Below are 55604 nucleotides of genomic sequence, written 5' to 3'. Positions count from 1 at the left end.
CGTCCGTGCGCCGCAGCGCGACGACGAAAGCGATGCGCTGGGTCTAGCGCGACGGCGAGGGGCATGCTCGTTCGTGGCGGTGGGGGGTGGTTCGGTCATTGATCGGGGCCCAGGGCCGCTTCTCGCCGTGGTCACCGTCGCCTGCTTCGTTCGGCGCAGAAGGCCGCACCTTCTCTCTCGTAGCACGTGGAGACGCCGGTATCCGCAGTGTTCAGATCGGAGCGACGTGAAACAGTAGCCGATTAGCGTCGTGACTGGCCGGAGCACGCATCCGCTGCAACTCGTTACGCGCAGCTAAATGCTGGTGGCGTCTTCGATCTCTCCGATGAGTTCTTCAATGATGTCTTCGAGGAACAAGACTCCGGTGGCGACACCGTCCGCGTCGAAGGACGTGGCGACGTGCGCTCCCAGCCGACGCATGGCTGCCAGGGCATCTTCCAGCTCGCTGTCCCGGAAGACGGACGCCAGGCGACGGATGCGTTTGCCGGGCACGGGCCGGGTGAACACGTCTGCGTCGGTGAGGTCCATGACGTCCTTGAGGTGCAGGTATCCCGTGGGATGCCCGTCCTCGTCGGTGAGAATGTAGCGGGAGTATCCGTGTTGGGCGACAGCCCGTTGAATGTCGGACGGCGACGCCAAGGCGGGAAGGTGAACCATGGACGAGATGGGGACTTCCACATCGGAGACGCGTTTCGAGGTGAACTCGAACGCAGCCGAGAGGGTGCCCGAGGCATCCTGCAGCATTCCTTCGCGCGTGGACTCTTCCACGATTCCGGCAACCTCGTCGAGGGTGAACGCGCTGGTCGCCTCATTCTTCGGCTGCACCTTGAACAGGCGCAGCACCCCGTTCGCCAACCAGTTCAGGCTGCCAATAACGGGGCGGAAAATGCGGGCGACGAGCACGAGCGGCGGTGCCAGGATGAGCGCGGCGCGGTCGGGAACGGAGAAGGAAATATTCTTGGGAATCATTTCGCCAAACACGACGTGCAGGAAGGTCACCAGCGCCAAAGCGATACCAAAAGCGATCACGCTGATCGCGGCGTCGGAAAGTCCGGTCACGGCGAGTGGATATTCCAACAGACCGTGAATGGCCGGCTCGGAAACGTTCAGGATCAGCAGCGAGCACACGGTGATGCCGAGTTGGCTGGTGGCCAGCATCAGGGTCGCGTGTTCCATCGCCCACAGGGTGGTCTTCGCTGCCTTACTGCCGCGTTCGGCGAGGGGTTCGATCTGCGACCGGCGGGCCGAGATCACTGCGAACTCGGCGCCGACGAAGAATGCGTTGATGATCAACAGCACGACGAGCCAGATCAGGCCCGGCCAGTACTCACTCATGGGTCAGGTCCTTCTGAATGTGGTTGACGATTCGGTCGTGTCTGGAAGCCAGACTCGGGTCATGTTCCGGATCAGAGGGCGTGTAGCGCACGCGTTGAACCTGCACGCCATCCACCCGGTCGATCCGCAAGACCCCTCCGTCGACCGGGACCTCGTCGCCCACCTCGGGAATCCGGTCGAGCTGATCGGCGATGAACCCGGCAACGGTTTCGTAGTCGCCGTCGTCGGGAACGGTGACACCGGCACGGTCGAGCAGTTCGTCCGGCCGCCAGCTGGCGTCGAACACCAGGGAGCGCCCCGAGCGGATGACGCCAGCTTTCGCCCGGTCATGCTCGTCTTCCAGCTCGCCCACGAGTTCTTCGACGAGGTCCTCCAGCGTGACTATGCCCGCCGTTCCGCCGTATTCATCAGCGACGACCGCGATCTGGAAGCCCTGCTTACGCAGCAGAGCGAGGAGAGTGTCCACGGCCATCGACTCGGGTACACGCAGCGCGTCCACCTTGAGTTCGTTGGCAGTGATCTGGTCGCGGCGGTCAAGTTCGACTGCGAAAGCCTGCTTAACGTGCAGGACCCCGACAATGTCGTCGGAGTTCTTATCAATGACGGGAAACCGCGAGTAGCCGGTGGCTGTGGACAGCCGCACGATGCTCTCGGCTGTATCAGCGACCTGGACCGAGGCCATCCGCACCCGAGGTGTCATGACGTCGGCGACCGTGTGATCGGCGAACCGGAGCGTGCGGTGCAGCATTGCCGCATGATCGGTGTCGAGCACGCCCTCCAGGGCCGACCGCCGCACCAGGAAGCTAAGTTCTTCCGCGGTGCGCGCGCCTGATAGTTCTTCCTTGGGCTCGATGCCCACCATTCGGATCAGGGCGTTGGCAGTGTTGTTGAACAGCAAGATGATCGGTTTGAAGATCGCGGTGAACAGTGCTTGCGGGGGCACGACGATCTTGGCCGTGGCCAACGGTACGGCTAAGGCAAAGTTTTTCGGCACGAGCTCGCCAATCACCATGGAGAACAGCGTCGCTACTGAAATCGCGATGATGGAGCCGAGCACGGGGATCAGGCCGTCGGGTACGCCGACTCCTGCCAATGGCTCGGTCAGCAGAGATGTAATTGCGGGCTCGAACGTGAACCCGGTCAGCAGCGTTGTCAGGGTGATGCCCAGTTGCGCGCTCGACAAGTGCGTCGACGTGATCTTCAGCGCCTTGATGGTCGGTCCGAGACGCTTTTCGCCACGTTCCTGACGGGCCTCGAGATCGTTACGGTTCAACGTGACGAGGGAGAACTCGGCCGCCACGAAAATACCCGTACCCACGGTCAGGAGCAGGCCTACCCCCACCATCGCCCACTCAAACAGCATGTGGCCCCCTCAAAATCGGAGACATTGTGCGAGGAAGCGATGAAAGGGGCGAGGGTTTATCAGGGTCCATTATTTATTCAGAATACCAAAGGCCCTCGGCATAGGCTGAGAAAAGATCCGCACCTTCCGCCGGCGAGCAGCTACGACACCCAACCGCAGTGATCCTATTGGCACGCCGTATCGATTCGGTCGACAACGTTCCTGACAGCCAACACGACATCCGAACGGCGCAGACCCCCGGCGCCGGGCATTCCCATCATCGCTTGCTTTCCCTCGGCAGCTCCGGGGCTGCAGCATTGTCGTCTCGAAGCGTTGCCAGCAGGGCTGCCGGCGTTTCGGGATCGTCGAGACTGATCGCGAACTGCTTCTCGTTTTTTGTCGTCACAATCAGCCCGGGTCCCTTTCTCAAAATGACCGCGGATCGTCCGGGCATGATTCGGTACCCCCACCCGCCCCACTCAGCGGGTCGAAGTTCGGCGGCCTCGACGACAGCAATGGCTTCTAGGCGGATGCGCTTCAATGGAATCCGAAATATGGCCGAGACCACCCGCAGACCCCGCCAATCTGCCGTCACGCGCAACCGAACGAACGAGGCGACTAACACACTGGCGACAGCGATCACGGCGATGCCAACGATTTGGTCCGAGGCCCGCCCGGCGACGACCGCCGGCCCATAAATGACGGAACCGAGAATGATCAGTCCAATCGCCACCCACAGGAACAGGTTTCCCGTGATCGTTTGGGACCAAGCACCAACGGCACTGGGCGCGAATTCGATTCGCCCCTGGACATCCGTCGCCTCCAGCCGGGGCCTTGGTGCGATTAGGAAGGGGATGATCCCATAGCCGGCGGCGACGAATGAAACGATGACCCATGCTCCGAGCACAACTTCATACGGGTCGCCGACCTGCATCGTCAGGCCAGCGGAGAGCAGCCATGTAACGGTACCCATTCCGCCGAACACGCCGAGGAAGAAATAGGCGCCTCGCCTGGCGCGCGCGCTCATTCCGGGCCAAACACTTATCGCGACTCCAGCGACGGCCGGCACGCCTGTCATCCCGAGGTTTAGGGCGAGCAGCGCTCCCACAGCCATCGCATCGTCGGCCGGCCCTGAACCTGACCAGTGCGAGGCGAGCTCAGTGGGAAGGTCGTCACGCCAGACCCACCACGAGATGATCACCACCAACACCGGTACGCACAACGAGGCCCCCGCCAAAACTTTCCGAACCATCTCGGTACGCACGCTCTTCGCGCTCATGCCATTCCACCCCTCTGGATCAATCGCACAATATCTGACTGGGTCAATCCCAACTTTCGCGCCTCGTGCATCAACTGCGCTGCCAGCTCGGTCACGTGAATAAGCCCAGCGCCAGCATCCTTGCGCACGAACGCCCCACGCCCCTGACGCATCTCAATCACTTCGTCGTTTCGCAGCTCGGCATATGCGCGCAACACCGTGTGCATGTTCACGTGCAAAGACTTCGCCAGATCACGTGCTGGCGGCAGCCGGTCACCCGGTTTCAGGTCACCGCTCACTACCCCGGAACGCACCTGCACAGCAATCTGCTCCGCCAGCGATACCGACGAAGACGCATCCACCACGAACAACATGTTTACAATATTACTAGAACAATCATGCCTCTTGAAATCTGATGACGAACTGCACCCGAGCCCATGCATCCAATTGCCAACCTTTTGCGGAACGAGCAGCGTCACCGTGAAGAATCAGCGTCATGGCTTTCCGACCTCGAGGTTTCGGGAATCTGTTCCGCAGCTATCTCCATCTCGGCCACATTCGCGGTGAGTTCCCTTAAGGCCTCAATATGACCTCGGTAGGCTTTGCGGCCCTTCGCGGTCAGAGAGAGCGACGTACGTACTCGGGAATTAATCACGGTCTTGGTGACATCGACGTAGCCAGCTTCACTGAGCGGTTTGACGTGTTTGCTAAGGACAGAATCGCTAACGCTCAACAGATCTCGGATTACTGAGAAGTCGGCGTTCACCACTGCCGAGAGGGCAGCCGTAAGGCGAAGCCGATTAGGCGCGTGAATCACTTCATCGAACGCGGCTTCCATGCTCACGCTCCTGCAACAGTGGTGGGCAGGTTCCTTTCCCACCACCATGGGATCACCAACGCAATGAAGGGAAGCGCAAGGGCGAGTACCACGACAGGCCAGACATTTTCCGTCAAGGTCCCAATGACAAGGCCGCCGATCGGAAACATAAACATAACTGCAACGAGAACCAGACGTCCCGCTATGTGCTGACCAGGCTGAGCAATCAACCGGCGAGGTCCCGAGCGCTGAAACAGCCAGATCGAGGTGATGATGGCCACGAACGCGCCGATGCTCACGACGAATGTCCAAAGTTCAGGCAGGAGAACGGCGGCAGTGGTAGCGCCACTCGCCAAACCGACGGTGGCAATAAACGGTCTAATCGAACGCGCGCGCAGTCGCATCGCGTCCTCTGCGGCATGCGCAGATTTCAAGGCGTCATTCGCAGAAATGGGGACTCGTTCTTCGTTTAGCACCTAAAACTCATTTTCCAATAGGGACATTCCGATATGGAAACTATACCATTTTCCATAACGGAAAATGGCAAGAATGGCACAAAGGTCTTCTCTGTCTGCCTCGCAGGTCGAGAGTTTCGCGTCAGGTCGATGCGCCACCGCCGCCGATGAAGCAAACGGGACTAGATTCGCCGCATTCAACAACGAACGGCCGATGAATTAACTCATAAATCGAACGTTGAGCGATGCAGGAGGACTATTCCTCTGCTCCGGCATAGGGCAGCATCGCCACCTGTTATGACAAACTCGCTCTGAGCTATCGCGGCGGAGTCCATCTGGTCAAAGACATCAAGAAACACACCCTAGCGGCGCAGGTGCTCGAGCACAGCGGTTGCGGTCGCTGTGTCGGTGATCAGGCGACGAAAGAAGCCGGCCTTGGCGCCGCTCGCAATGCTGGGAACCTTATCGGCGCCAACCGCGACCCCGACGGTGAACGGAATGCCGCGCAGCACGTCGACGGAGGTGTTCACCATGCGCTCACTGCCCGGGAACTGCACGGTGGCTCCGTCGGTGTCGAAGAAATTGAGGCAGATATCGCCGACCGACCGCAGCAGCGAGTCATCGTCGATCGGGATGAACCGGGAGATTGACTGTCGAGAGGCGGGGGGTGATCCGATGCCCACGAGGGCGCCCTTGGCGGCCTCCCAGAGTCGTTGTACCCGTTGGAAAGACGGGTCGCGCTGCAAGCTTGCATACATTTCCGGCGAGGGCAGTGCTTGCGTGAAGAGAAAAGCCGGCACGCCACCGCTGCGCTCCGCAACAGCCCGGGCGAGTTCGTTGGACTGGTGCCACGGTTCCGGCTCGGTCTGACCGCCGACGGTCGGGGCGATGACCACCCCGGGCAGCCGGGGCAGGATGCCCTGGCTGAGCTCGTAGATGGTGCGGCCGGAAGAAACCAGCAGAACGTCGCCGGGCTCGAGTGACATGTCCGAGAGGGCCGCGTTCACCTGGGGTGCCAGGCCACCGCGGATTCGCGCGGACTGGTCACCCGGGGCAAGGTAGACCCGGGCTAGGCCGAGGGCGTCACGCAGGGCCGCGGCGAGATCGTCCGTCGAGTGCTGTTCGGGATTGACGACCTCGATGCGCACTACGCCCACGCGCCGGGCCTCGGCCAGCAGACGACTGACGAAGGGCCGGGAGATCTTCATGACCGCGGCGATTTGCGCCTGGTTGTCTTCGTCGACGTAATACATGCGAGCCGCTTCATAGAGCGCGCTGAGCGGGTAGCGAGCCTCAGGCCGGTCGCCGACTGTGTCCATGGGATGCTCGCTCATTGGGGGGATCCTTCCGCGGGGTGTACACGACCATCATGGCCTATGAACAAAGACGTGAACAAATGTTCCGCACATAGCAAACACAGAAATTTTGTTCTGCACAGATGTGTCGATAGTGTCGGAGAGCATCAAAGTTATCGGATGATCCAAGGAGGGGTCCATGTCCACCGCAACACTTTCGGCTACAACGCAGTCCGTCAAACGATCCGAATCAACGTCAACGCTGCCCAGCTTCATGCAGGCCGTCGTCGTGCACGGCCCAGAAAAATACGTTATGGAACGACTCCCGGTGCCGGTCCCCGGCCCTGGCGAAATGCTGATCAAGGTTGAGGCGGTCGGCGTGTGTGCCAGCGACCTCAAGTGTTACCACGGCGCCACCAAGTTCTGGGGCGACGAGGACCGGCCCGCTTGGGCCCAGACCGGGATCACGCCCGGCCACGAATTCGTCGGCACCATTGTGCTGGCCGACGACGTGGCTGAGGCTCACCATCAAGTCAGCGTGGGCGACCGCATCGCCTGCGAACAAATCGTGCCCTGCGGCGAATGCCGGTACTGCACCCGCGGCCATTACTGGATGTGCGGCCCCCACGACATGTTCGGCTTCCGCAACTTCAACGGCGCCATGGCGGAGTACCTTGTCGTGCCGATTCGGGCTCTTACTCACCGCGTCTCCCACGAACTGCCAGCCGCACACGCCGCCTTCGCCGAACCGCTGGCCTGCTCGCTGCACGCCGTCGAGCGTGCCAACATCCACTTCGATGACGTGGTGGTCATCGCCGGGTGCGGCCCGATCGGTCTGGGCGCCATCGCTGGCGCCAAGGCCAAGGGCGCGCGGGTCGTCGTGGCCCTCGACCTGAGTGACGACAAACTTGCCCTGGCAGGCAAGTGCGGCGCCGATATTTTGCTCAACGCGGGCACGAGTGATGTCATTGCAGAGATCACAGCCATGACGGACGGTTATGGCGCGGATGTTTACATCGAGTGCACCGGGCATCCGTCGGGCGTGAAGCAGGGTCTGAACCTGCTGCGCAAGCTCGGCACCTTCGTGGAATACTCCGTCTTCGGCTCCGACGTGACCGTGGACTGGTCGATCATCAGCGACGATAAGGAGCTCGATATCTTCGGCGCGCACCTTGGCCCAAACTGCTGGCCTGCCGCGATCAAGATGATCGAGTCTGGCGTTCTGCCAATGGACGACATCTGCACCAACCAGTTCGCCCTCAACGACTATCAGGCCGCGCTTGACCTTGTCAGCGATACCGCGGGCGCCTCGGTCAAGGTCAGCATCCTTCCGTAATCGGCAGTCCGGTGCATCGCGGTCATTGTCGCGGTGTCTCCCCTGGCCCTGTCGGGCCACGCTTTTCAGGCCGACCTCACTCGGCCATAGCACGATGACGTGAACGGATGATTGTGACCCAAACCCTCGAACGACCGGCCTCCACGCGGGAAACCCGCCTCGACCGGATCGGCATTCCGCACTCCCTACGCTGGGGCTTCCTCGGCGTGCTGGTCTTCATGACCGGTAATGGTGTGGAATCCAACTTCATCGCACCACACATGGCCGCGGCGCTGCCCACGGCCGCAGCACTCGTTCCGACGATCATCACCATGTACGGCGTGGCCGTGCTCGTGGCCTCCTACCTGTCCGGGGCGCTCTCCGACCTGTGGGGCCCACGCCGAGTCATGTTGCTCGGTTTTGTGGTCTGGATGGTCTTCGAAGCGACGTTCCTGCTGGCGCTCAGCGGCGAATCAACCGTGGGGGTGATGATTTCGTACTTCCTGCGTGGATTCGGCTTCCCGCTGTTCGCCTTCGCCTTCCTGGTCTGGATCAATGCCGTGGTGCCGTCCAAACGCAACGGCACGGCCGTTGGCTGGTTTTACGTGATGTTCACAGGAGGCCTGCCGACCCTCGGATCACTCTTCGCCATCTTTGCCATTCCCGCCTTCGGGTCGGGAATCGGCGGGGAGTACCTCACCATGTGGGCCTCTGCGGGCATCGTGACGATCGGGTTTCTGATCGCCTGGACGGGTATCCGTGAGCAGCGTGGCCGGTCGCGGTTGGTTCCGCACGAGGAGACCACCAGTCGGGTGCTGTTATCAGGCCTGCGCCTCACGGCGACCCAGCCGAAGATTTTGATGGGCTTCCTGGTGCGCATCATCAATACCGCCCCGCAGTTCGGCATGTTCATCATTCTTCCGAGCATCATCGGCGGTGAGCTCGGCTGGACACAGGCCCAGTGGCTCACCATGACCGTGATTGTGTTCGCCTCCAACGTGGCCTTCAACGCTCTGTTCGGTGCGATCGGTGACAAGTGGGGCTGGCGCCGTACCGTTCGCTGGTTCGGGATCGTCGGCTCCGCGATTGGCCTGCTGACCTGGTGGTACGTGCCACACTGGGTTGAACCGGGCTCCGACTGGGGCTTCCGGGTCTCTGTTGCCGCTGGTGTATTCTTCGGAATCATGCTCGCCGGGTTCGTGCCGATGGGCGCGATCATGCCAGCCCTCGCCCCCGAGCACAAGGGCGCTGCGATGGCCATGTACACGACCGCCGCCGGCGGTGCGGCCTTTCTGGGCGCAGCCGTGGTTGCCATCGTGCAGCCCTGGGGCGGCAACATCGGTGTGGTGTGGGCGTTCGTGATCCTCTACGGCGCCGCGTTTATTATGATCAACTACCTTCGCGTGCCCGAAGATGAGCCGGGAGCACGTTCGTGACCCGCTTGTTCGGCGACCCGGCCGAATTCGCTGAGGATCAGTTGGCCGGATTCGTCGACCTCTACCGTGACCGCCTGCGGGGCGTCCCCGGCGGAGTCGTCGCCCTCCCATCCGGCCCCCCGCAGGTCGCCGTGATCGTTGGCGGCGGCTCCGGCCACTATCCGGCATTCGCCGGCCTCGTTGGCCCGGGTTTCGCAACCGGTGCGGTTGTGGGCAACATATTCACCTCGCCCAGCGCCGCCCGAGTGTACTCCGTCGCCAAAGCCGCCCATCAGGGTCGCGGCGTCGTGCTGAGCTTCGGCAACTACGCCGGCGACACCATGAACTTCGGCATCGCCGCCGAGCGGCTGCGCAAAGAGGGCATCGACACCCGCATCGTCATCGTGACAGATGACATCGCATCCGCTGCCGAGGAACAGTTACGACGCGGCATCGCCGGAGACTTCACCGTCTTCAAGGTCATGGGTGCCGCGGCAGCGACCGGAGTCAACCTCGACGAGGTCGAACGGCTCGGTCGGGCGGCAAATGCCGCCACCCGCACCCTCGGAGTGGCCTTTTCCGGCTGCACCATGCCCGGTGCCCACGAACCGCTCTTCGACGTGCCCGCAGGCCACCTCGGGCTCGGCCTCGGCATTCACGGCGAGCCCGGCATTCGCGACGAGCCGATGCCCACCGCGGCCGATCTCGCCCACACCCTCGTGAATAGCGTGCTCGCTGAGGCCCCAGCGCACGCTGCAAGCAAGCGCGTGGCCGTGATCCTCAATGGCCTCGGTACCACCAAATATGAGGAGCTCTTCCTTCTCTGGAGCCACATAGCGCCACTGCTCCGCGAGGCGGGGCACACCACCGTCGACGTGGAGGTCGACGAAATCGTGACCAGCCTCGACATGGGCGGCTGCTCACTCACCCTGATGTGGCTCGACGACGAACTCGAAACGCACTGGCGCGCGGATGCCTACACGCCCGGCTACCGCAAGCAGAAAGCCCCACTAGTGAGCATCGACACCACTTTGGAGCAGGGCCACAGCGCGGTGGAGGTCGCCGCAGTCGCACCCGACTCCAGCGCGGCGGGCCGCAAACTGGCCGGGCTCGCCTCCCGCGGCCTACTCACGATGCAGTCGAGCCTGCACGAACACGAGCAGCGACTGGGCGATATCGACGCGATCGCCGGCGACGGCGACCACGGACGCGGGATGGTCAAGGGAATCGACGCGGCCGTTGCCGTGTCGACGACCGCCTGCTCCAACGCCGCCGGGGTGGCCTGGCTGCTGCAGCGATCCGGACAGGCCTGGGCCGAGGAAGCGGGCGGAACCTCGGGCGTGCTCTGGGGCGCGGCGCTCGAAGCTGCTGGAATGGTACTCACCGATGATCGCGACCGGTATCTCCCGAGTGACATCGTCGCGGGGGCTGAAGCGTTCCTCGAGGCCATCGTCGACCTCGGCGGCGCGACCATCGGGGACAAGACCATGGTCGACGCGCTGATTCCCTTCGTGGACGAGCTGCGGGCCCGGGTCGCTACCGGGGCGAGTGTGCAGTCTGCGTGGCGCGCGGCATCCGTCGTCGCTACCGTCGCGGCCGCCGACACCGCCGCACTGACCCCGAAACTCGGCCGCGCCCGGCCACTCGCCGCGAAGAGCGTCGGAACCCCGGATGCCGGGGCCACCTCGCTCGCGCTGCTCGTGACCGCGCTCGGTGCGATGAGCCACTCGTGATTGACTGACCGACTGACCGACTGACTAATTGACTGACCGACTGATTGATGGAGAGAAACATGCGCGTTGTAGTGGGTTCGGATGACGCCGGATACGAATATAAGGAAGCACTGAAAGCAGACCTGCTGGCCAGCGGGCTGGTGAGCGAGGTGATCGATGCTGGAGTGAACGGTGATGACCACACCGCCTACCCGCACGTGGCCGTGGCCGCAGCCCGCACCATCGCGGCCGGCCAGGCAGACCGCGCCCTGCTGATCTGCGGCACCGGACTCGGCGTAGCCATCGCCGCCAACACGGTCAAGGGAATTCGCGCGGTCACCGCGCACGACTCCTACAGCGTGGAGCGTTCGGTCCTTAGCAACGACGCCCAGGTGCTCTGCATGGGCCAACGCGTGATCGGCCTCGAACTCGCGCGCCGCCTCGCGCGAGAGTGGCTCACCTACACCTTCGATACCGAAAGCGCGAGCGCTCAGAAGATCACCGCTATCAGCAGCTACGAGAGGGACGAATCATGAGCGTCGCGGTCCAGGACTTCGCCGGAAAAACAGCAGTCATTACCGGAGCGGCGAGCGGCATCGGGAATGCGGTCGCCCACTACTTCGCCGAACGTGGAGCCCAAATCGTGGGAGTGGACCTCAACGACTCGATCGTGAGGGCCATGGCCGAGCTTCCCGGCGGCGGCCACCACGCCGTGGCCCGCAACCTCACGGAGCCGGGGGCCGCCCGGGACGTAATCGCCGAGGCCGTCGCGGTCGCCAGACGAGTGGACATTCTCGTGAACTCCGCCGGTGTCGCCCTGCTCGACGCAGCGCTCGAACTCTCGGAAGAAAAATGGAACGCCACCCTCGCCGTCAACCTCACGGCGAGCTTCACGATGTCGCAGGCTGCGGGGGCAGTGATGACTGCGGCCGGTTTTGGTCGCATCGTCAACCTCGCCTCGCAGGCCAGCGTGATCGGGCTCGAACAGCACGTGGCGTACTGCGCAAGCAAGGCCGGCGTGCTCGGAATGACCCGAGTGCTGTCCCTGGAATGGGCGCCGTTTGGCGTGACGGTCAACGCGGTCTCGCCGACGGTCGTTGAGACCCCGCTCGGCAAGGCAGCCTGGGCGGGAGCGAAGGGTGAGGCCATGAAGAGCCGCATTCCGGTCGGGCGTTTCGCCCGCCCTGACGAGGTGGCGGCCCTGATCGCATACCTCGCGAGTGAGGCCGCGGCAATGGTCACTGGCGAGAACATTCTCATCGACGGCGGGTACGCCAGCATCTGATCCGCGCTGTGGGGGCAAAATGCGTGAGTCGCATCTACACCAGGGAGAGCAGATTGAAGGAATTATGCTGCACGAAGACGTTCGGTCACGAAAGCCTGTGCCACTCGTTCACTAGCGCTGCGATGTTCTGATCACAGTTCGCCTTGTTTCGGGGTCCCCACCAGTCGGCTTGATTAAATCCTTGCTGAGCGTCGACGACGATCAAAGCGGTGCGATCATCGATCGAGGGTAGTTAGGCCACGATCCGGGTCTCCTTAGTCACAGACCCGATCCCAGAACAAGTTCTCCCGACCCTCGATGAAAAGGCGCACGTCACGGTTCGACGGGGCATCACGGTCGTTGATCCGGCGCGATGGCACTCGGCTTCCCGCGCGGGTCAGGTTCACGTCGAAGAGCGGGCGCAGTCGCCAGACGCCGTCGATGCGCAGAAAACCGTGGTTACGCCAGTGGCCGTCGACGCTACCCACGAGCACAGTGAACGCCACGCGTCCAAACATTTCTCGGAGATCCTTGGACACTGCCTCGAGCGTGACCTGGCCGATCGTGTCGGCGAAGTTTTCGTAGGTTGCAGAGCTCTGCGGCCCGAGCCCCATCGGCGTCATCGCTGACATGTAGCCGATACGTTCGTGCTTCTTCTAGCGCCAGGGGATTAGTTTCTTGCGGATCGAGCGCGCCACCCGGATGGTGACGTGGCCCGAATTTCCTCCCATCACAGTTAATGGATGAGGTGACTCTGTGTTCTTAGCAGCTGTAGAAGCCACCTACACCGTTGTCAACTCGACAACCGGTTCCATCTGATGTGCTGGTACCGACGCCACCGCCACCGCCACCCGGGCGACCGGAACTGCCGCCACCCCCGCTGTAACCACCGGAGGTACTACCGCCGCCCGACGAACCGGAGTTGGAACCAGCAGCCCGCTTAGCAGCAGCCTGGTTGGCTGCAACGCGAGCTGCCTCGGCCGCAGCGGCAACACGGGCAGCTTCAGCAGCTGCGGCTTCGGCTGCAACACGAGCTGCCTCAGCAGCAGCGGCCTCGGCCGCCACACGGGCAGCTTCGATCTCAGCAGCAATACGCGCTGCCTCGTCGGTCTGGAATACAGCAAAGTCACTCATGAGTACAGCGATGCCTGCGTTGAGGACCTTGGTCGCAGTCGTGCTCTGAGCGACCTGCGCAGTAAGAGCCGAAGCCTGGTCGCGATCAGTGCAGGTGGTTGCGAGCTTCGTCTGAGTCAGGGCCGCACGGGAAGCGCTCACGTCGCTGACGAGGTCAGCGCCGCTCGCACGAGCAGGGACAGCTTCTACACCAGCAACGGCTTCGACACCGTCGCTGGCCGTGACGGCTTCGACCGCTGCGACACTCTCGACAGCTCCGCGAGCTGCATAGTCCGTGCTGGTTCCGGCGGCTGTACCCTCAGCAGTAACGGGTAGTTCAAGCACAGTTACAGCGATCAGCGCAGCGTCAGACGCTGCGAGAGCGGTTTTCGCTTTGGCCGCAGCACTGGCGCTGGTCTTGACCACGGCGTCGCAGATACTCGCCGTCGCGGCGTTGTAGCTGCCCACACCCACGGCGCTGGCCGTTATTCCGCCACCGAACACGATAAGGCCCGCAGCAAGTACAGCGATGAGCTTGGTGTTGCGCTTCTTGGTGCTGGAGAGACCTGTCAGGATCGAGCTGCAGTTTTTGGTGGGGGTCTTGTTGGTCAGGGTCATCAGCTCCTTTCAAGGTGGTGGGTTAGGGAAACAGGCAGGTGCGTTTAGTGAGGTACGCGCGATAGACGAGGCTCGAACACGGGTGCTCCTCCATGCGTGCTTTCAGCGTTCCCGGGCAAGTACAGTGTTGCAGCAATACGATCGCTTTCGTGCGGGCTATTTACTCACCAGGCTCAAGCACCTGTTACAACGGAACGCCGTCTGACATCTGGAGCCACCTCGCCCCTCGCAAGGGAAGAGCGACACACCGATTTTGTCGTAGTTGGCCGTTGCCCATTCTCACCCAGACGGTGGCGCCTTTGCCGTGCGTGGCGTGGAAGCAAGAACCCGAGCAGTTCGGGTGTTCCCGCTGGTCGTTCCGGTGTGACAAACCACGACGTTGAGATCGCGGAGCAACTGTCCAAGGCGGACCAGTAACGCGCACCACGCCGCAAGAGCACCGGAGACCCACCGTCCGTCGGGACGCTAGGCGACGCCCAACGGCGCTTTACCCGGCACTCAAATCTAAAGCGGAGTCTAGAGCGGAGCTCAGCAGCAGCCGGGCAAAAGAAAAGGCCCTCTGACCGGTGAAACACCTGGTCAGAGAGCCTTTATGTGTAGCGGGAGCGGGAATTGAACCCGCGACACCACGATTATGAGCCGTGTGCTCTAACCAACTGAGCTACCCCGCCGCGACTTGTCGGCTGTTCGCTTCCAAGCCTGAGCCCCCTGTGGGAATCGGACCCACTACCTCTTCCTTACCAAGGAAGTGCTCTACCAATGAGCTAAGGGGGCAAAGCAACCAAAAAACAGTAGCAATGCCGCGTTTTTGGCAACCTAGAAACTTTATCACCCCGACAGGGCGCTCTAGACCACTTCCCACGCTACAGGCACACAGCGCCAATGCCGTAGCATTTTAGAATGACTGGCACCGAACTGACCCCTGGCACCGAGTGGTGGCGCACCGCCGTCATCTATCAGATCTATCCCCGATCGTTCGCTGACGCGAACGGTGATGGTATGGGCGACCTTGCCGGCATCAGCGCGCGCCTGCCGCAGCTCAAAGACCTCGGCATCGATGCCATTTGGTTGTCTCCTTTCTATACCTCGCCACAACGCGACGCAGGCTACGACGTTTCCGACTACTGCAACGTCGACCCTTTGTTCGGCACCCTCGACGACTTCGACGTGCTGCAGCGCACCGCCCACGACCTCGGAATCCGGGTCATCGTCGACATCGTGCCCAACCATTCCTCAAGCGACCACGGCTGGTTCCAGGCTGCCCTCGCCGCCAGCCCTGGCAGTGAAGAACGCGCCCGCTACACCTTTCGCGACGGCAAAGGAGACAACGGCGAGCTCCCCCCGAACAATTGGGAGTCCGTCTTCGGCGGTCTCGCCTGGACCCGCACGACCGATCCCGACGGCACCCCCGGCCAGTGGTACCTGCATCTGTTCGACAGCAGTCAGCCCGACTTCGACTGGGATAGCGAGTGGGTGCGCGAGCAGTTTCGCGCGGTGCTGCGTTTCTGGCTCGACCGCGGCGTCGACGGCTTTCGAGTGGATGTTGCGCACGGCATGATCAAGGCGCCCGGCCTCCCCGACTACACGCCGCCCGCAGAGGGTGGCAGCATGGGCGGGGCGCCGTCATCCATTCTCGAACCGGGCATCACCGCCGAGACGCCGCTGACCGCCCCCTACTGGGCGCAGGACGGCGTGCACGAGATCTACCGCGACTGGCACCAGGTGCTCGCCGCCTATCCCGGCGACCGCGTTCTCGCGGCCGAAGCCTGGGTCGATCCGCTCAGCCAGATGGCCAAGTGGGTGCGCCCAGACGAGATGCATCAGGCCTTCAACTTCGCCTACCTGGAAACCCCGTGGAACGCGACGCAGCTGAAGAGCGTCATCGACGATTCGCTCGAAGCTTTCGGCAACGTCGGTGCGCCGAGCACCTGGGTGCTCTCCAACCACGACGTTGTGCGCCACGCTTCTCGGCTGGCCCTCACCGGTGATAATCTGCAGGGTCATGGCATTGGCCCCAAGACAGTTGGCCTGCCCGACACGGTTCTGGGGCTGCGGCGCGCGCGGGCGGCATCCGCTTTGATGCTGTCGCTTCCCGGCTCGAGCTATCTGTACCAGGGTGAGGAACTCGGCCTTCCAGAAGCCGTCGACCTGCCCGACCATGCCCGCGAAGACCCCACCTGGTTTCGCACCAACGGTGAGCGTTACGGGCGAGACGGATGCCGCGTGCCGATTCCGTGGGAAGCCGCCAGCGAATCGTTCGGCTTCAGCACGGGCGCGAAGAGCTGGCTGCCGCAACCGGCAGAGTGGGCCGGGCTGGCCCGCGACCAGCAAGACGGCGTGGCCGACTCAACCCTCGAGCTGTACAAGCTCGCTCTGCGACTGCGCCGGGAGCACTCCCTCGCCTCCGGCACCGTCGAGTGGCAGGGCGGTTTCGACCCCGCGGTCGCGGCGTACCGCAACGGCGACGTGACCGTCGTCGCTAACACTGGATCGGCCTCCATCCAGCTGCCCGCCGGTGACGTTCTGTTGGCGAGCGAAGAACTCGTCGGCCGCACCCTGCCGGGAGACGCGACGGCCTGGTTGCTCACCGTCCAGCCATGACCGCGTTCGAGGCTGCACCCGTCGGCAGCGCAGCCGACGAGGGCAGCGTCGTCGCCCCCGACTCCGGTACCGTCGCGCCCAGTGCCGCTGAGAGCATCGCCGCCATGCGGGAGTTGAAGCTCGAACTGACTCGGTTCATGATGTCGTACAAGTTCGCGACCGACGAGATACTGACCAAGATCAACATCTTGAAGGAGGAATTCAGCGCGATTCATGATTACAGCCCGATCGAGCACGTCAGCTCCCGGCTCAAGTCACCGGAGGGCATTCTCAAGAAGGCCATCCGCAAGGGGCATCCGCTCGAGCTGATCGGGATTCGCGACAACATCCAGGACATCGCCGGAATTCGCATCACCTGCAGTTTCATCTCCGACACCTATCGCGTTCGCGACATGCTCGCCGGACAGCGCGACGTGACGGTGCTCCAGGTCAAGGACTACATCCGAGAACCCAAGGCCAACGGGTATCAGAGCCTGCACCTCATCGTGGCGATCCCGGTATTCATGTCCGACCGTGTGCAGCCAGTCACGGTTGAGATTCAGATCCGCACGATCGCGATGGACTTTTGGGCGAGCCTGGAACACAAGATCTACTACAAGTACAACGGCGCCGTGCCAGACACCCTGGTAGAAGACTTGCGGCAGGCAGCGGACGCCGCCAACCGGCTCGATGTGAAGATGGAACTACTGCACGACCAGGTTGTGGCTCTGGAGCCCGTCACCGACGACGCCGATCTGTTCAGCTTCGACGGCCTGCCGCCGTTTCCGCTACCGAAGGGCCTGCTCGAGTCCTTCATGCGCGGGCGAAGCGAACCGAGCTAGACCGGCGGCGGCGCCCGGAGCTGGCCGCCCGACCCACATAACTCCTGCAATTTGCGGGCGTTCCAAAACACTCCCGCGACTTCCCGCGTCTTCAATGTTCGGGCGCAGGCATTTGCAGGAGTTGTGCGCCTGCCAACGATCGGGACTGACCCGAGCTGCGCTAGTTGGTATTGGCGTAGAGCCAGGCGAGCGGGTCGACCTTGGTCCCGGCGATTCCGCCTTGACGAATCTCGAAGTGCAGGTGCGGGCCGGTCGACATCCCGGTGCTGCCGGTCTTACCGATGACCTGGCCGACCTTGACCACGTCACCTTCCTTGAAGAGCATCGATCCGTGGATCATGTGCGCGTACACGCTGGTGACGAGCTCACCATTGATCATGTGGTCGATCATCATGTGCACGCCGAGGCTGGCTTCGCCGTCTTCGGCGTAGCTGACCACGCCGTCGGAAATGGCTTGGATCGGTGCGCCGACGCCCGGGTTGAAGTCCTGGCCGCCGTGGTTCACCGAACAGCCGGCGCAATTGCGGTAGCCGATCTGGTCGCCGATATGCACACCAACGGCGAACGGCCACTGAATGGTGCCGTTCGGGTTATTAGTGAAGGTATCCTCCATGCGGATACCGCTGGCCTCTGCGACCTCGGCGATGGTGCTCGACTTGTAGCCGTCACGCACGACGGTGACGGTGTCCCCGCCTGCCAGATCCATGCTCTGCATATTCTCAGTTGTCGGAACACGCTGCGATTCAAGAACGGATGCCTGCACGTCTTGTGACGACAATAACGCCTCGGCGGGAATGGATGTAGCAACGGCCATCAGAGCCACGAACGACATAGCGAGAATCGAAGCACCTTTGGCCGCACGCTGGCGCATGGTGCTGCCGAGCGGTCGCGGGCGCGTGGTACGTCGGTGCGGCAGCGCCCCGGCGGGAACGAAATCGCGCGCGGGGGCGAACGCTTCACCCGGCTTCTGCTCGATGCGCTGACGACGTGGTCGCGCACCAGCGGCGTGAATCACCGTCGGGATCGACTGGGTTACGCCGGGAGCCAGCAACTTTTCGTAGTCGGTAGGCTCGGCGTCGGCGACCGGCAGGGCCGCGACAACGCGGTCAGTCACGGTGACTACAACGGGTTCAAGGTCCGGCACGGCCAGATCGGTTTCAACGATTAGCTCGGCGACAGGGCTGAGCCGCACGAGGTCATCGGCGGCCTCGTTGAGCGGTGCTGTATCCGCTAATTCCAACCGAGAGAAAGCAATCCGCTCGCGCTCGCGAAGCTCCCTACGAGTAAGCGCTGCCGGCTCAGCCGGGGAAAATACGGTGCTGTCACTCTCACCGGGCACGGAGGTGTCCATGGGTGGGATGTGACGTGACAAAATGCAGCTTTCGGCGTAGCGGACGGGATCTCGTACTCGTTCTGGATAACGCCAAATGACGCAGGATCAATATAACGAATCGGTTAAGGGTAACGCGTAACCCTGAGAATACCAGAGGGAAGCGACCAATCACACCCAAAAGGGGGTAATGGGCATGGCATCAGCGGAGTCCCGCGTCAGACGGGAAGCGCTCGAAGAGCCCGGTGAGTACCGGCTCGAACTGATCGTAAAGGGCCGGAGCGGCGGCGATGAGCAAGTCGCGGCCCTCGGCATCCGCTTGTAGAGCGCCGACCCGCGCACCAGCTTCCCGGGCGATCAGGGCGCCGGCTGCGTGGTCCCAGGGGTTGAGGCCGCGTTCGAAATAGAGGTCGAGGCGCCCGCAGGCGACCGCGCAGAGGTCGAGTGCGGCCGAACCGATACGACGGATGTCCCGCACCTGGCCGATGAGACCACCCACGACATTAGCCTGCCACACCCGCCGGGCCGCCTCGTAGCTGAAGCCCGTGCCGGCCAGGGCGAGCGAGAGTGGAACGTCGTGATTCACGTGCAAGCGCTGGTCGCCCAGCCAGGCGCCCGAGCCCTCCGACGCGGTGAACACCTCGCCGAGGGTGGGGTTGACGACCGCGCCGGCGAGGGAGTTCCAGCTGGCCGGGTCGGGGTCACCCTGCACGACGGCGATACTAACGGCGTAGAACGGGATGCCGTAGAGGTAGTTGACGGTGCCGTCGATGGGGTCGACCACCCAGGTGAGCCCGCTGCTACCCCCGGACGCGTCGGATTCTTCGCCATAAAACCCGTCGTTCGGCCGGGCGTCTGCGAGCAGGCCGCGAATGAGTAACTCGACCTCGCGGTCGGCCGCGGTGACGATGTCTTCGGGTGACGACTTCGAGGCGGCAATCTCGACCCCTTCCGTGCGACGCCGGTGGGCGAGCGCCCCGGCGGTGAGGGCGACGGTGCGCGCAAGGTCGAGCAGCTCGGTCGGGGCGGGATGTGTCATACCCTCACGTTACTGGCAGCCCGTTAAACCTAGACAGGCAGGCCCGGAGGCCTGCCTGTCTAACGCTGGTGGCGAGTGCGAGGTTCGAACTCACGAAGGCTACGCCGTCTGATTTACAGTCAGATCCCTTTGGCCGCTTGGGTAACTCGCCAGGCGCTCCCGACCAGGTGTAATCACTTGACCGGAGACGCGGGTTAACAATACAAGACGAAGCGCCTCACCGAGAAATCAGCGGATGCAGATCTTCGTCATGAGGCACATCCGCTACCCGGCGGGCGGCCCTCCCGTGCCGGTCGACGCGTCGACGCCGAGGCCGGAGATCCCTTCAATGCCGGCGTTATCCGCGGCCTAGCGATTATTGATGCCCGAGACCGCAAGGAGTGTCCGGGTGAGGTGTCCAATCGCGTACTTTTTGCACTATCGCTGGTCGGATACCATTGGGGAATGGCAGATTCAACGTTCGACATCGTCAGCAAGGTCGACCCGATGGAGGTCGACAACGCCCTCAACCAGGCGCACAAGGAAGTCGCTCAGCGCTACGACTTCAAGAACGTGGGAGCCTCGATCGCAATGAGCGGCGAAAAGGTGCTCATGAAAGCCAACACTGAGGAACGCGTCAAGGCGATCCTCGAAGTGTTCGAAGCCAAGCTGATCAAGCGTGGCATCTCACTGCGCAGCCTCGACGCGGGCGAACCGTTCGCCTCCGGCAAGGAGTACCGCATCGAGACGAGCATGAAGGCCGGCATCGACCAGGAGAACGCGAAGAAGATCAGCAAGATCATTCGCGACGAGGGCCCAAAGGGCGTCAAAAGCCAGATTCAGGGTGACGAACTGCGGGTCAGCTCCAAGAGCCGCGATGATCTGCAGGCCGTGATGGCGCTTCTCAAGGGCAAGGACCTCGACGTAGCCCTGCAGTTCACCAACTTCCGCTAGCCCCCGGCTACTCGGCGCGGGAGACCGCCACCATTTCGTCGCGGTCGACGACCTTGATGCGGATGCGGCCGGCGGCCTCGCCTAGCGCGAGTTCGTGCTGGTCGAGGTTGTGCCAACCGTCGAGACCGGTGTACTTCACGCCGCGCGCATCGAGCAAGTGCACGATGCTCTCCTCCGCCGGCGACTCGGGGCGCCACCAGTTACCGAGGTCGTTGATCAGGTGGCGAATCGTTTCCATCGCGTCACTCTTGGTGTGGCCAATCAGGCCAACCGGCCCGCGCTTGATCCAGCCGGTCGCGTAGACGCCGTACATTTGCTGGTTGAACAGCCCGCCGGTACCGGCCGACGGGTCACGGCGCAGCACCTGGCCCTCACGGTTCGGAATGATGCCGCGCTTCTTGTCAAACGGCACGTCCGGCAACTCCGACCCGAAGTATCCGACCGCCCGGTAAACGGCCTGCACCGGAATCTCACGAATTTCGCCGGTGCCGACGACGCCGCCGGCGCCATCCGTTGTAGTGCGTTCCCAGCGGAACGCACCGACCCGGCCGGTCCCGTCGTCAACCAACTCGACCGGCTTGGCGAAGAAGTGCATGTGCAGACGGCGGCTGGCGGTGCCGGTCTCGCGGGCGCGCCACTGGTTCAGCGTCTTATCGATCACGAAGACCTGCTTATTGCTCGTGACAGCGGCCTGAGCGGCCTCGTCGTACTCAAAGTCCTCGTCGTAGACGATCATGTCCACATCATTCAGCTCGCCCACCTCACGCAGTTCCAGCGGCGTGAATTTAACGGATGTCGGCCCGCGCCGCCCAAATACGTGCACGTCGGTCACCGGTGACCCATTCAATCCGTCATACACGTTGCTGGGAATCTCCGTCGGCAACAGGTCATCGGCGTGCTTGATGAGCATGCGCGAAACGTCGAGGGCCACATTGCCGTTGCCGATAACGGCGATCTCGCGCGCGTCGAGCGGCCAGGTGCGCGGCACGTCTGGATGGCCGTCGAACCAGCTCACGAAGTCGGCGGCGCCGTATGAACCCTTCAGGGACGCGCCCGGAATATTGAGGTCGGCATCCTGAACGGCGCCGGTCGCGAAGATGACCGCGTTGTAGTGCTTCTTGAGGTCGTCGAGGGTGACGTCCACACCGAAACGCACGTTGCCGAACACGCGAATATCACCGCTGTCGAGCACGCCCCGCAGCGCAGTGACAATGCCCTTGATGCGGGGGTGGTCGGGGGCGACGCCGTAGCGCACGAGGCCATACGGCGCCGGCAGGTGGTCGAACAGGTCGATCGAGACCTCAAAATTGCGCTCGGCCTTCAGCAGAATATCGGCGGCATAGATGCCCGCCGGTCCTGCGCCGACGATGGCCAGTCTCAATTTGGTCACGGAAGATTCCTTACTGCGCGGGCAGGCCGAGCCAAAGCCCAGGTGCGCCTTCAAATGGGGTCTAGCTGGAGCGCTCGACGATGGACTCGGCGAATCGGGTGAGGGCTTTCTTGACCGAACCGTTCGGAAGCGGTTTCAGGGCGGCGACGGCGTCGCGCGCCCAGCCGTGCGCCTCGGCCAGGGTCTCGGCCGTGACGGCATGCTCGCGCAGCGCGGTGATCGCCGCGTCCGCGTCAGCACCCTGTTCAGCACCGGCCGTCATCACGTCACGTTCCAGCCGCCCCAGCAGATCAGCGGATGGCCCATCGCTTGCGGCACGTTCCCGCAATCGAAGCAGCGGAAGCGTGACCACGCCGGCGCGCAAGTCCGTTCCGGGCACTTTGCCCGTCTCCTGCGGCTGCGGTGACAGATCGAGCACATCGTCGATCAGCTGAAAGGCGACGCCGATCTTCTCACCGAAGTCCACGACCGGCTGCTCGTACTCGGCCGGGGCGTTGGAGAACACCACACCACCCTGGGCGGCCGCAGCGATGAGCGAACCGGTCTTTCCCGCGAGCACCTGAATATAGTGCGCGACCGGGTCTTCACCGGCGCGCGGGCCCACCGTCTCCTGAAACTGACCGAGCACGAGGCGCTCGAACGTGGTCGCCTGCAGTTTAATGGCGCGTTCGCCGAGCCGGGCCATCAGCTGGCTGGCACGAGCGAACAGTAGGTCACCCGTGAGAATGGCGATGGAGTTGCCCCACACGGTTTGCGCGCTCGGCACGCCACGGCGCTTGTCCGCGTCGTCCATGACGTCGTCGTGATAAAGCGAGGCCAAGTGGGTCAGTTCGATGGCTGTGGCCGCGGTGACAACATCGGGCACGACGCCCCCGCCCAGGTGCGCCGTAAGCAGCGCGAGCATGGGACGCACTCGTTTTCCACCGGCGTTGAGCAGGTAGCGGCTGGTGACCGTGGCGATTTCGTTGGCGTAGACGAGCTCATCGATGAGCGCCGCTTCGACCTTTTCGATGCCGGCGTCGATGTTGGCCGCCAAGCCGCGGTCGGCGGAAGTCGAGAAAATACGTTCGCCGAGGCCCACCTGGCTGGTCACCGACGCGGTGCGTCGAATCACGGGGACTCTGGATTTCACGTAAATCAGCCTATCGAGTTGGTCAGGGCTTGGTTCCGCGGTGAAGAGCCACGATGCCGAGTGTGAGGTTGCGGTAGGCCACGGCAGAATATCCGGCCGAGCGCAGCCATCCACTGAGCACCCGTTGGGTCGGCCAGGCCGCGATGGACTCGCCGAGGTAGTCATAGGCTTCAGCGTTGGAAGACGCGAGGCGTACGACGCGCGGCATGACGTGGTTGAGATAGGCAAAGTAGCTCTGGCGAACCAGCGTCAGCGGCGGGGTCGAGAACTCGCAGATGACGACGCGCCCGCCGGGCTTGGTCACGCGGTAAAACTCGGCCAAGGCCTTCTTCGGCTCGACGACGTTGCGCAGTCCGAACGAGATGGTGACGGCATCGAACTCGTTGTCTTTGAAAGGCAGCGCGGTAGCGTCGGCCTGGACGAACTCGATGTGCTCATTGTTGGCGTGGCGAGCCCGACCGACTTCGATCATGCCGGCCGAGAAGTCGGCGGCGACAACGTGGGCTCCGCTGTGGGCCAGAGCGGCGCTCGAGGTGCCGGTGCCGGCCGCGATGTCGAGAATGCGTTCGCCCGGTTGCGGGTTGACTGCCGTGGTGGTGGCGATGCGCCAGAGCGACGCGTTGCCGACCGACAGCAACGCGTTCGTGCGGTCATAGTGCGCGGCGACCTCGTCGAACATGGCAGCCACCTGCGCGGGCCGTTTGTTCAGGTCTGCTCTATTCACCCCATCATTCTAGGATGAATAGGCCTACCGAAACTGCACGGTTGCCGGGCCCAGATTCGCGTGGGCGCAGTGGCGCGGGCGTAGGCTACAGAAGTGAATGTGCAGGCCTTGACGGTCGAAACCTCCCCGATGGCCGATATCCACCAACTGATCCTGCTGCTCGATGGCCGCACGCCACTGCTCTGGATGCGTCGCAACCAAGGCCTGGCTGGCATCGGCTGCGCGCTGCGGCTCGAGTTTTCCGGACCGACCCGCATGACGGATGCCGCGGCCGCCTGGAAACAGGTCGTCGCCTTGGCCACCGTGACAGACCCGCTCGCCCGCACGGGTACCGGGCTCCTCGCCTTCGGCGCCTTTACCTTCGATGAGACGTCGGCCCAGACCAGCGTGCTCATCGTTCCCGAGATCATCGTCGGCCGCGAAGACGGCCAATGCTGGGTGACGCGCATCTGGGAGACCGGCCAGAACGCCCCCGAGAACCCGCTGACGCTGCGTCCGCTCGGCGACGAGTACCGCATCGCCCTCCTGCCCGGAGCCCTGCCGCCGGATGCCTTCCGCAACGCAGTCAGCTCCGGCATCGACAGTATTCGAGCTCAGCTCATCAACAAGGTCGTGCTCGCTCGCGATTTGGTTGGGCGGGTGCCGGCGGAGTCCGACCTGCGCCGCGCCATCACCACGCTCGCGCTTGGCTACCCGGACTGCTGGACCTACGCCGTCGACGGCCTCATTGGGTCGAGTCCGGAAACTCTTATTCGCGCCGACCACGGTTCGGTCAACGCCCGTGTGCTGGCCGGCACGATCTCTCGCGGAGCGGATGCCGAGGACGATCGCGAGGCGGCCCTCACCCTGGCCACGTCATCGAAAGACGGCGACGAACACGAATTTGCCGTGCAGAGCGTGCTCAAGTCACTACGCCCGCACACCTCGGTGCTCGCGACGAGCGAAATTCCGTTCACGGTGAAACTCCCAAACCTCTGGCACCTCGCGACCGATCTGGAAGGTACCCTGAGCGACGGGTCGACGTCTCTTGACCTGATCGCAGCGCTGCACCCGACTGCTGCGGTCGCCGGAACACCGACCGACGCGGCTCTAGCCCTGATTCGCGAACTCGAACCGTTCGACCGTGGCCGCTACGCCGGGCCGGTCGGCTGGGTGGGCGCCGACGGCGACGGCGAGTGGGCGATTGCGCTGCGCTGCGCGCAGGTAGCGCCCGCCGGAGGCATCACCGCGTACGCCGGCTGCGGCATCGTGCTGGACTCCGACCCCGACCGCGAGCTCGCCGAGACCAAAATGAAGTTCCGCCCCATCGTAGAAGCCTTCGGCTAAGTCTTTGGGGCTACTTCCATCGCCAGGAGTCGATGGCGGCGGAGATGATTTCTTCCCCGTTGTCTTCGGGAATGACGAAGGAGATAACGAAGAACTTCACCGGCTCCCCGGCTGACTGGTAGGTATCCGGTGCAAAGACGGTGAGGAACGCCTTGGTGCGGGTGTTCTCGGCGTTACTGATCATGCGGGTGAGGTTGGCGTCGACGCCGCCGAGGGTTACGGCCTCTTTCAGGCTCGTGACCTCGCCGGCCTCGGGAAAGTAGCTCTGGTTCAGGAAGTCGACCATATCGTCGAGGCTGCCGCCGGGAACCCATTCGTCTGTGCTGGCCACCGCCACCGGTTCCACCAGTACGCTGCCGAGGATGCTGCCCACGCCCGTCTTGTGAATGACACCGTCGGCATCACGTTCACCCCACAGTTCCAGGGTAGTGATGCACCCATCCGTCTTCTCAGCGGATTGGTTGTTGAGGTAATCGCCCGGCCCATTGAAGGAAAAGCAGGGCGTAATGACGGGCTGGGCATTGGTGAATACAGCCGTGCCGATTCCCGAATTGACCAGCGCGGCGACGATCACAATGGTCACGAGCACATTGGCCAGCACGGCCAGGGATGATGCGACCAGCCCCGCGAGCCCGAACGATCTGCCGTCCGGCCTGCGCATCGCGAGGATTCCGAGGATGATCCCTGAAACTCCCAGCAATAGTCCCAGAATCGGAATCCAGCCGATGACGAAGGCGCTGATGCCCACGACGAGGGCCGCGAGAACGATGCCGCTGCGACGAGTCGACGGGTTCGACGGGAGGGCTTGTCCGGGCGCCTGTCCGGGTGCGTGCTCGGGTGCGTGCTCGGGGAGGCCGCCGGTCTGCGAGTTGTCCTGGGGCGAATCGGTCATCTGAGCCTCCCGGCATCCGTGTGTCTTAAACGGTATCAAGCCGCCCGCCTGAGCATCCGCTCCCCACAAATCTGTGGAGAACTCGCATCCATCACTTCTTGCGAAACCGGGTGAACGGTTGTTTCACGAGTGCTGAGGCAACCGGTTTAGCCGCGCTTGCGGGCAAGGCACGGCGCCCGGCTAACGGACCAGGGGAACCTCGAGGATCGTGGGCCGGGTCGGCGCACCGGTGAGCGCCCGCTCCAAATCACTTCGGGTCGCAGCGACCTCGTAATTCCATCCGTAGGCAGCAGCGAGCGCCTTCAGGTCGACCCTGCGCGGGGTGAACAAGACCCGCTCCATCGCGGCGGCCGAAGCCGTGGCTGCGACCTCCAGGCCGTCGAAGATGCTGCCGCCACCGTCAACGCCGACGATGACCTGCAGCCGCGGCTCCGGCTCGCCCGGTGCGAGCAGCAACGAACCGACATCGTGCAGAAATGTAAGGTCGCCCATCAAAACCCGGGTCACGCCGACCGAACGCGGCTCCGGCTCGGACTGACTGGCCAGCGCCACCCCGATCGCCGTGGAAATGGTGCCGTCGATACCGGCCAGTCCACGGTTGGACAGCACGGTGATCTTCTTGCCAGGGACCCGCTTATCGGCCTCACGGATCAGCCGGGACGCGCCGAGTACGAGCCGGTCATGCGGCCACGATGCACGCCAGACCGCGTCGACGAGCAACGTCCGCGTTAGCGGCGCTCGCAGAACTGCCAATTCAGCACGCGTTATGCCGCGTTTATCGATCGGTGCTCGGCCTTCATCAGCCGCGGTCTCTGCGAGAGCCCTGCTGGTCATGACCCAACGGCCCAGCCATTCCCGAGCCGTTGGCGTGCGGGCAGCCAGCAGACACTCTGCATCCGCGCCGATCGATCGGGTGAACGCGCGGGCAGCATGGGCCGGGTTGTACCATTCCAGTCCGGTCGCTGCGACAATGATGGTCTCGACACCGTCACGGGCAATGAGGGCCGGAATCTCCCGACTGAGGGTGGGATGACCAAACACGACCACCCGTTCCACCTCGCCGCCGAGATCTACGGCAGCGAGCAGTTCGCGGTAGTGCACGATCAAATTCGGGCCAAACCGAGCGCCGCTCGACACTTCGGCCATCAACGGCCAGCCGCCGGCGCGGGCCAGCTCTTCAGCCTCAGGTCCGGCACCATCACCGGCCACGACGACCGTACGCGGTCCCGGAGCAAGGAGCATGGCCGGACCGTCACTTGACGTAGACGGGGCTGAGCGCATGGATCGTGCCGCCACGGAAGGGCGCACCGGCCGCGCAGCCGACAGCGGCTCGCGAAAGGCCAGGTTGAGTTGTGCCGGGCCGGGAGCCGCGGTGAAAACGCCGGTCGCAGCATCCATTGCCTGCCGTGCCAGCAGGGCGGCAATGCCTTCTTCATCGGGCTCACCAACCGGCGCCGGAACGTCGAGGCAGAGCCGGGTGGCAACGCCAAACAGTCCCGACTGTACGGTGGTTTGGTTCGAGCGGATGCCGCGCAGCTCGGCGGGGCGGTCGGCCGTTAGCAGGATCATGGGCACCCCGGCATGGTGCGCTTCGAGCACGGCCGGGTGCAGGTTAGCGACGGCAGTGCCCGACGTCACCACGACGAGCGCTGGTAGACCGGTTTCGAGGGCGAGGCCCACGCTGAAAAAGCCGGCACTGCGTTCATCTGTACGCACGTGTAAGCGGATGCTTCCGGCCTGTTCCAGCTCCGCCGCCGCCAAGGCGAGCGCTTGCGAGCGTGCTCCCGGACAGAGCACCAGATCACGAACGCCCCGCCGGATGAATTCGTTCAGGAGCGCGATGCTGAAATCGGTCGCCGGGCTGCTATTTACTCGTTCAGGCATCCCGACGGCCAGGCTGCTCGCCTTCACCCGGTTCGTTCTTCTTTTTCTTCTTCGTCGTCTCCCCGGGAGCTGGGTCGTTCTTGTCGAGGTCCGCGAGATCTTGTTCCATACGACGAATGCGTTCCTGCTGATCTTTTTCGTTGAAGGGACGGTTCTGGCCGATGTCGGAGTTCGCGTTGCCAACGTTCACGCCGCCGCCGTTCAGCCCTCGCAGGAAGTCAAGATCGTCATCGGGCGCAACCGCACGAAAGGACCGAGTGGTGGGACTGGAGCGCCCATGGCCGACGAGCAGCCACAGCAACGGGCCGATTAGCGGCACGAGAACGATAACGAAAATCCAGACCCAGCGCGGCAATCCGCGAATGCGTTTGCGGTCGAACACGGCACAGTCCACAAGGGTGTAGACGGTGAGGATGACGAGGGCCAGTCCTAGTCCGATCAAGAGCTTGGGCATACCTCGATTGTAAGGCGCTTGCCCGTGAGAGACATGTGCGCCTACCCAGCCGCGGCATTCTAAGCTGGATCTATGAAATTCGTGCCCTCTTGGCTGTACTACTCCGTGTTGCGCGTCTTAATGTTTGTCATACCGCTGGCAATTCTGCTGTCCCTGGGGTTGTGGCCGTGGGCGTCCGCGGTGATCGCCGCGTTGGTCGGCCTGTGCCTGTCCTATCTTCTGCTGGGCAAGTCCCGCGAGGGTGTTGCCCGGGAGCTTTATCAGGCGCGGCACCCCGACAAGCAGACGATCAACCCGGATTCCGAGATCGAGGACTCACTGATGAATGCCCAGGAGCACACGAAATCAGAACGCGAAAGCAAGTCCCAGTAGCAGGCCGTAGGCCAGCGCCGCGAGGCTCGTCAGCTTGAGGGCGAGGATGAGTTCTTTCGCCGACGTGGCGGTGATCGTAATGAGGCAGGCCGGCAGGGCCAGCAGCAGCACGAAGAACGTGAAGATTCCGAGTGGATAGACCAGGCTGAAAAGACCCGCGATCACGAACGGCAGCAATAAGAAGATGCAGAAGACGACCCGGGAGGCCGTGCTTCCGACTCGCACCGCGAGGGTGCGCTTACCGGCGGCCTTGTCTGGCACGATGTCACGCAGGTTGTTGACCATGAGCACGGCACAGGCGATCAACCCCATCGCGATACCACCGAGAACGCTCTCGGTGGTGAAGTCGCCGACCTGCACATAGGTCGTGCCGGCGGTGGCTACGAGACCAAAGAACACGAACACGAACACTTCACCGAGGCCCAGGTAGCCGTAGGGCTTCTTACCGCCGGTATAGAACCATGCTGCAGCGAGGGCCACAACGCCAACGATCATCAGCCACCAATGCTGGGTCAGAATGACCAGCGTGATGCCAGCCACGGCAGCGAGACTAAAGAAGGTCAGGGCCACGCGCAGCACGGTGCGCGGGTTGGCGACGCCACCGCCGGTGAGCCGAGCTGGTCCGACCCTGAAGGCGTCAGTGCCTCGAATACCGTCGGAATAGTCATTGGCATAGTTGACGCCGATCTGCAAAAACAGCGCCACGGCAAGTGCGAGCGATGCGCGCACCGGATGGTAAACGCCGGGTCCACTCGCCACGATCGCAGCGCCGGTACCGAGCAGTACCGGAGCAATGGCGAGCGGCAGAGTGCGCAGTCGTGCGCCCGACACCCAGTCGGAGGCCGTGGCTGGCTTGACCCTGGCCGGTCCCTTGCGGGGCGGTCCGGACTTATACGCCGGGTGGCCGGACTTGCCGCTGCGGCCAACCGCACCACCCGCCGTGCCACTGGCATCAGCGCCCGCCAGCTTCGCCTTAGGATTCAATCGTTGTTGTTTGGGCCTGACCGGCCGAGCTCCTTGTGCCACGCCCCCATATTAGTGGCCAGCGCAGCACTGCCCAGCGCGGTACCGGCCAGCGCGCGCCGGTCGGGCTTTCCCGAGGCCAGCAGCGGAATCGCCTCCACCCGCACGACGCGTGCAGGTCGGGCCGCACGTCCCAGCACCGCCACAACGGCTGCGGCCACCGCGGAAAAGTCCGCAGTGCCGCCCCCGACCACCACGACCGGCACCTGCCCCCACTCGTCGTCATCAGCACCGATCACGACAGCCTGCTCGAAACCGGGGCAGGATCGCACGATGCCTTCGACGGCGTCGAGCGAGACCTTTTCGCCGCCGGAAATGATCACGTTGTCGGCACGGCCCAGCACCGTGACCCGGCCATCGACCGGGTCCACCTCACCGAGATCCCCGGTGCGATACCAGCGCACGCCGTGCTCCAGGATGAAGCGCTCGGCGGTGAGTGCGGCATCGCCGAGGTACCCTTCCGCAAGCACGGCGCCAGAAAGCTCCAGCTGCCCGTCAACCACCCGCACGAGGGTGTCACCAATCGGAACACCGTTGTAAATACAGCCGCCAGCGGTCTCCGACGACCCGTAGGTGCGCACGACTCGCACGTCGAGTTCAGCCGCCCGAGCAATGAGATCGGGCCTGATCGCCTGCCCGCCCACCAAAATCGCGGTGAAGCGACGCAGCACGGATAGCAGGGCCGGGTCATCCGCCGCGTCGAGCAGACGGGCCAGCTGCACCGGCACCAGCGCGGTGTAGCGCAGCGACTCGGTCATGGTCTCGGCCAGCCGAAGAAAGTCCTGGGGATCGAAGTGGCCAGATGGCAGCATCAGCGGTGTGGTTTCGGCGGCGATCGACCGCACGAGTACCTGCACCCCGGCGATGTAGTGCAGGGGCAGAGCGAGCAGCCATTGTCCGGCCCCGCCGAGGGCGACGGTGGAGGCCGCAGCGCCGGCCAGCAGGGCGTTGGTGGCGAGCATGACCCGTTTCGGCGTGCCCGTCGACCCGGAGGTTTCGATCACGACCGCGACCCGTTTCGGCACGTCTTTGAGCATCCCATCACGGTGTATCGGCACCGGTAACAGAGCCGGTCCACTGCCCGCGAGCGCATCCCGCAACGCGGCGAGAACGGCGGGCGGATGCTCAGGCGTGAGAGTCCGCAGTGGCCTCACCACGGTCCTGTTGCGTCAGTACAGCCTCCTGCGGAGGGGTCGCACACCTGTTCACTCATGGTGTCAGCCTACGCGGCGCCAGCATCGACTTTTTGAATTTTCCAACCCGTAAGATTAGGGGTTGAGAAGACGAAAAAACCTCAGGTAATGTGAATCGAGCAAGAAGTCAACCCCTTGTCGTCCACCCCGTTCGAGGGGTGGACTTATGACTTGGAAAGTACGGGGAGGTCGTCATGAACATCACACACGGCATGAAACGCAAATGCGAGGGCTCACAACCATGACCACCACCGTTCAGGCGCCTCGCCGAACAGTCTCGCCGGGCACATACACCGCCGCATCAACGGATGCCTTTGGCGACTACCTGCGGCGCATCGGAAAGGGGACTCTGCTCAACGCCGAGCAGGAAGTTGACCTGGCACGCCGCATCGAGGTCGGGCTATTTGCTGAGGCCAGGTTGCTGCAGGGCGACAGTGCCGGCACTCGCGACTCGGTCTACGAGCGCGAACTGGCCTGGCTTACGCATGACGGACGCCGCGCCAAGAACCAGTTTATTGAGGCCAACCTGCGTCTGGTCGTTAGCATTGCCAAGCATTACTCCGGCCGCGGAGTGCCCATCATGGACCTCGTGCAGGACGGCAACATGGGGCTCGTTCGTGCCGTTGAGAAGTACGACTTCATGACCGGATACAAATTCTCCACCTACGCCACTTGGTGGATCCGCCAGGCAATCCACCGCGGCATGGCCGACAAGTCCCGCATGATCCGGATCCCGGTGCACACCGCCGAAAAGCTTAACAAGATCAAACGTATCCGGCGCGACCTGACCAGCGTTCTCGACCGTGACCCCACGGCACGTGAAATTGGCGAAGCCGCCCAGCTTCCCGTGCGCGACGTGTTGCGCTTACTGCAATACGACAACGAACCGATCTCCCTGCACACGCCGGTCGGTGACGGCGCAGGCGATATGGCCGAACTGATAATTGATGATGACCTCCCCCAGCCTGACGAACACGCCACGCTGACGCTGCGAGCGGCAGACATCCGCTACTTCCTCGACACGCTGCCGCCTCGGGAACGTTCTATTTTGCGAGCCAGGTTTGGCCTCGACGGTAACGAACCGCGCACCCTGGACCAGATCGCCCACATTGAGGGCGTTACCCGAGAGCGCGTGCGCCAAATCGAGAAGCGTGCCCTCGCCCTGCTGCACGTGCCACGGTTGGAACATTATTTGAGGGACTAAACGCCGACAGCATCGAGTGCACGCCAGCAGGAGCGCGACATGGGAAAACTGACCTACGACTCGTCCCTTACCGCGGACTTCGACGATCGCGTGCTCGCCCATATTCAGGTTGTGATCGGCGCCAAACTGCGGCGCGGGGAATCGTTCTACTTCACTTGGCGGGACGACCCGCAGGCTGGCGATGGACGCAACACGATCTGGCTCCACCCCGGCATCCCCATCGCCTACAAGTATTTCGGCAGCCGTTCCCCCACGCTCAACCGCGAGTGGATCGAAGCGCTCATGGCGACGGCAAATTCTTCCAGCGGACTGCAGATCATTCCGGAAACCAGCTCCCTGGCCGCACAGTCGGGCACTTTGAAGGACGAGCCTTAAACCATCGGCATCGTCTACCACGCCGAACCGCATACGAGAAGCGGCCGTTTCCGTCTCTGGCCGTCTACCCAGCCGGAGGCTGACACACTGGAATCATGATGCCCTCACTGGATGAGTTACTCGGTTCCGCGCACGTCGTCTCCCTGAAACTGTTCGACCGGTTCCGTGGGTTGGACAGTCGGGAAGCACTGCTGCTGGAAGGCCCAGAGGGCTGGACCGAGTTCTCCCCCTTCGTCGAATACGATGATGCCGAGGCCGCCAACTGGCTCCGAGCCACCATCGACTTCGGCTGGCAGAGCACGCCGCACCCCCTGCGCACGAGCATTCCGGTCAATGCAACCGTACCGGCCGTGCCGGCGGGCAAGGTCGCCGAGGTGCTCGCACGTTTTCCCGGCTGCCGCACGGCAAAGGTGAAGGTCGCCAGCCCGGATCAAACCCTGGCTGACGATGTCGCCCGGGTGGCCGAGGTACGTCGCGTACTCGGTCCGGAAGGTCGCATCCGCATCGATGCGAATGGCCTGTGGAACGTTGATGAAGCCGAACACGCTATCCACGCACTGAGCGCTTTCGACCTGGAATACGTCGAGCAGCCGTGCATGAGCGTGCCCGACCTCGCCGAGATTCGTCACCGCACCACCTACCTGAGCGTACCGATCGCCGCCGACGAGAGCGTGCGGAAGAGCGGCGACCCGCTCGCCGTGGCCCGGGCCGGCGCCGCCGACATTCTCGTCATTAAGGCCCAGCCGCTTGGCGGCATCCGAGCCGCACTGTCGATCATTGGCCAGACGGGGCTGCCGGTCGTAGTCTCCAGCGCTCTCGACACGTCGATCGGGCTATCGATGGGCGCGCACCTCGCGGCATCCGTTCCGGGACTTTACTTCGACTGCGGCCTCGGCACCGCCTCGCTCCTCGCCGAGGATGTCACGGGAGAGCCGCTGCTGCCGATAGCCGGTGCCATTCCGGTGCGCCGGGTCGTGCCGGATGCGGCCCTGCTCGACCAGCACGCGGCCAGCCCCGATCGTCGAGACTGGTGGCTCGCTCGTCTCGCGCGTACGCACGCGCTTGTCGCCGCCGAGTAACCCGAAATCGATCCCGGGAGCGGGTGTTTTTCGTTGCTTCAATCCGGTTGAAGCAACCAGACACCCGCTTTCGCGTGAGTCGGGTTAGAGAGAGAGACCCGAGTAGGCGTGCAGGCCCTTGAAGAACACGTTGACAATGCCGAAGTTGAACATGACGGCGGAAAATCCAATGATCGACAGCCAGGCCGAGCGTGATCCGCGCCAGCCACGGGTTGCGCGAGCGTGGATATATCCGGCGTAGATGACCCAGATAATGAAGGTCCACACCTCTTTGGTGTCCCAGCCCCAGTAACGCCCCCAGGCCTGTTCGGCCCAGATCGAGCCAGCCATGAGGGTGAAGGTCCACAGGATGAAGCCGATGATGTTGATGCGGTAGGCCAGGTTCTCCAGTGTCGCCGACGATGGCAAGGTTGCCAGAAAACGCAGGCGCCGACCGGATGCCACGGCCGAGCGCCCAGCGGCGGCGACCTCCCGCACCCTGTTTTCGCGCCGAAACTGCAGCACTTGCACGGTCGACAGCGCGAAGCCGAGCGCGAACATCCCGGTGGCCAACGACGCCACGAATACGTGGATGACCAGCCATGCCGACTGCAGTGCCGGCGGCAGGGGGGCAACCTCCACATAAAACTGCAGGGACGCCACGCCGAGCAGTACCAGCACGAGGCCCGTGACGAAGGTACCGAGAAAACGCAGGTCGGAGCGGATCAGCACGATGAGGAACACCGTCATAATGAGCAGCGTGCCCGTCAGCGCGAACTCGTACATGTTCGCCCACGGCACCCGGTCGGCCGCAAAGCCGCGCATGATGGTAGCCGCGAGGTGCAACGCCCAGGCCAGTACGGTGAGGGCAACTCCCACGCGCAGGCTCGACGAGCGGCCATACGGCAGCGCCGCGTCGTCGTCCATGCGGGCGCTGATGCGCGACAGCACGGGTCGCTTCACGGCCGGCCGTTCGAGGGTGCTGGTGCGGCCAACGGCTACTACTCTGCCCACGGAAGCAGCGGCATCCACTTCAGTCAGGTCGGATTCCATCGCACTCACGGCGCTTGAACGACGCGCGAGGTCGACTGCGAAAGCGATGAAAGCAAAGGCGTAGATGGCCATCGCCGAGTACAACGCGTTGAGCGAGTATGAGTTGAGCAGTGCGGTGTCAGTCAGATTCACGATGTAAGCCTAAATCGATTCGGGATTCGCTGCGACGGGTTGGTGGGTTTTCAACAGCTTGAGGTGACGGTCAGCCACATTCGTGATGGCTGCTTCGAGAGCCGGGTCATCGCCACGGGCCAGGCCCGCATACTCGAGATGCACGGTTCCGTCGGTTCGGGTCGTGGCCTTCACCCAAACGCGGCGACGCGGCACGAGCAGCCCGGTGAACAGGCCGAACAGCACGAGCATCGAGAAGGAGATCAACCAGATCTGCGTCGGGTCGTGGTGGATGTCAAAACTTGCGAAACGCGGAACCGACTGGGTGAAGTCGTCGGCGGCCGTTGCGGCCGGGTTGTTGTCGACGAAGCTGACGGTGCCGAGGTCGCCCGGCAGCTCGGCCGATTCACCCGGCTTCAGTTCGATCGAGGCAACGCCGGTCTCGCCGCCGGTCTGCCGGGTCAGGGTATCGGTGACGAGCGAATAGACGGATGTTGGCACGCCGGCATCAAGACCGAGATCGCCGGTATAGACGTTCAGAGTGAGCAACGGGTACTCGAGGTCGGGGTAGCTGGAGAAGTTTGCGCCGGACGCCGCTTTATCCTGAGTGGGATAGAAGAACCCGATCATGCCGACCTGTTCGGCCAGTCCGTCCGGCACTTTCACGATGCCAAGCGAGGTGAGATTGGCGTCCTGCGGCAAGAATGGCACCGAGTCTGAAAAGACGACGGTACCGTCGGGGGCGGTGACCTGAATGGTCGGTGCGTACCCGTTGCCAAGCAGGAAGATGCTCGTTCCGTTAGTGCGCAGCGGTCCGTTAACCTTGACGACGCCGGGCTCAGCCGCCTCACCCTTGGGGGTGACGGTCACGTCGGCGGTGAAGTCGACCGGCTGGCCGTAGGCCTGCAGATTCTGCTGTTCGTAGGAGACCTCGAAGTCATCCAGGCTCAGCGTGTACGGGTCGAGCGTGGTGTCGTCGAAGAATCGTCCCGGGTTGAAGGAGTCGTAGGCGAGCAGCGTGTTCACAAAGGTCTGCCCTTCGACGATCACTCGTTGGCCGCTAAAGCCATAACCGCCACCGAATCCAACGGTGACCAGAATGCCCACGAGCGCAGCATGAAAGACGAGGTTGCCGGTCTCCCGCAGGTAGCCACGCTCCGCCGAAACGGATGACTCGGTGTCGGAATCAAAGCGGACGACGCGGTAGCCGCTGGACTTCAGGAGGGTGCGGGCGTGCGTGATAGCGGCGCGGGCATCCGTCTGCGCCGGCGCGTCTTGCGTGGTGAAACCGGACAGCCGCCCGAGGCGGGCCGGCGTGGTCGGCGGCTTGGCGCGCAGGGCCTGAAAGTGATGTTTGGTGCGCGGAATGACGCAGCCGATGAGAGAAATGAACAGCAGCAGGTAAATCGACGAGAACCAGGCCGAGGTGTAGACGTCGAAGGCTTGCAGTTTGTCCAGGATCGGCGCCAGGTCGGCATTGTCGGCGAAGTACTGGGTGACACCGTTCGGGTCGGAGCTGCGCTGGGGCACGAGCGATCCGGGAATGGACGCGATGGCGAGCATGAGCAGCAGGAACAGGGCGGTACGCATGCTCGTGAGCTGACGCCAGAACCAGCGCAACCAGCCGGTCAGGCCGAGCTTGGGCTGCACGACACCGGTTTGCGGCGCCTGCGGACGGGAATCATAGTGATCAGATGGCCGGGACAAAGCTGCCAATCACCCCTTGCAAATCGAGGAGCCACGCGTTCCAGATGCCAGTCACCATGAGTACTCCAATGACGACGAGCAGAACGCCGCCGAACAGGTTGATGGCACGAATATGCCGTTTCAGGAAGGCGACCGATCCGGTGGCCCAGTTGAGGCCGAGGGCGATCAACAGGAAGGGAATTCCGAGGCCGAGAGAATAGAAGAGGGCGAGCAGCCCGCCTTGCCAGGGCGAACCGGTGCCGAGACTGAGCGAGTTGATGGCCGTGAGGGTGGGACCGGTGCACGGCGTCCAGCCCACCGCGAAGACCGCACCGAGCACGGGAGCGCCGGCGAGACCCATCTTGGGGCGCCAGTTGGTTTTGAGGGTGCGTTGCATGGCACCGAACTGGCCGACGAAGACGAGGCCCAACAGGATAACCACCACGCCGGCAAGTCGCGTGATCAGGTCGCGGTAAGAGTTGAGCCAGAATCCGGCGGCACCGAAGACAACGCCGGTGAGCACAAATACCACGGTAAAGCCGAGCACGAACAGACCGACCCCGGCCAGGAGCCGGGTGCGACCGCGACGGTCACGCTTGGAGGCACCGGTGCGTCCGTCGGTGAAGCCACCGATGTAGGCGAGGTAACCGGGAACGAGCGGCAGGATGCACGGCGAGGCGAACGACACGAGGCCGGCGAGGAGTGCGATGGGAATGGCGAAGAGCAGTTGGCCACTGAAGACGATCTCTCCGAAAGGATTGTTCACTCGGTCGTGCCAGTCTCCGCGATCGTGTCCCGAATCAGGGTTTCCAGGATGGACGGCGACGTGACCTGGCCCAGAATGCGCGCCGCGACCCGCCCTTCGGCGTCAAGCACCAGAGTGGTCGGCACCGCGTTTGGCGGAATGCTGCCGCTGAACGCGAGCTGCATGGCTCCGGTATCAACGTCGAGCACCGAGGGGTAGGTCACGCTGTAGGTTTCGTTAAAGGCAATGGCATTGGGGGCCTGGTCACGCACGTTGACGCCGAGAAAACTCGCTCCCTCGTTCTCGAATTGGGCATTGATGCTTTGCAGATCGGATGCCTCAGCGCGGCACGGTGCACAGCTGGCGTACCAGAAGTTGACGACCAGGACTTCGCCTTGCGTGTCGGCGCTCGTCACCGTATCGCCCGTCTCTGTCACGCCGGAGAACTCGATGGCCTCACCGCGATCGGCGAGGGCGATCTCGGTGACGCTGCCGTCACCGGCGATGAAACCCTTGTTTGAGCCTTCCCGGTATTGGTCCGCGAGCGGATCAGAGGAGCAACCCGAAAGCACCAGGGCACCGGCGGCCAGCCCGGCCAACAGTGGGGCGAGGCGGCGGCGTTGGCTCACGCGGCGATGATTCATACAGCACCCACATCGTTGCTCGGGTCGAGAAGGGCCAGTGCCGGGCTGGCGTAGCCGGTTTCGGCGAAGTGGTCACCGTGCCAGCACAGGGTAGTGATGCTCGACAGGTCGCAGCGGCGTTGGCGCGGGTCGTGCGCAAGCTGTTCGTGGGCGAGAGCGCGGTGCACCATCCAAATCGGCAGCTGATGGCTGACCAGCACTACGTCACCCTCATCCACTGAGTTCCAGGCGTCGTCGATCGCCGCGAGCATGCGGTCAGAGATCGAACGGAAGGGTTCTCCCCAGCTCGGCTTCAAGGGGTTGATCAGGGCCGGCCAGTTGCGCGGGTCGCGTAACGCGCCACCCTGGCCACGCATCCGCTTGCCCTCAAAGGCGTTCGTCGGTTCGATGATGCGTTCGTCGGTGTCGATCGTTAGCGCGAAGGCGGCGGCGATCGGCGCGGCCGATTCCTGCGCGCGTTGCAGGGGCGAAGCGATGACACGCACAACCGCGCGGCCCCGCTCGACCAGTTCCTCCGCGGCGGCTTCGGCCATCAGCACGCCCCGCTCGGAGAGCCGGTAGTTCGGCAGCCGTCCGTAGAGCACGCGTTCGGGGTTGAAAACCTCACCGTGACGCACGAGATGCACTTGACTGGCTACCACCCGACCAGTCTACAAAGGGGTCAGCCTAGAATCCGCCGTGAGCGGCCCGCTCGGGCGGCTCCGGCTAAACTCGAACCGTGACTTCGCGCGTATTGATCAAAAACCTGTCCGCTCTCGACGACGGCACCGTATCGGTGTCCGGCTGGGTCGATACCGTTCGAGACCAGAAGAAGGTGCAATTCGTCGTTCTGCGCGACGAATCCGGCGCCGTGCAGCTGGTCAACCCTCGTACAACGGATGCCGATGGCGTCGTCATCGCCGACGAGCCCGCCACCAGCATTTCGGGCCTCGCCCAGGGCACCTTCGTCACTGTGACGGGGCAGCTCAAGCACGACGAACGCGTGAAGCTCGGCGGTATCGAGATCAAGCTCGCCACCCTCACCGTGGTGTCGGCTGCTATTCCGGAGACGCCGATCGCGGCCGACTCAAGCCTTGACAAGCGCATGGACTGGCGCTTTCTCGACCTGCGCAACCCGAAGCAGAACCTTATCTTCCGCATCCAGACCACGTTCGAGCACGCGCTTCGCACCTACTGGATCGAGCACGACTTCATCGAACTGCACACCCCCAAGCTCATGGCGAGTGCGAGCGAGTCCCGCGCCGAGCTGTTCGAGGTCGGCTACTTCGATACCAAGGCGTACCTCGCGCAGAGCCCGCAGTTCTTCAAGCAGATGGCACAGTCGGCCGGCTTCGGCAAGATCTTCGAGGTTGGGCCGGCGTTCCGCGCTGACCCCTCGTTCACGAGCCGGCACGCCACCGAGTTCACGAGCGTCGACAGTGAGATCAGCTGGATCAACAGCCACGACGATGTCATGACGCTGCATGAAGACCTCATGGTTGCCGGGTTCACTGCGGTACAGGCCAAGCACGGCGACGAGGTCAAGGCCCTGTTCGACGTTGAGGTGACCGTTCCGAGCACGCCGTTCCCGCGCATTCCCCTGGCCGAAGCCAAGGAGATCGTCAAGAGCCGCGGCTATGAGGTTCCTCGCGACGACGACGACATGGACCCGGAAGGCGAGCGGCAGATCGCCGCGTACGTGGCGGAGAAGTATGGGCACGAATTCGTGTTCCTCACCGACTACGCCTCGAGCATCCGCCCGTTCTACCACATGCGTCACGAGGGTGATGCGTCGATCACCAAGAGCTACGACCTCATCTTCAACGGCACCGAAATCTCGACCGGCGCCCAGCGCGAGCACCGCATCGAGGTGCTCGAAGCCCAAGCGATCGAGAAGGGTCTCGACCCGAAGGAGATCGAGGGCTACCTCGACTTCTTCCGCTACGGCGTGCCGTCGCACGGAGGCTTCGGCATGGGCCTGGCCCGCGTGCTGATGCTCATGCTGCACCAGGCTTCAATTCGCGAGGTCACCTACCTGTTCCGCGGCCCGACCCGCCTCGAGCCGTAGCCGGGCTCTGGCCCGTCTCGGCCCCGTGCCCCGCCCGCACCGAGCCGTGAGTTTGCGTCGCCGAGCCGTGAGTTCTGGCCTCTTTCGAGCCAAAAATAAGCCAATACTCACGGCTCGGCGACCCTAGACCGTGGAAAGTCACGGCTCGGCGAGCGGGTCAGACCTCGAGGTCGACGGCCAGGCGATCGGCGACAACGGTGCGAATAAACGCGCCGACCTTTTTGTGCTCGGGGTGCTTCTGGTAACGCTCAAGGGCCTCAAGATCATCGAAGTCGGCGATCAGCGCGACATCCCAGTTTTCATTGCCGGCAACATCCGGCCCGACCGTCAGCGCACGAATCTCGGGTACAACACCGACGAGGGATTCCAGGCCCGCCACGATGCCCGCGGCATCATCGGCCTTCTTGCGTGGCGTCAGGGCATTGAGCTTCCAGCAAACGATGTGGCGAATGGTCATGAGACCTCCAGTAGGGCGGCGCGCAGGCGCACAGGGTCGATGCGCCAGTAATTGTGCACTTTGCCGTTGATGAGGAGCACCGGGATGTCCTCCAGATAGAGCTCGTGCAGCTCGGCGTCATCGAGAATGGAACGTTCCTCGAACGTGATCTGTGGGGCCGACACATCGTCGGCGAGCTTGGCCACGACGCTTCCGACCAGGTCCCGCGCATCGTCGCAGAGGTGACAACCGGGCTTGCCGATCAGGGTCAGGTGTGCGGTGGGCATGGTTCCAGCCTACGGCGACTTCATGCCGGCGCGTACGGGCACGACACACCGCGCGGGCGACAGCAAAAAGCGCCAGTCCCGAAGGGCTAGCGCTTTGCTCGAGAACGGTTAAGAGTTGAGTCCTAGTCGTTCTACTTCTTATTACGACGCTGGTGGCGAGTCTTGCGAAGCAGCTTGCGGTGCTTCTTCTTCGCCATACGCTTGCGTCGCTTCTTAATTACAGAACCCACACGGACCTCACAAGTATTGGTTTAGTCGCGGGGCCCGCGACTGACACGAAAACACCATTCTACCGGACAAAACCGGCTCCAACTACTCAGCAGCCGGATCGGGCCTCCTTCAGCCGTTTCTACGCCACTTTTTTGCGGTTGCATCTTTGACGACGTGCGACATTTGCGAGGCATCGGCGAACGCCTTGCCAATAGCCGAGGCGAAGGCGCGCTGCTCGTCCTTCAGGCCGGCATCGGCCTCCAGATCTACGTCCTTGACGGCCTGGTCGAAGTCGACGCTCAGAAAGGGAATTAACCAGTCCTCGATCTCTTCGAGCGGCGAAAACTGCAGCCGATAGAAGCGGTGCTGCCCGTCTTCGCGAACGGTGACCAAACCGGCCTCCCGCAACACCTTGAGGTGCTTTGAAATTGTTGGCTGGCTCAACCCGAGGTGCCCAACGATGTCAGACACGCTCAGCTCGCCCCGCACTTCCCGGGACGGACCGCGAATTTCAGCGGCGGGAACTGCGCGCTCTAAAAGAATGCGCAAGATGTCCCGTCGCGCCGAGTCCGCCACCACGGTGAAGATGTCTGCCATAACCTCACAGTAGTCATTACTGCTGGGTAATAACCAACGCTGGGTAGTACCATTTCAAACTGGCAATAGTCGCAGGCTAATCGGGGGTTCCAGGTGTCGTTGAGAACCGGAACTGAACCATTCTTTTCGCGCCCGCTCGCCATTCTGATGCGGATACGCGACGAAGTGGACTCGCTCGCCCACAAGTCGCCATCACGGTTTGCGATTCTGGTGTTCTCCGCGCTCATCCTGGTCTTCACCGTGTTGTTTTCGCTACCGATCGCCGCAGCGGATCGCACGATCACCCCACTGCACGACGCCGTTTTCACGGCAGTGTCGGTCATCTGCGTCACCGGACTAGCCACGGTCGACATGGCCACCCACTGGTCAGCGTTCGGCAATATTTTGGTGTTCGTCGGTGTCAATATCGGCGGCATCGGCGTATTGACGCTCGCGTCACTGATGGGACTGGTCATCTCGCGCAGACTCGGGCTGCGCGCGAAGCTGATGGCGGCGAGCGATTCCAACCCCTCCCGCATTCACGCCGGGCCGGTGAACGAGGGCCAGACCATTCGCCTCGGCGAGGTCGGCAGCCTGCTGCTCACGGTTGCAATCAGCGCATTCGTCATTGAGGTCGGCGTAGCAGCGCTGCTTTTTCCCCGCATGCTGCAGGCCGGTGTATCCCTGGGCGAAGCGGTCTGGCACAGTTTCTACTACGCTGCGATGGCCTTCACCAACACCGGTTTCAACCCGAACCCCGGGGGCCTCGCCCCGTTCGCCGATGACTACTGGTTTCTCGGCGCGCTCATGATCGGTGTTTTTCTGGGCAGTCTTGGGTTTCCGGTGATCTACGCGTTCGCGCGCGGCTGGCGCAAACCGCGCCGCTGGTCGGTACACGTCAAGCTGACACTCGTCACGACAATCGCCCTGATGATCCTCGGAATGATCTTTTACATCATTCTCGAGTTCGATAATCCCAAGACTTTTGGGTCGCTCAATGCCGGCGATACCATCTTTCAATCGTTGTTCATGTCGGTGATGACGCGCTCAGGCGGTTTTGCGACCATCGATATCAGTGACCTGCACGGGTCGAGCCTGCTGCTCAGTGACATGCTCATGTTCATCGGTGGCGGGTCAGCGTCGACCGCCGGCGGCATTAAGGTCACGACCCTGGCCATCCTCTTTCTCGCCGCGTTTGCCGAAGCACGCGGCAAGCAGGAAATGGAAGCGTTCGGCCGTCGTATTCCGAGCGACATTCTGCGCTTGTCGGTCAGCGTTGTGCTGTGGGGCGCGACCACCGTTGCAGTCGCGAGCATTCTCATACTGCACATTTCGAAACAACCCTTCGACATCGTTCTTTTTGACGTGATCAGTGCTTTCGCCACCTGCGGCCTGTCTACCGGGCTGACCGCCGATCTACCGCCGGAAGGCGTCTACGTTATGGCGGCAACGATGTTCATGGGCCGGGTTGGTACAGTGACTCTCGCGGCAGCTCTGGCCGCGAGCCACAGCAGGCAACTGTTTAAACGCCCGGAAGAGAGACCCATCGTTGGTTGATCGCATCAAACACGACGCCCCCGTGCTCATTATCGGGCTCGGACGATTTGGCGCGGCCACGGCCGGCCAGCTCGACCGACTGGGCCGCGAAGTGCTCGTCGTCGACACGAGCGATGCCCTTGTCTCGAAGTGGTCGGAGCGGGTGACGCACGCCGTGCAAGCGGATGGCCGTTCCCTCGAGGCCCTGCAACAAATTGGCGCCCAGGACTTCTCGATCGCCGTCTGCGCGGTCGGGTCGTCGGTGGAAGCCAGCGTGCTGATCGTCGCCAATCTGGTAGACCTAAAGATTCAACAGATCTGGGCCAAGGCCATCTCCAAGTCACACGGCAAGATTCTCGAACGCATTGGCGCCAACCACGTCATCTACCCCGAGGCAGAGGCCGGCGAGCGCGTCGCCCACCTGGTGTCGGGTCGCATGCTCGACTTCATCGAATTCGACGATGATTTCGCCCTCGTGAAAATGTACCCACCGAAGCCCATCCGTGGCCTCGCCCTCGTCGATTCGGGCGTGCGTCGCAAGTACAGCGTGACGGTCGTCGGCGTCAAAAGCCCCGGCAAGCCGTTTACCTACGCAACTCCGGAGACCGTGGTGTCCAACCATGACCTCATCATCGTGTCGGGCGCCGAGGCCGATATCGAACGGTTTGCCGCGCTCGGTTCATAGTCCTCCCCCTATTCGGGGGAGTCGACCAGCTATTCTGCTACTACGGACACTTCTCGCCGCGGCTCACCTGAGCCTTGGCGCCGGCTCGTGTGCGTGAACGGAAAGGCTTTCTATGTCACCCCACGTACCCGCTCTCGCCAACACCCCGGCCGACATCGTCGCCACGGTTCAGACTGACACGACGGGCGAGGTGACCATTGACGGCTCCCCGCACCGCGTCACCAGTACCGATGAGGCCGGCGTTCGCGAGGAGATCATCGGCCTCGTGGTCGAGACCGCTCGTCGTCGCGGGCAATCGGTTCTGCTGCAGGTGAGCGACGAGCAGGGCGATTGGCCGCTGACGGTGCACCCCAACGGGCGGGTCGAGGCAGCCGGGCCGGTTGTCGTGGCCGGCCACCCGAAACCGGCGCGCACCGCGCCTGTTCCGGTCGTGACTCCCCTCGAGGTGCCGATACCATTTGCCACGCTGATGCAGCCCCCCGTTACGGCGCCGCCTACCGCCCTGTTCGAATCTCTGGTGACACCCGCAACGGATGCCGCGCCCGCTGTGCCGAACCTGGCCGATTTTCTCAGTTCGCGGCCACCTGCCCCCGCCGGACCGGCTGCGCTGGGCTGGCAGGGCGCCCTGCGTCGTCTCAGCGGCGGGTTCGTCTCCCCCACGCCGAGTCCCGCCGAACAACGGCAGCGCACCGCCATTGGGGCCGTGCAGCGCAGCCTGAACGGCCCGCGCACGATCGTGGTACTCAACCCCAAGGGAGGCGCGCACAAGACGACGGCAACGCTGCTCATCGCGGCCACGTTCGGCATCTACCGCGGCGGCTACACCCTGGCCTGGGACAACAACGAGACCATGGGCACGCTGGGCGTGCGGGCCCAGGCTGCCCGGCACACCAATACGGCCGTCGACCTGCTGCGCGACCTCGACCGGTTCGGCGATTCCCGCTCCCGGGTGGGAGACCTCGACAACTACGTGCGATCGCAGGGCGACGCCCAGTTCGACGCCCTCGCCTCCGACCTCGATCCGGCGGGCGCTGCAAGCATCGACGATGACGCCTTCCGCAAACTTCATCGGACTCTGAGCCGCTTCTACCGGATACTGGTCATCGACACCGGCAACAATATGCGCGCCAGCAACTGGGAAGCCGCGGTCGATACCGCCGACCAGCTCGTGATCGTGTCGACCATTCGCGAGGACACCGGCTACGGTGCGGCCTCGCTGATCGACGGCCTGCGGCAGAAGGGCCATGCCGAAAAGGTCGCCGAGGCGGTCACTGTGCTTGCGTCGCCGTCGAAAACTGCTGATGAGCAGCTGTCGAAGCGTCTGCACGACCACTTTCAACAGCTCACCCGCACGGTTGTCGACGTTCCCTACGATGCCTCGCTGGTGGGTGGCGGGCCGCTCAAAATCGACGCACTGGCGCCGCGCACCCGCGCAGCGTGGGTGCAGGCGACGGCGGCCATCGCCGAGGGGCTGTAGGCCTGCCCTAGGAGGCGGCGAGCTCTTTCGCGCGGGCGAGAGCGGCATCCGTTGCGGTGTCGAAGAGCTCCTTGAGGCCGCCCTTTTCGAGTTCCCAAACGGCCCGCTCGGTCGTACCAGCCGGGCTGGTTACCTGGCGGCGCAACTCGCTCGGCGACTTGTCGGACACGGCGAGGAGCGCGCTCGCACCAAGGAAGGTGCCATTGACCATAACAGCGGCCTCTTCGGGGGTGAAACCCTTGCTTCGAGCCGTTTCGGTGAGCTGTTCGATCAGGTAAAACACATAGGCCGGCCCGGAGCCGGAGATGGTACTGAGGGCGTCGAGCTTGCTCTCGGGTACGACCAGCACATCGCCGACGGTCGCAAACAGGGCTCGAGTGAGTTCGAGGTCGACGTCGTTGGATCGAGTGCCAGCGCTGATGCCGGTAACGGCCATGCCGACGACGGCGGGGGTGTTCGGCATGGTGCGGATGACGTGCACGGAATCGGGCAGGAGCGATTCGAAGGTGTCGATCGTCACGCCGGCCGCGACGCTCAAGACGAGGGTGCCCGGCGCGAGGGAGTTGCCGATTTCGTCGAGCAGATCGGCGACCATGTGAGGCTTCACGGCGATAATGACGATCTGAGCGCCGTCGATGGCCTTGAGGTTGGCGTCAGCGTCAACCTCGGTCGCGTAGGCGGTGACGCCCTCGGTGTCGGCCAGCTCTGCGGCCTTCGCTGCGGTGCGGTTGGTGACTCGAATGTCACCCTCGACGTTCACGCCGGGTTTAAGCAGACCGGCCAGAATGGCACGAGCCATGGATCCGGCGCCGAGGAAGGCGATCGTGGGCAGAGTCACATTCGGGGAGGAAGTCATTCGATCAGTCTACTTTTCCCAGCTTTGGGGTGCCCAAAACCGTCACGCCGGCGCCACCTGCGACCGGAGACGCGCGGTCTTAAGATGATTTCATGAGCGCATCCGGCGGAAACAAGGCAATTGTGGCGGCATTCACGGCCAATCTGGGCATCGCCGTCACCAAGTTCGTGGCGTGGGGCCTGTCGGGGTCGTCCTCGATGCTCGCCGAGGGCGTGCACTCGGTAGCGGATGCCGGCAACCAACTGCTCCTGCTGCTGGGCGGTCGCAAGGCGAAGAAGCGGGCCGACCTGGAGCATCCGTTTGGCTATGGTCGAGAACGCTACGTCTACGCCTTCGTGGTGTCGATCATTCTGTTTTCAATCGGTGGGGTGTTCTCGCTCTATGAAGGCATCGACAAGCTGCAGAACCCGCATCCGCTGGAAAATGCCTGGGTGCCGATTCTGGTGCTCGCCATCGCGATGGTGCTGGAAGGGTTCTCTTTGCGCACCGCGATCAAAGAGTCGAACCATGTGCGAGGAAATGAGACCTGGGTGCAGTTCATTCGGCATGCGAAGGCCCCCGAACTGCCCGTCGTGCTGCTCGAAGATGTGGCGGCTCTTACGGGCCTGGCCTTCGCTTTCGTGGGCGTCGGGCTGACCATCGTCACGGATGAGCCGATCTGGGACGCTGTCGGCACGCTCGCCATTGGCGCACTGCTCGTTTTGGTCGCGATTATTCTCGGCATTGAAACCAAAAGCCTTCTCGTGGGCGAGGGCGCAAGCAAGAAGGACCTCGACGCCATCAAAGCGGCCATTCTCGACGGCCAGGAAATCAAGCGCATCATTCACCTCAAGACGCTCTACCTCGGGCCGGATGAGATCCTGGTCGGCGCCAAGGTTGCCTTCGAAGGCGAGCACCGATTTGCCGACGTCGCCACCGACATCAACGCCGTCGAAACTCGTATTCGCACTGCGGTGCCGCTCGCACGCACGATCTATCTCGAGCCAGACATCTTTTTTGATTCAAATTCGGCCAATCCGCCGACCGATGCCTTTGTGATCAAGGGGCTGGAATAGGCCTCAGCGGGCTGTGCGTCGTGCTGGATTGTCGAAAAATTCTCGGAGGATTGCGCCGCACTCCACCGCGTTGACGCCGGCGAAGACTTCAACGCGATGGTTGAGCCGACGGTCGCGCAGCACGTCGTACACCGATCCGACGGCGCCCGCCTTCGCATCCCAGGCGCCGAACACGACCGTGGGCACCCGTGCGGCGAGGATCGCACCGGCGCACATCACGCAGGGTTCGAGCGTGACGATCAGGGTGCAGTCGGTCAGGTGCCAGTCGCCGGTGTGCACGGCCGCCTGCCGGATGGCGACGACTTCGGCGTGCAGGGTCGGATCCTGATGCCGTTCCCGCTCGTTGCGGCCCCGGCCGATAACCGCGCCCGCAGCGTCGACGACGATGGCTCCAACAGGCACGTCGTCAAAGACCAGGGCGGCATGCGCTTCGGTGAGGGCGAGCAGCATCCACTCGGCGTGCTGATCTCGTGCGCGCATCTGTCACCTTAAACCGGGGGTTTGCCTCTAGTAGAATTGAGCCTATGCGAGTCCACGTTGCCGACCACCCGCTCATTACGCACAAGCTCACCGTGCTTCGCGATAAAGACACGCCCTCACCGCTGTTTCGATCACTCGTGGAAGAACTCATGACGCTGCTCGCTTATGAGGGCACGCGCGGCGTGCGCGTGGAGGCGGTCACCGTGCAGACCCCCGTGTCGGCGGCTCACGGCGTGCGCATCAGCGACCCGAAGCCGCTGGTCGTGCCAATTCTGCGCGCCGGCCTCGGCATGCTTGAGGGCATGGTGAAGCTGTTGCCCACCGCCGAGGTTGGCTTTCTCGGCATGGCCCGCAACGAAGAGACGCTGCAGCCCACGACCTACGCCGAGCGTCTTCCGGATGATCTGTCGGATCGGCAGTGTTTTGTGCTCGACCCGATGCTCGCCACCGGCGGGTCGCTCATCGCTGCCATTAATTTTCTGTTCGACCGTGGTGCTGTGGACGTGACGGCGATCTGTATTCTGGCCGCACCGGAAGGCCTCGACGCTGTGGAGCAAGCTCTGGCGGGCCGCGAGGTGACGATCGTGCTGGGCGCCGTGGACGAGAAACTTGACGAACAGGGTTACATCGTGCCGGGTCTTGGCGACGCCGGCGACCGCCTGTATGGCGTGGTCTGACGACCTGATCGAAATAAACCCGGCCGACGCATGCAGGTCCTGCGACCAGCGACACGCCAGGCCGGGTTTATATCAATAATCTTCGATTTTTTGATGTTTTCTCTTGGAAAATTTTGCAATACCGTGATGGTGCAACGAATCGCCGAAATGGACGCAGCCCCGCGAACGTGGTGCACGTCATGCGAAGACTTACCGCGACGTCAAATTGACACACGGCGTCACATTCCGCTTTACTCACAGTTATGACAACAAGCGCACGCCCCCTGACCTCCCTCGAGGCCCCCGGGACTGCCGCCATGATGATGGCCGGCACCCCCGCCATCCGCTGTTGCCGAATGTGCCGCTAACCGAGACTTCCCTCCGCGTCCCCAGCCTGACTGATCTTTGAATCGTCAGGCCGACGCCTCGAATGCCTTCTAGGGCATTCGACCTCCGGCCCGCAGGGGCCAACTCGAGCCTTCACCGACGGAGATCGCGCATTCGCGCTACGTCGGGCTCCCCTTCGATCGAACCATCAAGGACCTCCCATGTCTCTCGCACACATTCACGCCAATCGCCCCACGCACTTCAACCGGCCCGACCTGACGCTGGCGCCGACCGTCGCCGCCCCACGCATTCGCGCCGTCCCGACCGGCACCGAGGCTCGCGGCTTCGTGCTTTACGTCGGCATCGATGAGGCTAAAGCGGCCGCAGCCGGCACCAGCCTGAACCGCATCGTTGAGGCGCTCAAAGCCCTCGCGGCCGACATCGCTCCGTCCGCCGAGACGTACGCCGCCGTCGCCCTCGCTCCGGAGGGCGCTGGCGGCCGGGACGTCGACGTCGTGCGTCTGGCCCTCCAAGACCCCGCCGCCCTGGCCCAGCACCGTGCCGAGCCGGAGGAACAGGACCGTGCCCATAGCGGCGTCGTCGTGGACATCTCCCGCAAGCGTGTCATCCTTGATAACGAGACCGCTGCACTGACCTACAAAGAGTTCGAGTTGCTGCAGTACCTCGTACTACGCGAGGGCCGTACGGTCGATCGTGCCGAGATCATTGCCTCACTGTGGAACTCCGCCGACGAGGAGGACATCCCGAACGAGCGCACGATTGACGTGCACGTTCGCCGCCTGCGCTCCAAGCTCGGTCGCTACGAAGACATCGTGCGCACGGTACGCGGCGTGGGCTACCGCTTTGACCGCCACGCGGACGTCGCCATTCGCCAGTCGACCACGCCGAGCCCCGACCTGTTCTAGACGACCCCTCAAGATGCCTGTTAAACGGACTGAGGGCCAGTCGCAGAGGCTACGACTGACCCTCTTCCCTTGCACCAAGAGTGTCCTGCAATCACATTTCACGTCGTCCGCCACAGCAAACGGTTGACGCACCTAAAACATATAACGAATCGGTAACGGGCGCCACCTTTCGTAGAGGAAATCTCCTGCGAGTTTCATGCACAGCACCTGATAATCTCCGATCAAGCCGTCGCCGCCGCCACAGTCACCCGCGGTGCATGCCGACCTTGTCGAGTCTCTATTCTTGGAGAACGACGTGGTGAACGAGGCGAGGAGCCGCAGGTGGTGGATCGGATGATTGCGGTGGGCGCGTGGGAGTCCCTTTTTCGGGCTCAGGTTGCCATTATGCGCAGTCTGGCAGCGAATTTTCCCTCCAAGGAGATTTCGCTCAACGAGTACGACGTGATGTTCAACCTGTCTCGGCAGCCTGACCGGTGCATCCGCTTGCGTGAACTCAACCAGCACGTGCTGTTGACCCAGCCGAGCGTGAGCCGCCTGGTCGACCGGTTGGTTTCTCGTGGATACCTGCACAAGCACACCGACCCGGCCGACGGGCGCGGCGCCATCATTGAGCTGACGGATGCCGGCCTCGCGCTGTTTCGGCGGGTCGCCGTTGACCACATGAACTCTATTACCCAGCGCATCGGCGAGACGCTCAATGAACTCGAGCTGCAACAGCTGACGATGCTCTGCGACAAGCTGCGTATCGATTGCCCCGGCGACGACTCGATGCTCCACGACTAGTCGGGATATGGGGCGATGGAACGAGGGCCCTACCCCTCGTCCCACCGAGGCAATCCCTCGCAGGAATGCCTTCCTCACCGGGCGCCCGAACATTGCCCGGTGAGAAACTCGGGCGCAAGCACGTACCGTTCCTGTGAACAAAACGAACTCAGACCGGTTGAGCAATGCTCACGTCGGTCGATGCTATCCCAGCTTGGGGGTGAAAACCCTAATCTTGCGCAAGCACTCAGCATCTCGTTTACTCTGAAGCCATGACTTCCCTCTCCGGTTCATCTGTTCTTATCGTCGGCGCTACCGGTGGCTTAGGCCGCGAAATCGCCCAGCTTCTGAGCGAAGAGGGCGCTCTGCTCACCCTGCACGGGCGCAACGCTGAGCGTCTCGCCGCACTCGGCATCTTTGGGGCGACGGTCACTGGCGACCTAAGTGAACCGGGCACGGCCGCACAGCTCGTGTCCGCCGCCCTCGCCGCTCACGGCCGTCTCGACGGAATCATCAACGCCGCCGGAGTCGTAGCGTTCGGCCCCATGGCGGATGTCGCTGACGAAACAATAGATACCCTGATGGCGGTAAACGCGACGGCACCGATGCGCCTGCTCCGTGCAGCCCGTCCCGCTCTGACCGAATCGTCCGGCGCGCATCGTGACCCGTTCTTTGTCACGCTCAGCGGCATTGTGAGCGAGCGCCCTACCGCGAACATGGCGGCATACTCGGCCTCGAAGGCAGCCCTCGCGGCCTTCGCGCAAGCGGCGGGCCGGGAAATGCGGCGGGACGGCATCCGTTTTCTTGATGCACGACCCGGCCATACTGAAACGGGACTGGCCACGAGGCCGATCCAGGGGTCAGCACCGCCACTACCTACCGGTTATCAGCCAGCGGATGTCGCCCGACGCGTCGTCGACGCGATCATCTCTGGCGAGCGCGACCTGCCGAGCACCGCCTTTGCCGGATAGGCCCCTACCAGTCTGTGCGCGTGCGCTCCTGAGCCACAACCTCGTCACGGTCCACAAGCCGCCTCAAGCCGGCGAGCGGCTGGGCCATGCGGTGATTACCGCGGATGCGCGGCTCCACGCGATCCAGGAATGCCCAATATCCGGCCGTGAACGGGCAAGCGTCCGGCCCCAGCCGGATCTTCGGGTTGAATCGGCAACCCCCGCAGAAATCGGTCATCTTCGAGATGTACGCGCCACCGGCGGCGTAGGGCTTCGTCGCGACAATACCGCCGTCGGCGTGCTGCGACATGCCGACAACATTGGCCGGCATGACCCACGGTGTTCCGTCGACGAAGGCATTGATGAACCAATCCGACAGTGCCGAGGGTTCGTAGCCTCGCTGCAATGACCAGTTGCCCAGAATCATGAGGCGCTGGATATGATGCGCGTACCCGGTGCGGGAAACCTCATCGAGCACGTGGCTCAGGCACCGCGCTTCGACGGCGTCACCGTTTAACTCCAGAAACGCCGGTGGAAGCGGCTCATGGGCGCCAAGAAAGTTGCTCTCCGCGACGTAGTTCTCGCCGAGGTGCCAGTACAGGTGCCACACCCAGTCCCGCCAGCCCATGACTTGGCGCACGACGGCCTCGGTGCTGGGCAGCGGCACCCCACCGGAGTGATAGGCCGTCACGACCGCGTCGATAACTTCCTGCGGATGCAGGAGGCCGAGGTTGAGTGGAACGCTCAACCTCGCGTGGGCCATCGTGCTGTCCCCGATCAGCGAGGCATCCTCGAAGGGCCCGAAGTCCGACAGTCGCGTTTCGATGAAATCATCCAGCGCCGCGAGCGCTTCTGCGCGGGTGGCCGCAAATTGGCGCGGGCCATCCGCTCCGATCAGGTGCACTCGGCCCTCGGCGACGAGCCGGTCGAGGTCTCGGCGCACCTCCTCGTCGATGTCGTCTTCGACCGGGGCCCACGGGTCGGGCAGGCCGAGGCTGGTCGCACCTTTGGGGGGTGGCTGACGATTGTCGTGATCGAAGTTGAAGCGCCCGCCCTCCGGCTCAGGGCCACGCATAAGTGTGCCGGTGGTCGTGCGCACGTGGCGGTAGAACTGCTCCATCACAAGCCGGGATACCGGCCGGCCGTCGGCCCAACTGGCGAAGTCCTGCTCGCTCGTCACGAAGCCTCGACTCGGCAGGACGGATGCACCCAGTTCGGCGACCAGCGCGCGTGCACCCCACGAGGTGGGGTTGATCACCTCGAGGTCACGGCCCGTGAGCACGTCCCGGTAGTGCTCGGCTTGCAGAAACTCTGCGCGATCGCCCAGCGCGCGCGCGCGGTGGCGGAGTGCGCTGAGTATGAGGTGGGCTTTGGCCCGATGGTACGTACGTCGCCCCAGCACGGCAGTCGCCTCGACCAGCACGATAGGCCCACCGTCGTCGTAGTGGGGACCAAGTTGGTCGGCAAAAAGAAAACGGGGAGGAGGCATACCAGCGAGCTTACCGACGTGCTCTAAGCCAGGCCGGAAATTCAGGCGGCTGCGCACAAAAAGCCCCGTCCGACGCAGTGTCGAACGGGGCTGAATCTGTGCGCCCGAAGGGATTCGAACCCCCAACCTTCTGATCCGTAGTCAGATGCTCTATCCGTTGAGCTACGAGCGCATGTGAATCTTCCGAACTGTTATTCCCGGAGACAACTTGAAAACTATACCAGTTATCGGGAGCGCTCCGTGCCGCTGCGGGGTACACCGCACCCGGTTCAGCAGAAATCAACCCCTTTTCTCGTTTTTCAGCCAGTGCTTTACTAACCGGATGCAACGTGAATCCTTTGACTACTCCGGCCTGCGCGCCGTCTTCATTAATTGCACCCTCAAACGCAGCCCCGAGGTCAGCAACAGCCAGGGCATCGTCGACCTCAGTGCCCGCATCATGCGGGAGCAGGGTGTGCACGTAGACCTGGTTCGGGCCGTCGACCATGACATCGCCACCGGCGTTTACCCCGACATGACCGAACACGGCTGGAAAACGGATGACTGGCCGTCACTGTTTTCCATGGTGCAGGCCGCCGATATTCTGGTGCTTGCCGGGCCAATCTGGCTCGGCGACAACGGCTCGGTGACCAAACGCATCGTTGAACGGCTCTATGCCCACTCTGGCGAATTCAACGACGAGGGCCAGTATGTTTTCTACGGCAAGGTTGGCGGCGCCATCATCACCGGCAACGAAGACGGCGTGAAACACTGCGCGGCGAACCTGCTGTATAGCCTGCAGCACATCGGTTACTCCATTCCGCCCGCTGCCGATGCCGGCTGGATCGGCGAGATCGGCCCCGGCCCGAGCTACCTCGACGAAGGATCCGGGGGACCTCAGAATGAATTCACCAACCGCAACGTGACCTTCATGAGCTGGAACCTCATGCACCTCGCCTCGATCCTGAAAAAGAACGGTGGCATTCCAGCCTTTGGCAATCTTCGCCAAGATTGGGACCGCGGCGAACGCTTTGGGTTCGAACCGAACCCGGAATATCGGTAGCTATCAGCAAATCGTTGAACCCCGTGGTACGCCGAGAACCCTCGACAGATTCTTGCGTCGTTCCTCGTGCACATGCCGAGCGCCCCGACGTGCGTGTCACCGGTGGTGCGCGGCAATGATGACGGCCCGCGTAGCCTTTAGCATGGGGTATGGCCTTCGTCCGCTCCCGCCGTGCAGCGGGCAGGGGCAGCTACCTCGCGATCGCCATGTTCGTCCTGGTTTACCTCGTCGGCGCCGTGTACTGGCCAAGGCCGCTCTGGGTGGTCGGGCTCTATCTGGTCACTGGTCTCACCTGTTTCACGCTCTACGCGGTCGACAAGCGGCGGGCGAAGTTTGGCGGGTGGCGGATATCGGAACGCACCCTGCTGTTCTGGGGCTTCATCGGCGGCTGGCCGGGCGCGATTGTGGCGCAGCAGGTGCTGCGCCACAAAACCCAGAAGAAAAGCTTTCGAGAAGCGTTCTGGGCTACGGTCATCATCAACGTCGTGCTCTTTGCCCTGCTGAGCACTCCGGCATTCGACCGGCTGGTAGCGCAGGCGATCACCGACCTCAGCGCTCTTTAATATTCATTGAATTCCGGGTTGGTCGCCGCGTCGTGCTTGGCCTGCAAAATCGCGAGGTTGATCAGAACGAAGGCTTCCAGCCGTTCGCTGCGGTGTTCGGCGTAGTCGGGCGCGCGCGGGTCGACGGCCAATTCGATGAGCTTCGACGACACCGCCGAACTGACCTCTTCGCTCGCTGATCGTTGCGCGCTCGCCACGATGCGCGCCACCTGATCGTTGTCGTCGGCCACGGCGTCGAGGGCGAGCGTCAATCGCTCGTGCACGCGAACCCTGAACGCGAACTGCTTGAGATCATGGCGCTGATCGTCGGTAAAACTCGGTCGCCACTTCATCGCTGCGAGATCTCGCCCCATTCGGCTTACCCGTCGGGCATACTCTTCATTCTGCCGAGTCAGCCGATGCAATTCGCTGCGGGCGTTTTCGGCGTACCGCGCAAAGTCGTAGTCGAAATGCTCCCGCAGCGCTCCGACGATAATGTCGTTTTTCACGGCCATTCTCACGGCCGACACCGCGATGAGCAGGCCTTCATCGACCGTGCGTTCGAGGTCGGGCAGCTCAGCGTTCACGTCGGGTTCACTGACGTGCGCGCGAGCGTCGGCACGACGCCGGGACCGGTTCCAAATAATTGCCACCACTTCCTCGTGCAGGTGACTTCTATTTTATCGGTGAATGCGTATCAGTCGGGCGAAGCCGTCGGGCGGTAGAGTGGCAGGAGTCGGCTGACATTCATCTGTGAGCCCACTCTCCCACCATTGTCCTCGATGACCGGTGGAGGTGCGCACCGCGGCGCCCACCCAAACTTTCTGTATCCATTTCGGCTGCACAGCCGGCCCAGCTTTTGGAGGCCTCATGGCCATTATTGACAAATCCACCGCGCCCAACCGCTACCGAGCGGAACCCTCCGTTCTCACCGCTTTGCGCACGCCCCGCCTGCTCACCCGTGAAGTTCTTGCTGGCCTCGTGGTGGCCATGGCGCTCATTCCCGAGGCGATCGCCTTTTCGATCATCGCCGGCGTCGACCCGCGGGTCGGTCTGTTCTCCTCGTTCGTGATGGCCGTCACCATCGCCTTTGTCGGTGGCCGCCCGGCCATGATCACCGCCGCCACCGGTGCGATCGCCCTCGTCATCGCCCCCGTCGCCCGCGACTACGGCATGGACTACTTCATCGCCACGGTCATCCTCGCCGGCGTGTTTCAAATCGTGCTCAGCCTGATCGGCGTCGCGAAGCTCATGCGGTTCATCCCCCGCAGCGTCATGGTCGGCTTCGTCAACGCCCTCGCCATCCTCATCTTCGGCGCACAGCTGCCCCAGCTTC

The 55604-nt window shown here is 63.2% G+C and carries 57 protein-coding genes and 4 tRNA genes; 25 read left to right on the top strand and 36 right to left on the bottom strand.

Annotation, left to right across the window (positions count from 1 at the left end):
- Positions 1–294 precede the first annotated feature (294 nt).
- The 7 genes from E3T51_RS12255 to E3T51_RS12225 form a co-directional block, all read right to left on the bottom strand.
- The gene (locus tag E3T51_RS12255; RefSeq protein ID WP_134530082.1) at positions 295–1335 is read right to left on the bottom strand and encodes a hemolysin family protein; all 1041 of its coding nucleotides are present in this window, start codon (positions 1333–1335) and stop codon (positions 295–297) included.
- Entirely contained in the window at positions 1328–2695 is a 1368-nt protein-coding gene (locus E3T51_RS12250) for a hemolysin family protein (RefSeq protein ID WP_134530432.1), read from the bottom strand. Before E3T51_RS12250 ends, E3T51_RS12255 begins: the two co-directional genes overlap by 8 nt.
- 259 nt (positions 2696–2954) lie before the next feature.
- Positions 2955–3956, bottom strand: a complete 1002-nt coding sequence (locus tag E3T51_RS12245) for a hypothetical protein (protein WP_134530081.1) — start codon at positions 3954–3956, stop codon at positions 2955–2957.
- A complete protein-coding gene (locus E3T51_RS12240) occupies positions 3953–4309 on the bottom strand; it encodes a GntR family transcriptional regulator (protein ID WP_134530080.1) in 357 nt (118 codons plus the stop codon). Before E3T51_RS12240 ends, E3T51_RS12245 begins: the two co-directional genes overlap by 4 nt.
- A 101-nt stretch (positions 4310–4410) precedes the next feature.
- Entirely contained in the window at positions 4411–4773 is a 363-nt protein-coding gene (locus E3T51_RS12235) for a transcriptional regulator (protein ID WP_134530079.1), read from the bottom strand.
- Between the two features lie 2 nt (positions 4774–4775).
- Positions 4776–5228 (bottom strand): hypothetical protein, encoded by a 453-nt coding sequence (locus tag E3T51_RS12230; protein ID WP_134530078.1) that lies wholly within the window; start codon positions 5226–5228, stop codon positions 4776–4778.
- Positions 5229–5569: 341 nt separating this feature from the next.
- Entirely contained in the window at positions 5570–6541 is a 972-nt protein-coding gene (locus E3T51_RS12225; protein WP_198417866.1) for a sugar-binding transcriptional regulator, read from the bottom strand.
- Positions 6542–6701: 160 nt separating this feature from the next.
- On the opposite strand from E3T51_RS12225, the gene E3T51_RS12220 reads away from it, so the two are divergent.
- The 5 genes from E3T51_RS12220 to E3T51_RS12200 all read left to right on the top strand — a co-directional run bounded on the left by E3T51_RS12220 (position 6702) and on the right by E3T51_RS12200 (position 12229).
- The gene (locus tag E3T51_RS12220; protein ID WP_134530077.1) at positions 6702–7838 is read left to right on the top strand and encodes a zinc-binding dehydrogenase; all 1137 of its coding nucleotides are present in this window, start codon (positions 6702–6704) and stop codon (positions 7836–7838) included.
- Positions 7839–7951: 113 nt separating this feature from the next.
- Positions 7952–9253: an RbtT/DalT/CsbX family MFS transporter gene (locus E3T51_RS12215; protein WP_241989309.1), complete on the top strand. Its 1302-nt coding sequence runs from the start codon at positions 7952–7954 to the stop codon at positions 9251–9253.
- Complete coding sequence (locus E3T51_RS12210) at positions 9250–10965, top strand: dihydroxyacetone kinase family protein (protein WP_134530075.1); 1716 nt, start codon at positions 9250–9252, stop codon at positions 10963–10965. The genes E3T51_RS12215 and E3T51_RS12210 overlap by 4 nt, the downstream gene beginning before the upstream one ends.
- A 47-nt stretch (positions 10966–11012) precedes the next feature.
- The gene (locus tag E3T51_RS12205; protein WP_134530074.1) at positions 11013–11480 is read left to right on the top strand and encodes a ribose-5-phosphate isomerase; all 468 of its coding nucleotides are present in this window, start codon (positions 11013–11015) and stop codon (positions 11478–11480) included.
- Positions 11477–12229, top strand: coding sequence for a GolD/DthD family dehydrogenase (locus E3T51_RS12200; protein WP_134530073.1), 753 nt, complete (start codon positions 11477–11479; stop codon positions 12227–12229). The genes E3T51_RS12205 and E3T51_RS12200 overlap by 4 nt, the downstream gene beginning before the upstream one ends.
- Positions 12230–12483: 254 nt before the next feature.
- Here the strand turns inward: E3T51_RS12200 and E3T51_RS12195 are convergent, their stop codons facing one another.
- From E3T51_RS12195 to E3T51_RS12180, 4 genes are all read right to left on the bottom strand, one after another.
- Positions 12484–12849 (bottom strand): HipA domain-containing protein, encoded by a 366-nt coding sequence (locus E3T51_RS12195; RefSeq protein ID WP_255453240.1) that lies wholly within the window; start codon positions 12847–12849, stop codon positions 12484–12486.
- A 121-nt stretch (positions 12850–12970) separates the two neighbouring features.
- Positions 12971–13939: a hypothetical protein gene (locus tag E3T51_RS16905; RefSeq protein ID WP_194088336.1), complete on the bottom strand. Its 969-nt coding sequence runs from the start codon at positions 13937–13939 to the stop codon at positions 12971–12973.
- A gap of 597 nt (positions 13940–14536) precedes the next feature.
- A tRNA-Met gene (locus tag E3T51_RS12185) sits at positions 14537–14610 on the bottom strand.
- A gap of 31 nt (positions 14611–14641) precedes the next feature.
- Positions 14642–14713 (bottom strand) — tRNA-Thr (locus E3T51_RS12180).
- 126 nt (positions 14714–14839) lie between these two features.
- Here E3T51_RS12180 and E3T51_RS12175 point away from each other — a divergent pair.
- Positions 14840–16540: a glycoside hydrolase family 13 protein gene (locus E3T51_RS12175; RefSeq protein WP_104190729.1), complete on the top strand. Its 1701-nt coding sequence runs from the start codon at positions 14840–14842 to the stop codon at positions 16538–16540.
- Complete coding sequence (locus tag E3T51_RS12170; RefSeq protein WP_166806457.1) at positions 16537–17361, top strand: GTP pyrophosphokinase; 825 nt, start codon at positions 16537–16539, stop codon at positions 17359–17361. Before E3T51_RS12175 ends, E3T51_RS12170 begins: the two co-directional genes overlap by 4 nt.
- A gap of 160 nt (positions 17362–17521) precedes the next feature.
- Here the strand turns inward: E3T51_RS12170 and E3T51_RS17400 are convergent, their stop codons facing one another.
- From E3T51_RS17400 to E3T51_RS12155, 3 genes are all read right to left on the bottom strand, one after another.
- On the bottom strand, positions 17522–18712 hold the full coding sequence (locus tag E3T51_RS17400) for a M23 family metallopeptidase (RefSeq protein WP_134530071.1): 1191 nt from the start codon (positions 18710–18712) through the stop codon (positions 17522–17524).
- Positions 18713–18893: 181 nt separating this feature from the next.
- Positions 18894–19730 (bottom strand): inositol monophosphatase family protein, encoded by an 837-nt coding sequence (locus E3T51_RS12160; protein WP_134530070.1) that lies wholly within the window; start codon positions 19728–19730, stop codon positions 18894–18896.
- 66 nt (positions 19731–19796) lie between these two features.
- Positions 19797–19881, bottom strand: a tRNA-Tyr gene (locus E3T51_RS12155).
- Between the two features lie 293 nt (positions 19882–20174).
- Between E3T51_RS12155 and E3T51_RS12150 the strand changes: the two genes are divergently transcribed.
- Complete coding sequence (locus E3T51_RS12150; RefSeq protein ID WP_092106423.1) at positions 20175–20663, top strand: YajQ family cyclic di-GMP-binding protein; 489 nt, start codon at positions 20175–20177, stop codon at positions 20661–20663.
- Positions 20664–20670: 7 nt separating this feature from the next.
- On the opposite strand, the gene E3T51_RS12145 is transcribed toward E3T51_RS12150, so the two are convergent.
- The 3 genes from E3T51_RS12145 to ubiE all read right to left on the bottom strand — a co-directional run bounded on the left by E3T51_RS12145 (position 20671) and on the right by ubiE (position 23909).
- Positions 20671–22053 (bottom strand): FAD-dependent oxidoreductase, encoded by a 1383-nt coding sequence (locus tag E3T51_RS12145; RefSeq protein ID WP_134530069.1) that lies wholly within the window; start codon positions 22051–22053, stop codon positions 20671–20673.
- Between the two features lie 61 nt (positions 22054–22114).
- Positions 22115–23185: a polyprenyl synthetase family protein gene (locus E3T51_RS12140; protein ID WP_134530068.1), complete on the bottom strand. Its 1071-nt coding sequence runs from the start codon at positions 23183–23185 to the stop codon at positions 22115–22117.
- A gap of 22 nt (positions 23186–23207) precedes the next feature.
- The gene (gene ubiE / locus E3T51_RS12135; RefSeq protein WP_134530067.1) at positions 23208–23909 is read right to left on the bottom strand and encodes a bifunctional demethylmenaquinone methyltransferase/2-methoxy-6-polyprenyl-1,4-benzoquinol methylase UbiE; all 702 of its coding nucleotides are present in this window, start codon (positions 23907–23909) and stop codon (positions 23208–23210) included.
- Positions 23910–24038: 129 nt separating this feature from the next.
- On the opposite strand from ubiE, the gene E3T51_RS12130 reads away from it, so the two are divergent.
- Entirely contained in the window at positions 24039–25235 is a 1197-nt protein-coding gene (locus tag E3T51_RS12130) for an isochorismate synthase (RefSeq protein WP_134530430.1), read from the top strand.
- A 10-nt stretch (positions 25236–25245) separates the two neighbouring features.
- On the opposite strand, the gene E3T51_RS12125 is transcribed toward E3T51_RS12130, so the two are convergent.
- The 3 genes from E3T51_RS12125 to E3T51_RS12115 form a co-directional block, all read right to left on the bottom strand.
- On the bottom strand, positions 25246–26127 hold the full coding sequence (locus E3T51_RS12125; protein WP_134530066.1) for a DUF4190 domain-containing protein: 882 nt from the start codon (positions 26125–26127) through the stop codon (positions 25246–25248).
- Between the two features lie 180 nt (positions 26128–26307).
- Complete coding sequence (gene menD, locus E3T51_RS12120) at positions 26308–28011, bottom strand: 2-succinyl-5-enolpyruvyl-6-hydroxy-3-cyclohexene-1-carboxylic-acid synthase (RefSeq protein WP_134530065.1); 1704 nt, start codon at positions 28009–28011, stop codon at positions 26308–26310.
- Positions 28004–28465, bottom strand: coding sequence for a PLD nuclease N-terminal domain-containing protein (locus E3T51_RS12115; RefSeq protein ID WP_134530064.1), 462 nt, complete (start codon positions 28463–28465; stop codon positions 28004–28006). The genes menD and E3T51_RS12115 overlap by 8 nt, the downstream gene beginning before the upstream one ends.
- 72 nt (positions 28466–28537) lie before the next feature.
- Here E3T51_RS12115 and E3T51_RS12110 point away from each other — a divergent pair, with 72 nt between their 5' ends.
- Positions 28538–28837 (top strand): DUF4229 domain-containing protein, encoded by a 300-nt coding sequence (locus tag E3T51_RS12110; protein ID WP_134530063.1) that lies wholly within the window; start codon positions 28538–28540, stop codon positions 28835–28837.
- On the opposite strand, the gene E3T51_RS12105 is transcribed toward E3T51_RS12110, so the two are convergent.
- Together E3T51_RS12105 and E3T51_RS12100 are read right to left on the bottom strand one after the other, a co-directional pair.
- A complete protein-coding gene (locus tag E3T51_RS12105) occupies positions 28811–29803 on the bottom strand; it encodes a 1,4-dihydroxy-2-naphthoate polyprenyltransferase (RefSeq protein WP_134530429.1) in 993 nt (330 codons plus the stop codon). The genes E3T51_RS12110 and E3T51_RS12105 overlap by 27 nt on opposite strands.
- Positions 29804–29817: 14 nt before the next feature.
- Entirely contained in the window at positions 29818–31017 is a 1200-nt protein-coding gene (locus tag E3T51_RS12100) for an AMP-binding protein (RefSeq protein WP_420898435.1), read from the bottom strand.
- A gap of 277 nt (positions 31018–31294) precedes the next feature.
- On the opposite strand from E3T51_RS12100, the gene E3T51_RS12095 reads away from it, so the two are divergent.
- From E3T51_RS12095 to E3T51_RS12085, 3 genes are all read left to right on the top strand, one after another.
- Positions 31295–32257, top strand: coding sequence for a sigma-70 family RNA polymerase sigma factor (locus E3T51_RS12095; RefSeq protein ID WP_166806456.1), 963 nt, complete (start codon positions 31295–31297; stop codon positions 32255–32257).
- Between the two features lie 39 nt (positions 32258–32296).
- Positions 32297–32632 carry a DUF7882 family protein gene (locus E3T51_RS12090; protein WP_134530061.1) on the top strand — a complete coding sequence of 112 codons (336 nt, stop codon included), beginning with the start codon at positions 32297–32299 and terminating at the stop codon, positions 32630–32632.
- 95 nt (positions 32633–32727) lie between these two features.
- On the top strand, positions 32728–33711 hold the full coding sequence (locus E3T51_RS12085) for an o-succinylbenzoate synthase (RefSeq protein WP_174844596.1): 984 nt from the start codon (positions 32728–32730) through the stop codon (positions 33709–33711).
- 84 nt (positions 33712–33795) lie between these two features.
- Here E3T51_RS12085 and ccsB read toward each other — a convergent pair whose 3' ends face one another.
- Genes ccsB through E3T51_RS12060 form a run of 5 tightly spaced genes read right to left on the bottom strand, consistent with a single transcriptional unit; the run spans position 33796 to position 38570 of the window.
- The gene (gene ccsB, locus E3T51_RS12080; RefSeq protein ID WP_420898443.1) at positions 33796–34869 is read right to left on the bottom strand and encodes a c-type cytochrome biogenesis protein CcsB; all 1074 of its coding nucleotides are present in this window, start codon (positions 34867–34869) and stop codon (positions 33796–33798) included.
- 15 nt (positions 34870–34884) lie between these two features.
- A complete protein-coding gene (gene resB, locus E3T51_RS12075) occupies positions 34885–36504 on the bottom strand; it encodes a cytochrome c biogenesis protein ResB (protein WP_420898434.1) in 1620 nt (539 codons plus the stop codon).
- A 40-nt stretch (positions 36505–36544) separates the two neighbouring features.
- Complete coding sequence (locus E3T51_RS12070) at positions 36545–37306, bottom strand: cytochrome c biogenesis CcdA family protein (RefSeq protein WP_104190717.1); 762 nt, start codon at positions 37304–37306, stop codon at positions 36545–36547.
- Positions 37303–37929, bottom strand: a complete 627-nt coding sequence (locus E3T51_RS12065; protein WP_134530058.1) for a TlpA family protein disulfide reductase — start codon at positions 37927–37929, stop codon at positions 37303–37305. The genes E3T51_RS12070 and E3T51_RS12065 overlap by 4 nt, the downstream gene beginning before the upstream one ends.
- Positions 37926–38570 (bottom strand): histidine phosphatase family protein, encoded by a 645-nt coding sequence (locus E3T51_RS12060; protein ID WP_134530057.1) that lies wholly within the window; start codon positions 38568–38570, stop codon positions 37926–37928. Before E3T51_RS12060 ends, E3T51_RS12065 begins: the two co-directional genes overlap by 4 nt.
- A 92-nt stretch (positions 38571–38662) precedes the next feature.
- Between E3T51_RS12060 and aspS the strand changes: the two genes are divergently transcribed.
- Positions 38663–39976 (top strand): aspartate--tRNA(Asn) ligase, encoded by a 1314-nt coding sequence (gene aspS, locus E3T51_RS12055; RefSeq protein WP_104190714.1) that lies wholly within the window; start codon positions 38663–38665, stop codon positions 39974–39976.
- A 157-nt stretch (positions 39977–40133) separates the two neighbouring features.
- Here aspS and E3T51_RS12050 read toward each other — a convergent pair whose 3' ends face one another.
- From E3T51_RS12050 to E3T51_RS12035, 4 genes are all read right to left on the bottom strand, one after another.
- The gene (locus E3T51_RS12050) at positions 40134–40433 is read right to left on the bottom strand and encodes a Dabb family protein (RefSeq protein ID WP_134530056.1); all 300 of its coding nucleotides are present in this window, start codon (positions 40431–40433) and stop codon (positions 40134–40136) included.
- Positions 40430–40699, bottom strand: coding sequence for a glutaredoxin family protein (locus tag E3T51_RS12045; protein ID WP_104190712.1), 270 nt, complete (start codon positions 40697–40699; stop codon positions 40430–40432). Before E3T51_RS12045 ends, E3T51_RS12050 begins: the two co-directional genes overlap by 4 nt.
- Before the next feature lie 131 nt (positions 40700–40830).
- The gene (locus tag E3T51_RS12040; protein WP_003792170.1) at positions 40831–40929 is read right to left on the bottom strand and encodes a 30S ribosomal protein bS22; all 99 of its coding nucleotides are present in this window, start codon (positions 40927–40929) and stop codon (positions 40831–40833) included.
- Positions 40930–41038: 109 nt separating this feature from the next.
- Positions 41039–41506, bottom strand: a complete 468-nt coding sequence (locus E3T51_RS12035) for an ArsR/SmtB family transcription factor (protein WP_134530055.1) — start codon at positions 41504–41506, stop codon at positions 41039–41041.
- A 147-nt stretch (positions 41507–41653) separates the two neighbouring features.
- On the opposite strand from E3T51_RS12035, the gene E3T51_RS12030 reads away from it, so the two are divergent.
- The 3 genes from E3T51_RS12030 (at position 41654) to E3T51_RS12020 (ending at position 45183) form a co-directional block, all read left to right on the top strand.
- Complete coding sequence (locus E3T51_RS12030) at positions 41654–43042, top strand: TrkH family potassium uptake protein (RefSeq protein WP_134530054.1); 1389 nt, start codon at positions 41654–41656, stop codon at positions 43040–43042.
- Positions 43035–43706, top strand: coding sequence for a potassium channel family protein (locus E3T51_RS12025; RefSeq protein WP_104190710.1), 672 nt, complete (start codon positions 43035–43037; stop codon positions 43704–43706). Before E3T51_RS12030 ends, E3T51_RS12025 begins: the two co-directional genes overlap by 8 nt.
- Positions 43707–43818: 112 nt before the next feature.
- Positions 43819–45183, top strand: coding sequence for a MinD/ParA family ATP-binding protein (locus tag E3T51_RS12020; RefSeq protein ID WP_134530053.1), 1365 nt, complete (start codon positions 43819–43821; stop codon positions 45181–45183).
- Between the two features lie 7 nt (positions 45184–45190).
- Here the strand turns inward: E3T51_RS12020 and proC are convergent, their stop codons facing one another.
- Entirely contained in the window at positions 45191–46039 is an 849-nt protein-coding gene (gene proC / locus E3T51_RS12015) for a pyrroline-5-carboxylate reductase (RefSeq protein WP_134530052.1), read from the bottom strand.
- Positions 46040–46131: 92 nt separating this feature from the next.
- Here proC and E3T51_RS12010 point away from each other — a divergent pair, with 92 nt between their 5' ends.
- Complete coding sequence (locus E3T51_RS12010) at positions 46132–47094, top strand: cation diffusion facilitator family transporter (protein ID WP_134530051.1); 963 nt, start codon at positions 46132–46134, stop codon at positions 47092–47094.
- A 3-nt stretch (positions 47095–47097) separates the two neighbouring features.
- Here E3T51_RS12010 and tadA read toward each other — a convergent pair whose 3' ends face one another.
- The gene (tadA, locus tag E3T51_RS12005) at positions 47098–47574 is read right to left on the bottom strand and encodes a tRNA adenosine(34) deaminase TadA (protein WP_206751177.1); all 477 of its coding nucleotides are present in this window, start codon (positions 47572–47574) and stop codon (positions 47098–47100) included.
- A gap of 44 nt (positions 47575–47618) precedes the next feature.
- Between tadA and upp the strand changes: the two genes are divergently transcribed.
- The 4 genes from upp (at position 47619) to E3T51_RS11985 (ending at position 51216) form a co-directional block, all read left to right on the top strand.
- Positions 47619–48251 (top strand): uracil phosphoribosyltransferase, encoded by a 633-nt coding sequence (upp, locus tag E3T51_RS12000; RefSeq protein ID WP_134530050.1) that lies wholly within the window; start codon positions 47619–47621, stop codon positions 48249–48251.
- Positions 48252–48778: 527 nt separating this feature from the next.
- Complete coding sequence (locus tag E3T51_RS11995; RefSeq protein ID WP_134530049.1) at positions 48779–49483, top strand: winged helix-turn-helix domain-containing protein; 705 nt, start codon at positions 48779–48781, stop codon at positions 49481–49483.
- 384 nt (positions 49484–49867) lie between these two features.
- A complete protein-coding gene (locus tag E3T51_RS11990) occupies positions 49868–50266 on the top strand; it encodes a MarR family winged helix-turn-helix transcriptional regulator (RefSeq protein ID WP_241989306.1) in 399 nt (132 codons plus the stop codon).
- 251 nt (positions 50267–50517) lie between these two features.
- On the top strand, positions 50518–51216 hold the full coding sequence (locus E3T51_RS11985; protein ID WP_134530048.1) for an SDR family NAD(P)-dependent oxidoreductase: 699 nt from the start codon (positions 50518–50520) through the stop codon (positions 51214–51216).
- A 4-nt stretch (positions 51217–51220) separates the two neighbouring features.
- Here the strand turns inward: E3T51_RS11985 and E3T51_RS11980 are convergent, their stop codons facing one another.
- Both E3T51_RS11980 and E3T51_RS11975 read right to left on the bottom strand, forming a co-directional pair.
- A complete protein-coding gene (locus E3T51_RS11980; protein WP_134530047.1) occupies positions 51221–52684 on the bottom strand; it encodes a cryptochrome/photolyase family protein in 1464 nt (487 codons plus the stop codon).
- Between the two features lie 99 nt (positions 52685–52783).
- Positions 52784–52856, bottom strand: a tRNA-Arg gene (locus E3T51_RS11975).
- 150 nt (positions 52857–53006) lie between these two features.
- Here E3T51_RS11975 and E3T51_RS11970 point away from each other — a divergent pair.
- Positions 53007–53726: a flavodoxin family protein gene (locus E3T51_RS11970; protein ID WP_134530046.1), complete on the top strand. Its 720-nt coding sequence runs from the start codon at positions 53007–53009 to the stop codon at positions 53724–53726.
- 149 nt (positions 53727–53875) lie between these two features.
- Positions 53876–54289, top strand: coding sequence for a DUF1294 domain-containing protein (locus E3T51_RS11965; protein WP_241989305.1), 414 nt, complete (start codon positions 53876–53878; stop codon positions 54287–54289).
- On the opposite strand, the gene E3T51_RS11960 is transcribed toward E3T51_RS11965, so the two are convergent.
- Complete coding sequence (locus E3T51_RS11960) at positions 54286–54921, bottom strand: hypothetical protein (protein ID WP_134530045.1); 636 nt, start codon at positions 54919–54921, stop codon at positions 54286–54288. The two genes, E3T51_RS11965 and E3T51_RS11960, sit on opposite strands and share 4 nt — an antisense overlap.
- Before the next feature lie 217 nt (positions 54922–55138).
- Between E3T51_RS11960 and E3T51_RS11955 the strand changes: the two genes are divergently transcribed.
- On the top strand, positions 55139–55604 hold a 466-nt coding region (locus tag E3T51_RS11955), incomplete at its 3' end, for a SulP family inorganic anion transporter (RefSeq protein WP_134530044.1).

It is taken from the genome of Cryobacterium serini, assembly GCF_004404025.1.
Taxonomy (GTDB): domain Bacteria; phylum Actinomycetota; class Actinomycetes; order Actinomycetales; family Microbacteriaceae; genus Cryobacterium; species Cryobacterium serini.
The sequence above is the reverse complement of the archived record's forward strand: the minus strand, read 5'-3'. Positions and strand labels throughout refer to the sequence as shown.

Bases quoted from the DNA above. Each gene is read 5' to 3' on its own strand.
- E3T51_RS12255 (WP_134530082.1), bottom strand. From the start codon at position 1,335: ATGAGTGAGTACTGGCCGGGCCTGATCTGGCTCGTCGTGCTGTTGATC.
- E3T51_RS11990 (WP_241989306.1), top strand. From the start codon at position 49,868: ATGCGCAGTCTGGCAGCGAATTTTCCCTCCAAGGAGATTTCGCTCAAC.
- E3T51_RS12030 (WP_134530054.1), top strand. From the start codon at position 41,654: ATGCGGATACGCGACGAAGTGGACTCGCTCGCCCACAAGTCGCCATCA.
- E3T51_RS12205 (WP_134530074.1), top strand. From the start codon at position 11,013: ATGGAGAGAAACATGCGCGTTGTAGTGGGTTCGGATGACGCCGGATAC.
- tadA (WP_206751177.1), bottom strand. From the start codon at position 47,574: ATGCGCGCACGAGATCAGCACGCCGAGTGGATGCTGCTCGCCCTCACC.
- E3T51_RS12110 (WP_134530063.1), top strand. From the start codon at position 28,538: ATGAAATTCGTGCCCTCTTGGCTGTACTACTCCGTGTTGCGCGTCTTA.
- E3T51_RS12240 (WP_134530080.1), bottom strand. From the start codon at position 4,309: ATGTTGTTCGTGGTGGATGCGTCTTCGTCGGTATCGCTGGCGGAGCAG.
- proC (WP_134530052.1), bottom strand. From the start codon at position 46,039: ATGACTTCCTCCCCGAATGTGACTCTGCCCACGATCGCCTTCCTCGGC.
- E3T51_RS11980 (WP_134530047.1), bottom strand. From the start codon at position 52,684: ATGCCTCCTCCCCGTTTTCTTTTTGCCGACCAACTTGGTCCCCACTAC.
- E3T51_RS12220 (WP_134530077.1), top strand. From the start codon at position 6,702: ATGTCCACCGCAACACTTTCGGCTACAACGCAGTCCGTCAAACGATCC.
- E3T51_RS12125 (WP_134530066.1), bottom strand. From the start codon at position 26,127: ATGACCGATTCGCCCCAGGACAACTCGCAGACCGGCGGCCTCCCCGAG.
- E3T51_RS12010 (WP_134530051.1), top strand. From the start codon at position 46,132: ATGAGCGCATCCGGCGGAAACAAGGCAATTGTGGCGGCATTCACGGCC.
- E3T51_RS11970 (WP_134530046.1), top strand. From the start codon at position 53,007: ATGCAACGTGAATCCTTTGACTACTCCGGCCTGCGCGCCGTCTTCATT.
- E3T51_RS12225 (WP_198417866.1), bottom strand. From the start codon at position 6,541: ATGAGCGAGCATCCCATGGACACAGTCGGCGACCGGCCTGAGGCTCGC.
- E3T51_RS12085 (WP_174844596.1), top strand. From the start codon at position 32,728: ATGATGCCCTCACTGGATGAGTTACTCGGTTCCGCGCACGTCGTCTCC.
- E3T51_RS12095 (WP_166806456.1), top strand. From the start codon at position 31,295: ATGACCACCACCGTTCAGGCGCCTCGCCGAACAGTCTCGCCGGGCACA.
- E3T51_RS17400 (WP_134530071.1), bottom strand. From the start codon at position 18,712: ATGGACACCTCCGTGCCCGGTGAGAGTGACAGCACCGTATTTTCCCCG.
- E3T51_RS12200 (WP_134530073.1), top strand. From the start codon at position 11,477: ATGAGCGTCGCGGTCCAGGACTTCGCCGGAAAAACAGCAGTCATTACC.
- E3T51_RS12245 (WP_134530081.1), bottom strand. From the start codon at position 3,956: ATGAGCGCGAAGAGCGTGCGTACCGAGATGGTTCGGAAAGTTTTGGCG.
- E3T51_RS11995 (WP_134530049.1), top strand. From the start codon at position 48,779: ATGTCTCTCGCACACATTCACGCCAATCGCCCCACGCACTTCAACCGG.
- E3T51_RS12115 (WP_134530064.1), bottom strand. From the start codon at position 28,465: ATGCCCAAGCTCTTGATCGGACTAGGACTGGCCCTCGTCATCCTCACC.
- E3T51_RS12020 (WP_134530053.1), top strand. From the start codon at position 43,819: ATGTCACCCCACGTACCCGCTCTCGCCAACACCCCGGCCGACATCGTC.
- E3T51_RS12050 (WP_134530056.1), bottom strand. From the start codon at position 40,433: ATGACCATTCGCCACATCGTTTGCTGGAAGCTCAATGCCCTGACGCCA.
- E3T51_RS12170 (WP_166806457.1), top strand. From the start codon at position 16,537: ATGACCGCGTTCGAGGCTGCACCCGTCGGCAGCGCAGCCGACGAGGGC.
- E3T51_RS12160 (WP_134530070.1), bottom strand. From the start codon at position 19,730: ATGACACATCCCGCCCCGACCGAGCTGCTCGACCTTGCGCGCACCGTC.
- E3T51_RS11965 (WP_241989305.1), top strand. From the start codon at position 53,876: ATGGCCTTCGTCCGCTCCCGCCGTGCAGCGGGCAGGGGCAGCTACCTC.
- E3T51_RS12045 (WP_104190712.1), bottom strand. From the start codon at position 40,699: ATGCCCACCGCACACCTGACCCTGATCGGCAAGCCCGGTTGTCACCTC.
- E3T51_RS12065 (WP_134530058.1), bottom strand. From the start codon at position 37,929: ATGAATCATCGCCGCGTGAGCCAACGCCGCCGCCTCGCCCCACTGTTG.
- E3T51_RS12235 (WP_134530079.1), bottom strand. From the start codon at position 4,773: ATGGAAGCCGCGTTCGATGAAGTGATTCACGCGCCTAATCGGCTTCGC.
- E3T51_RS12130 (WP_134530430.1), top strand. From the start codon at position 24,039: ATGGCCGATATCCACCAACTGATCCTGCTGCTCGATGGCCGCACGCCA.
- E3T51_RS16905 (WP_194088336.1), bottom strand. From the start codon at position 13,939: ATGACCCTGACCAACAAGACCCCCACCAAAAACTGCAGCTCGATCCTG.
- E3T51_RS12175 (WP_104190729.1), top strand. From the start codon at position 14,840: ATGACTGGCACCGAACTGACCCCTGGCACCGAGTGGTGGCGCACCGCC.
- E3T51_RS12090 (WP_134530061.1), top strand. From the start codon at position 32,297: ATGGGAAAACTGACCTACGACTCGTCCCTTACCGCGGACTTCGACGAT.
- E3T51_RS12150 (WP_092106423.1), top strand. From the start codon at position 20,175: ATGGCAGATTCAACGTTCGACATCGTCAGCAAGGTCGACCCGATGGAG.
- upp (WP_134530050.1), top strand. From the start codon at position 47,619: ATGCGAGTCCACGTTGCCGACCACCCGCTCATTACGCACAAGCTCACC.
- E3T51_RS11985 (WP_134530048.1), top strand. From the start codon at position 50,518: ATGACTTCCCTCTCCGGTTCATCTGTTCTTATCGTCGGCGCTACCGGT.
- E3T51_RS12035 (WP_134530055.1), bottom strand. From the start codon at position 41,506: ATGGCAGACATCTTCACCGTGGTGGCGGACTCGGCGCGACGGGACATC.
- menD (WP_134530065.1), bottom strand. From the start codon at position 28,011: ATGCCTGAACGAGTAAATAGCAGCCCGGCGACCGATTTCAGCATCGCG.